The sequence below is a fragment of the Streptococcus sp. A25 genome (assembly GCF_043674095.1).
Lineage (GTDB): Bacteria > Bacillota > Bacilli > Lactobacillales > Streptococcaceae > Streptococcus > Streptococcus suis_V.
This window is the reverse complement of sequence record NZ_JBIMJO010000011.1, coordinates 1-56,498: the sequence shown is the minus strand read 5'-3', so window position 1 is coordinate 56,498 and position 56,498 is coordinate 1. Positions and strand designations below refer to the sequence as shown.

Genomic DNA, 56,498 nt, shown 5'->3' with positions numbered 1-56,498 from the left:
CGGTGGAGGAGGGCGAATACCTGGCCATCATGGGTGAGTCAGGTTCTGGAAAATCCACTTTGCTCAATATTCTTGCGACCCTGGACAAGCCGACCCGCGGTCATGTCCTGCTCAATGGTGTCAATACAGAAACGATTAAGAGCAAGGAATCCGCAGCCTTTCGCCGTGAGAAATTGGGCTTTGTCTTTCAGGACTTTAACCTCTTGGACACCCTCTCTGTCAAGGACAATGTGCTTTTACCATTGGTTCTATCCCGTTTTCCGCTTGACCAGATGAATAAGCGTTTGATTCAAACCCTCAACAGTCTGGGAATTGCGACCTTGCAGGACAAAATGCCCTACGAGATTTCGGGTGGTCAGCAGCAACGGGTTGCGGTGGCGCGTGCCATCATCACCCAGCCAGAAATCCTCTTGGCGGATGAACCGACTGGAGCCCTCGACTCCAAATCAACAGCAACCCTTCTCGATATCTTTGAAAAAATCAATCAAGAAGGGCAAACCATTTTGATGGTAACCCACTCGACAGCGGCAGCCAGTCGTGCCAAACGGGTCCTCTTTATCAAGGACGGTATCCTCTACAATCAAATCTACCGTGGTGAGCGAACTAGTCAGGAAATGTACCAGCTGATTTCAGATACCTTGACAGTCATGGCGAATCGAGGTGAGTAGTATGTTTGGACTAACTGTTCGATTGGCTCTGACCAATCTCAAAAAGAACCGCAGGCTCTATTTTCCCTATGCCCTGATGACCATCTTGTCCACAGCCATTGCCTATATTTTTGCCTCGCTTGCCTTTCATCCTGATTTAGGTCAGGTCAAGGGGGCCAATGGGGTGATTCAAGTGCTGGGCTTTGGTATGATTGTAGTCATGTTGGCCGTTGCCATCATGGTCTTCTATGCCAATAGTTTTGTTATGAAGCAGCGGTCAAAAGAGTTTGGAGTTTATAGCGTTCTAGGCTTGGAAAAAAAACACCTTCTCTTGATGACTTTTCTAGAAAATCTAGTTTTCGCAGCTAGCACTATTTTGACAGGAACCTTGTTGGGATTAGCTCTGGATAAACTCTTCTATGCCCTCTTGCTGAAAGCCATGCAGATGCCTGTGGTCTTGGCTTCAACCTTCCAGTTGAAAAGTCTAGTCACTGTACTTATCTATCTCTTTGGGATTTTTGCCTTGGTCAGCCTCTTTAATATTGGGAAGTTGGGCTTGACCGACTCGCTCAAACTAGTTCAGGGCAAGAAGCGTGGGGACAAGCCAACAGGCTTCCTCTGGCTACAAACCCTCTTAGCCCTTATCTTATTGGGTGCGGGCTATGCTATTGCCCAACTAGTGACCAGTCCGCTGAAAGCTATTCCAAGTTTCTTTGGAGCAACCTTACTGGTTATCCTTGGGACTTACTTGCTTTTCCAATCAGGTGTCATCAGTCTCTTAAACTGGCTAAAACAGCGTCAGACCTATTATTATAAGCCAGATAATTTCATTTCTGTATCTAACTTGATTTTCCGTATGCGGAAAAATGCTCTGGGCCTTGCAACCATTACTATCCTCTCTAGCATGTTTTTGGTGACCATGGTTGGAGGACTCAATATTTACATCGGTGGCAAGGATTATATTGCCAATCAGAATCCCAATGATTTTTCGATTGATTTTGGTTTGAAGCCAACGACGTCAAAAACACAGGTGGAAGAATGGGGAGACGCACTCTTAGAACAGACAGAAATTCCTGTAGAGAGTAAGGTGGTCTATCCCTACCAAGAAGCCTCTTTTACTGAGGTTACAAACCGGCACGTAAGATTTTTTACGGTTGAAGATGTAGCTAGCGTAGATTTCTCTGACCTGGGTGTTGGTTTTTTCCTTGATCAAGCTAGCTATGAAAAGATGACTGGAGAAGCGCTCCAGCTGGCAAGCGACCAAGTAGCCATTTATAGTAAGGGAGTCCAGTATCAAGCTGGTCAAACCCTCACCTTTGATGAAAAGGAGATGGAAGTTGTCCAAGTCTTGCCCAAAAATGTGACCTTGGGTCATCTGCCGGACCATATGTCTTTCAATGTCAGTCAGTACTTAGTCGTTGTGGTTCAAGATTTGACGATATTTGAAAATCAAGCTGAAAATCGCTATTATATGGGCTTTGAAAGCAGTCTATCAGAAGAAGAACAAGTAAGTAGCCAGGAGATCTTCTTATCCGGTACTTTTGAAAGCGAACTGTGGACTTCCAATATTTTGCCAGATGGTACTAACACGGTTAGTCTCGCCTACCGTGCCTATGCGATGCGTAGTTTCTTCAGTTTTGCAGGCTCACTTTTCTTCATCGGCCTCTTGCTATCACTCATCTTTTTGATGGCGGTGGTGCTGGTGATTTACTTCAAACAGATTTCAGAAGGCTATGAAGACAGGGATCGCTTTGTCATCATGACCAAGGTTGGTCTGGATGAGGACCAGACCAGACAGTCCGTTCGCAAGCAATTGCTGACAGTTTTCTTCCTGCCTATCCTACTCGCCTTTGTTCACCTAGCCTTTGCCTACAAGATGCTCTCGTCTATCTTGTTGTCTATCGGTGTTGTCAATGCAGGGCTTATGTTGCAGGTGACAGTGGCTATCTGTGGCGGTTATTTTTTAATTTACTTGATGGTTTATGCGATCACAACCCGATCTTATAAACAGATTATTTCCTAAAACTTGGGGCAACCCAAGTTTTTTATTATGGCTTCGAGCCAGTTTTTCTCGTAGAGAAAAACAAGAAAACCACCAGCTATGCTGGTGGCTGACAAGGCTTTGAGCTTCCATTTCTTTTTCCTGATATAATCTAATTGTTCAGGTTAGATAAAGGAGGAAAAAGAAATGGCTAAAACCAGTTACAGTTTATCACATACCAAATGGATGTGCAAATATCACATAGTCTTCACACCTAAGTACCGGAGAAAATCCATTTACTACAAAATTAGACAGGACTTAATTGATATTTTCCGTCATCTATGTCAATACAAAGGCGTGGAAATCATTGAGGGACACATGATGCCAGACCATGTTCATATGCTTGTCTTGATACCTCCGAAACTTTCGATTTCCGATTTTATGGGATATTTGAAAAGCAAAAGTGCTCTAATGATATTTGATAAACACGCTAATTTAAAATATAAGTATGGAAATCGAAAGTTTTGGGCCAGAGGCTACTATGTTAGTACCGTTGGGCTGAACGAAAAGACAGTTGCGAAATACATTCGTGAGCAGGAGAAAAATGACATTGCACTTGATAAATTGAGTGTCAAAGAGTATGAAGATCCATTTTCAGATGGCAGTTTTAGAACAAGATAAAAGCCCGTTGTTACGGGCATTAGTCAAGTAATTATAGCACTAACCTGAACGAAGTTCAGCGAACGTCTTTAGACGTCGCTGGAGAGAAACGGCTTATAGCCGGTGTACAAGCCACCCGTTTTCACGGGTGGTTATGACTTTTTGAATAGTTTTCGCTATTTTGCTTTACAAACTAGTCGTCTTGTGTTAAACTATAGATACAAGACTAATAGGTAAAACAAACTAGTGATAGAGGACAAAGAAAATCACTTTTATTTTTACAAGACTAGTGTGCATTACAAACTAGATAGGAGATTAAAGATGAAATTGGACAAGATGAGACGAGAAGATTGGGAACTAGCAGGCATCACGCTTGTGACGGCCATAATAACTGGCTGGGCCTTGGATTCTATTTTGATCTTAGGCATCCTGTTAGCATCAGGCCTATTGTTTGGATTTTTTACAGATGATGAGGAGGGCTTATGAAAGAAACCCAAATGCTCAAAGGTGTCCTAGATGGCTGTGTCTTACAAATTATCAGTCAGAAGGAGATTTATGGTTATGAGCTGGTTCAAGAATTGAGAAATCAGGGCTTTGAAAACATGGTCGGAGGGACAGTCTATCCCCTCCTTCAGAAGTTAGAAAAAAATGACCTGATTTTTAGTCAGAACAAGCCCTCGCCAGATGGACCCGACAGGAAGTATTTTTATTTGACAGACCAAGGGCAGAGCTACGTAAACGATTTCTGGGTCCAATGGGGAGAACTCGTCGAAAAAGTGGAGAAAGTGAAGGGAGAAGTAAGATGAGCAAACAAATGGAATACCGCAAGCAGATTGAAGTGATTGAAAGCCAGCTGACCAAGGAAAACAAGGAATACATGGGCCGTATCAATGGCTACATGATGATTGCCTCAGTTTTTCACAAACAAGAAGAAGCAGTGACTGCCCAGCTTTTATCTATTTACCAAGATGTCCTTGAAGCTCAAGAAGCCGGGCTTTCGGCGGAGGATTTTCTGGGCAAAGACAGCAAGCAGATGGCTGATGATTTGTTGAACTATTTGCCTCCGATTGGAGTCAAGGAAGTTGGACGCCTGGCAGGGCTTGTCTGGCTGGTCTATGTCGGCAGTCGATTTCTCATGGAATTTGCAGGATCAGGCACAGTCCAATTTAATTGGTTAGCACTGGTGTGTGATAGTTTGCTGGCCTTTCTACTGCCGGCTGGCATCATGCTCTTGTTACGGAATTTGATTTACCAAACTTCTAAACTGAAAATTTGGGCGACCTATATTGGTTTTCCACTGGTCTATGTAGCAATTTTGGCCGGTCGTTTCATCCTATTGCCGGATGGTACAGACATCTCTTTGACTGGTTGGACAAGCCTGATTCCAGTCATCCTCATCGGTCTCGCTCTGCTATGTTACCGTAAGGAAAAGCTGGTCAGCCATGTCTTTCTGCCGACCTATGGACTCATGCTTGCTGGTGGAATTCTCAATCTGGTTATGATGGTGCCAACTTGGTTAAATCTGGTCTTGGTCATTCTGCCAGCGGTGGTTTTCTGGATTGGCTCTATGGTCTTGCTGGTGAGAAAACCGAAAGTGGTCAAGTAATTTTTTGGTATAATGAGATGAACTATGAAATAATTAACTAAGATGTTCGGAGGATGAGGTGATATATTCCAGAGGAGAAAGACTAGAAGTCAAACGACATGTTGGTTAAAAACATTTGACAATTGAATGAGGGGATGCTATACTTAAGCTAATGATAAGTAAGTTCCATTGGAACACAAAAAGCCCCTGACAGATTCCACAATGTCAGGGGTTTTCTTTTGGCTCCTAGCTAGTTCTAGCTAGCGCCCTAGGGTTATTTGTTGCGTGAGTTGAGCCAATACTCAAACAATGCTGTTAGGATAGATTCCAGCAAAGGTGCAACAAACACGATGATAAATAAGTCCATTAGACCACTTCACCCCCTCTCTATCCCAAAGGGGCAAGGAGAGATACCAGAAATCTGTCCAGCCTATCAGAGGCTCAAAAAGTCTTTGGATATATTCTATTTTCCTGATAAACCAACAAGATTGTATTTTCAACGGTTGGATAGATACAAATCACTGTAACTTCACATAAAGGTGAACAAATTACAAAATTAACTCAATACAAGGTGCTAGAAACCTTATTAAATCAACGTTTATAGACAACAAAGGAGAAAACCATGACATTTGAAGAGATTTTACCCGGCCTCAAGGCCAAGAAAAAGTACGTCCGCACAGGTTGGGGTGGGGCGGAGAACTACGTCCAGCTCTTTGACACCATCGAGGTCAACGGCCAAAAGCTAGAAGCGACGCCCTATTTCCTCATCAACGTGACTGGCGAGGGCGAAGGCTACTCCATGTGGAGCCCGACCCCTTGCGATGTCCTTGCGACCGACTGGGTGGAAGTCCATGACTAAGACGGCCCTCATCACCGGCGTTTCCAGCGGCATTGGTCTAGCACAGGCAAAGATTTTTTTGGAAAATGGCTGGCGTATCTTCGGGATTGACCAGGCCAGCAAGCCTGATTTGGCAGGCGATTTCCACTTTCTACAGTTAGACCTGACAGGCGATTTATCGCCTGTATTTTCATGGTGCCAGACAGTTGATGTCCTCTGTAACACCGCAGGCATACTAGACGATTACCGTCCCCACCTCGATATTTCGGAGGACGAATTAGCTAGCATCTTCGCGGTCAATTTTTTTGCGGTGACAAGACTAACTCGCCCCTATCTGCAACAAATGGTGGACAGACAGTCTGGCATCATTATCAATATGTGCTCTATTGCCTCCAGTCTAGCAGGTGGAGGAGGCTCAGCCTACACCGCTTCCAAGCACGCTCTAGCAGGCTTCACCAAGCAATTAGCCTTGGATTACGCCAAGGACCATATCCAAGTGTTTGGTATTGCCCCAGGTGCCGTTCAGACAGGCATGACCAAGAAGGACTTTGAACCTGGTGGCCTGGCGGACTGGGTGGCAGACCAGACCCCTATCGGACGCTGGAGTCAGCCCAGCGAAATCGCAGAGCTGACATTTATGCTGGCTTCTGGCAAACTAGCATCCATGCAGGGACAGATTATCACCATTGACGGTGGTTGGAGTTTGAAATGATGAAAAATGTTTTACTAGGCTTGGTCAAGACCATGCTTGTTCCCATAGTCTTGTTGCTAATTACAAAATTTTGGTGGGGCTGGCCCGGTGCCTTGGTTTATTCGCTCATTTTGAATGCCTATCTGATGTCATTTTATCTGTTTGAAGTGCCAAAGCAGCATTTGAAAAAAAGGTTGGCATTTATCCGATCGGCGCTCTGGTGTCAGTTGATTTTCTTGGCTTTCTTCCTCACCATTGGTCTGCCCAATCGACATGGTCAGACCAGTGAGAGTTTTTAGCAAATGACCCATCCTGTCAAATTTCTAATCGTCGGCTTGGCAGTAGCCAGCGTCATCTGTCTGTTCCTATGGAAGAAAAAGGAAGAGGGTCAGTCATGAAATGTGTAGCCTTGGTATTTGAAGATTTTGAAACCTTGGATTTATTTGGTCCGGTGGAATTGTTGGCTGGTATTCCAGCTATTGACTTTTCCTATCAGTCTCTAGCTGGTGGGCTAGTCCGCCATCGTCAGGAAGTGGAATTGTTGACTCAGCCTCTTGATTTGACTAGTCCTATTGACGTTTTGCTCCTACCGGGTGGTCGGGGAACCCGTACCTTGGTTGAAAATGAAGCCTTCTTGACCAGGTTAGGACAACTGGCTTAGCAGGCATCATGTGTTTTGTCTGTTTGTACTGGCAGCGTCCTCTTAGCAAAAGTGGGTCTGCTTGATACTAAGGAGGCGACCAGCAATAAACTTGCTTTTGGCTGGGTGACCAGTCAAGGTCCAGCGGTCAACTGGAAGAGACAGGCACGCTGGGTTCGTGAAGGGAAGTATTACACTTCTTCAGGTGTCTCCGCGGGCATGGATATGGCGCTCGGTTTTGTGCGGGACCAATTTGGTCAGGAACTGGCTGAGCAGATTGCCCGACAGGCAGAATATCATTGGCAGGATGACCCAGACAGGGATGATTTTGCTCCTGCCGGGTAATTTGGAAACAAGCAGCTTGGCCGTTGAACTCAGTCTTGAGAAGGTAGAGATTTGTTTGGGATGAACTGGTTGCTGCGTAGAGGGCAGATTATCAACAGTTAGAGTTTTGAAATAGGAGAATTTTATGATAGAAACACCACGTTTATTGCTCCGTCCTTGGACGGTGGATGATGCGGAGAACCTCTTTGCTCTGGCCTCGCATCCTGAAATCGGACTGCGTGCAGGGTGGCCAGCCCACCAATCCTTAGAAGAAAGTCGAAACGTTATCGAGACGGTCTTTACCCAACCAGAAACCTATGCTCTTGTAGATAAGATTACTGGAAAGCCTGTCGGTGCTATTAGCTTAATGATTGGCGGTGCTAGTAAATTGACGACTTCGGATAAGGAAGCGGAGCTGGGCTACTGGCTAGGACGTGATTATTGGGGACAAGGTTTGGTTCCAGAGGCAATCCGAAAACTGCTCTGCCATGCCTTTGAAACCCTAAAATTAGAAACTGTCTGGTGTGGCTATTTTGAGGGCAATGAGCAATCCAGGCGTGCCCAGGAGAAGTGTGGTTTTACCTATCATCACAAGCTGGAGAATGTTGAGTGTTCGCTGATTGGTGAGGTTCGGACGGAGCATGTGACCCGTCTGACCAGAGCTAGTTGGCTAGAAAGTAAGGAGGAATGATGATTCCAATACAATTATGGCAAGAATATTTGACCGTCAATCCGCAGGCGGGCCCTGAGCCAGAGGCTTGGGCTTTTGGTGCAGTACCAGATGAATTAGCTGACCTAGTGGCGCGTGGAATCAAGACGGCAACCAGCTCTGCTTACCCACTTTACGAACTAGAAGGGGAAGAAATTCCACAGATTGGTGGTTACGACATCATTCTTGATAGCCAAGGTAATTCCGTTTGCATTATCGAAACGACCAAGGTTTATGTTACCCCTTTTTCGCAAGTGACGGAAGAACATGCTTTTAAAGAAGGCGAGGGTAATCGTAGTCTGTCCTATTGGCGTCAGGTTCATGAGGAACTCTTCACCATTTGGCTGGAAGAGGGAGGTCTGACCTTCTCTGAAGATATGCTGGTGGTCTGCGAAGAATTTGAATTAGTCTATCCAAAATAGAGAATATTTCCGAGTTTGTAGACAAAGTCTCTTTTCGGACTTTCCTGAGGTGATGTCGGACGGTAGTAAACTTTCTAGTTTCTGGGTTTACTCCTCAAACAGTCTCCCAGACTGTTTGAGCTACCTACGGAATTCCATACCTAGTCATTGAGCCTAAGGTCTCAATGACTCCGAACGCTAGAAACGACAACGTTTCTAGCGTTTTCATCATAGCAGAAAGTCCCGACTTAGGGCTCACTCCGCTCGCAAAATAAACTTAATTTTTATTTTTTCATAGCAGAGCTACTCAGTTTATTTATCCAGAGTTTAGTTTGTCTACGTTCTGTATTTCCTTGTATTTTTTTGTTGATTTGATATAATAAATATAAATAAAAGATTCACAAGGAGGTCTTTATGGACAAAGAAAAAGTGCTTGGTTTGTTGGACCAGTTGAAACCCATACTGGCTGGGGCAGAGTCAATCGGTACTGAAACGGCAAAACAGCTGACTGCAACCCTTGACCAGACTCGGGCTGAAGTAGTGCAGAGCGAGGGGTTGGCTCTGGGAATATGTTTGCAGGGCTTGGTTCAAGCTGTTTCCAATGCTAGTCTACCGGGAACAGAACTGCGTTTCACAGACGAGGAAAAACCTGTCTGGGAAGAACTAAAAAGCTTGACAGATAAGGAACGGACAGATATTTTTCGAGGTATCCACTTGTTTTAATTGTCGGCCAGGAGGATGACCAGATGAAGCGATTATTGATGATGATAGTTATATTTTTGTCCGTCTTTGGTGTGTTTTTCGGACTGCTCGATTTACCAGATAATTGGTTCACTATGTTACTAGCAGTTTTTAGTGCCACTTTGTTATCCGAACTGGACTATAGAAAATGGCTCCATAAATTCTAAAGAGGTTTCGACCTCTTTTTCTTTATCCAATGCAGACTTGATTTTTGCTCTGCCATTTTCCAAAACAATCAAAATTTGCTATAATGGTAGCAGTATCTATGAAAAGAGAGTAAATCATGAGCAATAATTATGCAATTATCCTAGCGGCGGGCAAGGGAACCCGTATGAAGTCAGACCTGCCAAAAGTTCTCCATAAGGTGGCAGGCATCACCATGTTGGAGCATGTCAAGCGAGCTGTGGATGCTGTCAATCCTGCCAAGACCGTGACAATTGTGGGTCACAAGGCAGAATTGGTCCAAGCGGTCCTTGAAGGTCAGTCCGAGTTTGCCCTGCAATCAGAGCAGTTGGGAACAGGCCATGCAGTCATGATGGCGGAGCCAGCTCTAGCAGGTCTTGAGGGCCAGACTTTGGTTATCGCAGGTGACACACCTTTGATTACGGGTGAGAGCTTGAAAAATCTGATTAACTTCCACATCAGTCATAAGAACGTGGCGACGATTTTGACTGCTCAGGCGGACAATCCTTTTGGCTACGGCCGCATTATCCGTAACGCTGACGGCGAAGTTCTGAAAATCGTTGAGCAAAAGGATGCCAGCGATTTCGAACAACAGGTCAAGGAAATCAATACAGGTACCTATCTCTTTGACAACAAGCGTCTCTTCGAGGCTCTCAAGGATATCAACACGGACAATGCCCAAGGGGAATACTATTTGACCGATGTTATTTCTATTTTCCGTCAGGCTGGTGAGAAGGTCGGGGCCTATATCCTCCGTGATTTTGATGAGAGTTTGGGGGTCAATGACCGTATTGCTCTTGCGACGGCGGAAGCTGTTATGCGCAAGCGGATCAATGAAAAACACATGATCAACGGCGTAACCTTTATCAATCCAGATGCGACTTACATTGACATTGACGTAGAAATCGGTGCGGAGGCAGTCATCGAGGCCAATGTTGTCCTCAAGGGCGCAACGACCATCGGTGAGCGGACAGTTTTGACCAACGGCACCCGAGTTCGTGATTCCAAGATTGCAGCGGATGTGGTTATTACAAACTCCGATATTGAAGAATCTGTCATTGAAACAGGCGTGACAGTGGGGCCATTCGCCCATATCCGTCCTCAGTCCATTCTTGGTAAAGATGCCCACGTCGGCAACTTTGTTGAAGTTAAAGCTACGACAATCGGTGAACAGTCCAAGATTGGTCATCTGACTTATCTCGGTAATGCAACCATCGGAAAAGATGTCAACGTCGGTGCTGGTACGATTACAGCCAATTACGACGGGCAACACAAGTACCAGACAGTGATTGGTGATGGTGTATTTGTCGGCTCAAACTCAACCATCATTGCACCGGTAACTGTTGGCGATAATGCCCTCCTAGCAGCAGGTTCAACCATTACCAAAGATGTTCCGACGGATTCGATTGGAATCGGTCGCGGTCGCCAGGAAAATAAAGAAGGCTCTGCCAAACGTTTTCCTTTCCACCCTAGTCAAAAGTAGGAGTTTTTCATGAACTTTGAAGAAAAAACTATTGAGCGGACAGAGATTTTTAAGGGCAAAATTTTTGACGTCGTTGTCGATGATGTTGCCCTGCCAAATGGCGGAACCAGCAAGCGTGAGCTGGTTTTCCACAAGGGAGCAGTCTGTGTGCTAGCTCTGACAACGGAAAGTAAGATTATCTTGGTCAAGCAGTATCGCAAGGCCATTGAACGCGCTATTTATGAAATCCCCGCTGGCAAGCTGGAACTGGGTGAAGAATTTACACAAGAAGATGCAGCCCTGCGAGAATTGGAAGAGGAAACCGGCTATCGGACAGACAAGCTGACCCTCTTGGCAGACTTCTATTCTGCTATTGGTTTTTGTAACGAGCGCATCTATCTTTATCTGGCTGAAAATCTGGTCAAGGTAGAAAATCCCCGTCCCATGGATGAGGACGAGGTCATCGAGCTCTATGAAGTGACCTTAGATCAGGCCCTGGACTTGGTGGCAAGTGGTGACATTTGCGACGCCAAGACCATCATGGCCATTCAATATGCACAACTAATGAGAAAGTAGGTCTAAACATGGGCAAGTCCCTGTTGACAGATGAAATACTAAAACGATTTAAGAAGGGTCAGAAACTGGAAGATACCAGTCAGTTTGGCCATTATAATCCGGATAAGGAAGTCTATTTGGAACCAGATGATTTTCAGGACTATCTGGACGAGGAAGGATACGAGGGCTATGTAGAAGGGCATACCATCCGCATCCCTGTCCAACCCTCGGTTGTTAAAAGTAGACGGATTGAGACCAATAAGCGCGAAGCCTTTCGCAGCAAGGTCAATACAATCTTGTTTTGGGTAGTGATTCTTGTTCTTCTGTTTATCGTAGCGGTTATTTTTTGGTAGGAGAGATTATGAAATTTGGAATTATCGCAGCCATGCCCCAGGAACTCAAGGTTTTGGTGGACTATTTGCAGGAGCCAGTCGAGACAGAAGTGCTTGGCAGAACCTATTATCAAGGCAAACTTGGCCAGCATGAGGTAGTTTTGGTCCAGTCAGGCATCGGTAAGGTCATGTCAGCCATGTCGGTGGCCATTTTGGTGGACCGCTTTGAGGTTGATGCCATTGTCAATACAGGATCGGCTGGTGCAGTGGCAGAGGGCATTTCAATCGGTGATGTGGTAGTGGCTGACATGCTAGCCTACCATGACGTGGATTTGACAGCCTTCGGCTATGCCTATGGGCAAATGTCAGGGCAGGAACTGTATTTCCCGGGTGACCAGGCCTTACTTGAGAAGGTGACAGCCGTTTTGGCAGAGCAGGAAATCGACAGTCATGTGGGTCTAATCGCAACAGGAGACAGTTTTATTGCAGGTGCTGACAAGATTGCGGCCATCAAAGGACATTTTCCACAGGTCCTTGCTGTTGAAATGGAAGGAGCCGCCATTGCCCAGGCAGCAGTCAATCTGAGCAAGCCTTTCTTGGTCATTCGTGCCATGAGCGACACGGCTCAAGGCGATGCTAATATTACCTTTGATGAATTTATCATCCAGGCAGGCGAACGTTCTGCCAAGACATTGATTGCCTTTTTGGAGAAAGATTAAAACCCAGTCGTCGACTGGGTTTTGGTCTATTCTGTCGGGAAGGTGTAGTCTTTCAGGATTTCGATGCTTTCGATTTTCACATCTGTTTTGGGTTTGTCGTTTTCGCCGGTTTCTACAGCGGCGATTTTATCCACAACGTCCATGCCTTCGGTAACTTGACCAAAGACGGTGTGCTTGGTATCCAGGTTTGGATTGCCCCCGTTTTTGTAGGCTTGTAGGATTTTTTCAGGATAGCCTGCGCCAGCCAATTGACCGGACATATCGGTTGTGTTTTGGTTGATGAAGAACTGGCTGCCGTTTGTCCCCGCGCCAGCATTGGCCATGGAAAGAGAGCCACGGATATTGTAGAGGAAGGCAGAAATTTCATCCTTGAAACCATAGCCGGCATCCTTGGTCGTCCCCTTGCCAGCCCAAATGGACTCGCCACCGGTACCATTGCCCAGGGGATCTCCGCCTTGAATCATAAAGTCCTTGATAACCCTGTGGAAAATCGTACCATCGTAGTAGCCTTCTTTGGCGTGGGTCAGGAAGTTTTCCACCGTCATAGGGGCCAATTCAGGGAAGAGCTTGATGGTGATGTCTCCCTCGGTTGTTTTTATCTTGACCAGGGCCTCATTGTCAGCAACCTCTGGGCTCAACTGTGGAAAAACGGCGTCAGGATTGTTGACAGCGTAGGCCAGGTCTTTTTTGAATTTGCTGGATGCTGTTGAGTCAGAAGTTGTTTGCAGGGTAGAGCTTGAATTAGCCTCTTCAGTGCTGCTTGGTGTCGTTGTTGAGTTGGCGCAGGCTGTCAGTAGGAGGCTGCTAGCAAGGCCTAGAAAAAGTAGTTTTTTCATTTGTGTCATCACTTTCATTTCAAAATTATGCTTCATTTTATCATGATTTTAGTCAATATTCAATTTCCTGGCCATTCAAAATATGATATACTATTCTTATAAATGTAAAAGGAGTATCTACTATGTTTGACAATCTTTTAGGTCCAGGTGGAAGTGTGGATGTAATTATGCTATTCATTTATGCAGTTGCCACCATTATTTTGGGGATTGTTGTCTATCAAATCGTCCGAAATTTTTTGGAATGGCATCGCAATAACCAGTCTCCGGTGGAAATTCGGCAGGCCAAGCTAGTGTCCAAGCGCACTCATGTCTTTGGCAATGAAATGGCTAGGACCAATTACTATGTAACCTTTGAATGGCAGAAGGAGCGCAGGGAATTTCGTGTCAAGCCTGAGGAATATGCCCTACTTGCTGAAGGTGACCAGGGAGAATTGACCTTCCAAGGCAGCCGCTTGCTCCAGTTTAAAAGACAAGATTAGACCAAGGTCCTGCAGTCATCTTCTGGCTAGCAGGAATTTTATTTGATTAAAAATAACTAAAAATTTACAAATGATTTTAAGTTAATATTGGAATAAATATCGATAAAAAGTTGATTATTTCAATATTTATGAATTGACTTTAATTATCCGAAATTCGTTTATTTTTGAAATTTACTACAAAAATTGTATAATAAAAATTGCCGTTTTGCATAATAAAGAAGTTGCAGAGTGTTTATTTATCGATGTGAGGATGTTAAAATGATACAAGCGCTAGAAATCAATCTAGTAACGAATGGAAATGGGGTGGAAGCGGTCCAGTTTTACCAAGATGCCCTGCAGGCTGAGGTCTGTAATCTGAAGAAATGGGCAGACTTTGTCCATCCTTGTCCCAAGGAGCACGAACATTTGCTCTTGAGCGCTGAATTAGTGGTCGGAGAGCATCGACTGATGATTTCGGATGAAAATCCTGCCTTTGAATACCGACAGGGCTACAATGTTTCGGCCTCTATTGTGGTGGATACGGCGGACAATGCTAGACGTATTTACGAGAAATTGAGCCGGGATGCACGGAAGATTATTGCTGAATACCAGGAAATACCTTGGGCTCCTGCCTATGCCAACCTTGAGGACCAATTTGGTATCTGCTGGCAGATTATGGTTGGTGCATAACAGTCTGCAGTTCTTCTTCTTGTTCTATGCCCATAAATAGGCTATAATTGAGTAGAAGTTTAAGTTTGGCGAGGAAGAGAACATGTCATTTGAGAAACGCATTGAGGAAATGTATAAAGACCATGAGGTCAAGCCTTATATTTCTCATGAACGCGATTTGGGTCAATGGTTGCTAGAACCCAAGCCGGTTCCCAAGCGCAATATGGTCCGTCTGGAAGAGGGAATTTTGCCGGGCGATATTATCTTGCTCTGGCGCATTAGTCTAGGTTCTTTTGAAACGACGACGCCCTATTCCAAGTATTTTGAGTACAGCTATGGGATTGACGGTCCTGCCCATATGGAACAACTGATTGCGGATGGCTATGCCCGCGTCGAAACAGCATTTGAGTCGCTGGATCACATTACTTCAACGGCCAAGAAAAATATTCTCAAGGCGGAAGGTGTGACAGGTTTGTCGAAAATGAAGGCGGCAGAAGTTGATCAAGCCCTCAAAGACCATTTGACTGAGGAGCAATTGGCACCTTACTTCAAGGTACGTGGCTACGCCTTGACCGAAAAAGGCCAGGCAGCACTGGACAATCACCCAGAAGTCATTGCCAAGCACCCGATGAAGAAGATGTATAAATCGTAAGGAATGGACTGCTCTATTTAAAACAAAAGGCTATAAACATTTCACGGACTTTAGGGGTAAATAACAATGAGCAAACTATTTAAAAATAAGAATTTCTATTTAGTATTATCTCTTCTAGTTTTGGTTGCTTTGTATTTTAGCAATCTTGATTCAAGATGGTTCTTTCTAGCTTATTTTGTTTATCTTATTCCTTATTGTTTGTTGGATTTATTTGATTATTTGAAAAGAAAGAAAAAGAAATAATTAGACTTTGTCAGCTCAATGGACTGGCTCAGCTGGTCTATTTTATTTTTTCTTGACAGAAAACGCTGTCAATGATATCCTAGTAATAAATGTTGAAACGTTTCAAAAAATCTTTTGGAAAGGAGCCGATTGTGGAAGAACAAAAATCAATTACTATGAAAGATGTTGCGCGGTTTGCCGGTGTTAGCGTTGGGACAGTTTCAAGGGTTATCAACAAGGAGTCTGGTATCAAGGAAAGCACGCTTGAAAAAGTCAATGCTGCCATTAAGGAATTGAATTACATTCCAGATGTTTATGCTCGTGGCATGAAGAAGAACAAAACCGAAACCATCGCCTTGATTATTCCGTCAGTTTGGCATCCATTTTTTGGAGAGTTTGCCTACCATGTCGAAGTGGAGCTGAGTAAGAAAAATTACAAGTTGCTCCTTTGCAATATTTCTGGTCCAAAAAGGGAACTGGATTATCTGACTATGCTGCAACAAAATAAGGTGGACGGCATTATCGCCATCACCTATAGCCCGATTGACGATTATCTATCGTCCAATATCCCCTTTGTCAGTATCGACCGCACCTATGAAAATAAGGCCATCCCTTGTGTCAGCTCGGACAACCAAGCTGGTGCGGAGCTGGCAGCGGATACCTTGATAGCAAAAGGTGGCAGCCATTTTGCCTTTATCGGTGGGCACAATAAAACCATCAATGAAACCAAGAAGCGCAGAATATATTTCGAAAAACGGATTTTAGAGGCAGGTTTTCCTTGCCATGTTCTCGATTTGGAAGAACCCTATGATGATTTTGTCGGGCAAGTTGAAGCCTTTTTGCTTAAAAATCCACAGGTTGACGCCATTTTCACCATCAATGATTTTGTAGCCTTGGAAACGGTAGAAGTTTTGGAGAAACTGGGTAAACGAATTCCAGAAGATGTCCAAGTCATTGGCTATGATGGTATCCAAATCGCACGAGATCGTCCGATGTTCCTATCGACCATTCGTCAGCCGTTAGAAAGAATGGCTCAAGAAGCAGTGGCTTGTTTGATTGAAATCATTGATAAAAAAGGACAACCCCAACAAATCACCCTGCCAATTTCCTATATTGAAGGTAAAACGACAAAAAATTTTTAAAAAAGCAGTTGACAGAAAACGGTTACAATGTTAGAATAAAATCATCAATAAATAGTTGGTTTTATTTTTACAAGAAAAATGAAACGTTTCAAAAAAACTTGGAATTGACTGTTAAATGGATTGATGCCCAATACAAACTAATCCAGTTTGTTCAAAACAACTGGGGTACCTATGGTGATGAAACCCAACAAAACATCTTCGAATACGATGCAGCGACAGATAGCTTGAAACACTTGCCGTTGAACGGTACAGCTCCAGGCGAATTGCGTCAGAAGACAGAAGTTGGTGGACCGCTTGCTATTCTTGATGAGTACTACGGAACTGTGACAACTATGCCAGACGATGCCAAATGGCGTTTGGATTTGATGCACGAAACCTATCTTGACTTTGTGGCCAACGATGACATCTACCCTCGTGTCTTCATGGAACAAGAAGATTTGGACAAGATTGCCCAAGTTGAAGCAGATATGAACGACTTCATCTACCGTAAACGTGCAGAATGGATTGTAAACAGTGGTATCGAAGAAGAGTGGGATAGTTACTTGAAAGAATTGGAAAGCTATGGTCTTTCTGACTGGTTAGCTATCAAGCAAAAATACTACGATCAGTACAAAGCAAATCAGTAATTTAAAAGGAGGCTGCCTGTGAAAACAGTAGTAGAAGCCAATCAATTTATTCAGACAGAAAAAGGAAAGGTCAATCCGGTTTTCAAACCGCAAGCCCATTTAACACCAGAAACAGGCTGGATGAATGACCCCAATGGGTTTATCTACTTCCGTGGAGAATACCATTTGTTCTACCAATTCAACCCTTACGAGAGTGTTTGGGGACCGATGCACTGGGGTCACGCAAAAAGTAAGGACTTGGTCAACTGGGAACCGCTTCCAGTTGCCCTAGCTCCTGATAAAGCTTACGATAAAGACGGCTGTTTCTCGGGCTCTGCTATTGTCAAAGATGATGTCCTCTGGCTCATGTATACTGGTCATATCAATAATGAAGACGGGACAGTTAGTCAAGTTCAGAACATGGCTTTCTCGACTGACGGTATTCACTTTGAAAAAATCGAGCAGAATCCAGTCGCAACAGCAGATGGACTGCCAGAAGAAGTCATTGCCAATGACTTCCGCGATCCGAAGATTTTTGAGAAAGATGGTCACTACTACTCTGTTGTCGCAACCAAGCACAAGGACAATGTCGGCTGTATCGTCTTACTAAGCTCTCCCAACCTGACCGATTGGAAATTTGAGTCTATCTTCTTGAAAGGTGAGGCCCACCAAGGCTTTGTATGGGAATGTCCTGACTACTTTGAAGTGGACGGTCAAGAGTACCTGATTATCTCTCCAATGCGTTACCAAAAAGACGGAAATGACTTTATCAATATCAACTCCAACATCTTTGTGACAGGTCATGTGGACTGGGATAAGAAGGTCTTTGTGGCAGATTCCTTTAAGGAAATTGACCACGGACATGACTTCTACGCAGCTCAGACTACCGAAGGTTCTGAAGGTGAACGTATCATGGTAGCCTGGATGCATACCTGGGGTCGCAAATTGGTGACCAATGACCTAGGCCACAAGTGGTACGGTCAGATGACCCTTCCACGCATTCTCAAGAAGACTGAAAACGGATTGCGCCAAGTTCTGCCAACAAGTGTCTTGGAAGCCTTCAGCGATATTGAAATTGGACAAAGTATCCAAGGTCCAAGCAAGCTCTCTCTTAGACTGGAAGACAGTTTGGAACTAAAACTTGGAAGCGACCAAGATTACCTGCAATTCGGCTACGATAAGGAAAGTCAAGAAGTCTATATTGACCGTAGTCACCTCAAAATCCAGCAAACTGGGGAAGAAGAGTGGCCAACGGTTCGCCGAGCAGTTACTGTCCAAGCAACAGACTTGTTGGTCTTGGTTGACACCAACTGTGTGGAAATCCTTGTCAACGACGGTCAAGAAACCTTGACATCGACTTTCTATATTGAGGGTGACTACCAAGTTACCGCTCTAGATTAACTGCCCCCTAAAATTCAAGACCTGCTTGTGCGGGTCTTTTCTAATGGGCCTGAGGTGTTTATCATCCCTTCCAGGCATTTTTTACAGAAAAAGAGTATAATGTTTGAAAAGTTTCCTTTGGGGGAGGTTAGGATGGAATTTAGGAGAAAAGCAGCTGGTATCGGTGTTTGTGCCATTATTGCCTTGGCCAGTCAGTGGCTGGGAAGTCAATTTCCGCTGGTTGGTGGAGCAGTCTTTGCCTTGATAATAGGACTGGTCTTAGCATTTTTTATCAAGGATAGCTATGTTTTGGATGCTGGATTGGCCTTTACATCTAAAAAAATATTGCAATATGCGGTTATTCTACTAGGGTTTGGTCTCAATCTGGGTGTCATCTGGGAGACTGGCAAGCAGTCCTTGCCTATTATCCTTGCGACAATTTCAACAGCCCTGCTAGTGGCCTATCTTGGGCACAAGTATTTTGCGATTGAAGCGCCGATTGCAATCCTGGTCGGAGTTGGTTCTTCGATTTGTGGGGGTTCTGCCATTGCAGCGACAGCGCCTGTTATCAAGGCCAAGGATGAAGAGGTTGCCCAAGCCATCTCGGTGATTTTTTTCTTTAATCTCTTGGCAGCACTGCTATTTCCCAGTTTAGGACAAATCCTGGGATTTTCCACCCAATCGGGTCAAGAATTTGGCTTGTTTGTAGGAACTGCCATCAATGATACCTCCTCTGTCACAGCGGCAGCAAGCACCTGGGATAATCTTTACCAGCTGGGAAGTCAGACCCTAGATACAGGTGTAACAGTCAAATTGACACGAACTCTGGCCATCATACCGATTACTCTTGTTCTGGCCATTCTGCAAGCCAAAAAAGCTCGGTCCAGCCAGTCAGATTTCTCGCTCAAAACGGTCTTTCCGACCTTTATCCTCTTTTTCCTTGGGGCCAGTCTTTTTACGACGATTTGGACTGGTCTGGGCTATTCTCAAGCAATTTTTGCGCCCATCAAGGATTTGTCTAAGTTCTTCATCACCATGGCCATGGCAGCGATTGGACTCAAGACAGACCTGCTTCATCTGCTCAGGACAGGTGGAAGAGCCATTCTGCTAGGGGCCAGCTGCTGGATTAGCATTACCTGCATCTCCCTCCTCTTGCAGTATCTGCTAGGGATGATTGGCTAGTCAGGAATTTATAAACCTGTATTTACAGTTCAACACCTTTAACTAAGGAAATTTTCTAAATGACATTTACTTGTAAATACAGCTTCTTAGAAAGTAAGCGAGGACTTGCTCACAAGAGCGGTCCTTTTATGGTATAATTAAATCTATGATTTCAGGAATTATCAATTTAAAAAAAGAGGCTGGCATGACCAGTCATGATGCGGTTTTCAAGCTCCGCAAGATCCTACAGGAAAAGAAAATTGGCCATGGCGGGACCCTGGACCCAGATGTGACAGGTGTTCTGCCCATTGCGGTTGGCAAGGCTACTCGCATGATTGAGTTCATGCAGGAGGAGGGCAAGGTCTACGAGGGCGAGATTACCATTGGCTACTCGACTACGACAGAAGATGCGTCCGGGGAAACTTTGGAGACGACGCCTGTTTTGGAAATAGCAGAGCAGGCAGTGGATGAGGCTATGGCTAGCTTTGTCGGTCGGATTACCCAGATTCCGCCTATGTACTCAGCTGTCAAGGTCAATGGCCGTAAGCTCTATGAATATGCACGAGCAGGAGAGCAGGTAGAGCGTCCCCAACGCCAGGTGGACATTTACAGCTTTGAACGCACTAGCCCTATTCAGCTGTCAGACGGCTGTGCCAGATTTACGTTCCGTGTCAAATGCGGCAAGGGAACCTATGTTCGGACCCTATCTGTGGACCTGGGTGCCAAGCTAGGCTATGCCAGCCACATGTCCAAATTGGAGCGGACTGGTTCAGCAGGCATGTGCCTGGATGACGCCCTGACCTTGGAGGAAATAGCGGCCTTGGTTGCTAGAGATGATTTCTCCTTCCTTCGCCCCATTGAGCAAGGCATTGGTGACCTGCCGATTGTGACCTTGAATGAGGAGCAGGTGGCAGATGCTGGCTTTGGCCGTTTTCTCCAATTGGATGCCAGTGCAGACCGAGTAGCTGGCTTATACGAGGACAAGTTGATTGCTGTTTTTGAAAAACGAGACGACCTCTACAAACCAAGCAAGGTTTTTGCCTAGTTTTCGTCCAAAAATATGATAAAATAAACTGTTATGGAAATTATAGAGATAAATGATTACAGGGATTTGAACCAGCAGGCGCCTACGGTGCTGGTTTTGGGTTATTTTGATGGGATTCACCTGGGCCACCAGGCACTCTTGCAGCGGGCCAGAAAAATTGCGGATCAAGAGGGGTTGACCGTGACGGTTTTGACCTTTCCTGAGTCACCCAAGCTGGCTTTTGCCCGCTTCTCGCCGGACTTACTCCTTCATTTGACCAGCCCGGAGCAACGCTACCAGCTCTTGGCAGACCATGGTGTAGAACGGCTATTTTTGACGCCCTTTACCAGTGAATTTGCCAGCAATCAGCCGGAGCAATTTGTAGAACGCTATATCAAGGGGCTCAAGGCTCAGGTCTTGGTGGCAGGTTTCGACTATCATTTTGGCAATTGCAGAGCAGATGTTACGGCTTTGGCAGAACTGTTTGATGGTCGGGTTGAGGTTGTGGAGGCAGTGACCATGGGCGGTGAAAAAATTTCTTCCACCCGCATTCGCCAAGCTATTAAAGAAGGGAATGTCACCCTTGCTAATCAATTGCTGGGCTACACCTTTACGACTCAAGGCCTGGTTGTTCACGGGGATGCTAGAGGTCGAACCATTGGCTATCCTACCGCTAATTTGGCTCCTTACGATAGAGTTCATCTACCGTCGGACGGTGTTTATGTAGCAGATGTAGAGGTCGGTGGCCGACGTTACCGAGCCATGACCAGCGTAGGGAAAAATGTCACCTTTGATGGGACTGAACTGCGGATTGAGGCCCATATTTTTGACTTTGAAGACTTTATCTACGGAGAAAGCATGACTATTTTCTGGTTGGAAAAAATTCGTGACATGATTAAGTTTGATGGCATTGAGGCTCTGATGGAGCAGATGAAGAGTGATGAAGCCTATTCACTCAACTGGGGGCAGCATGATTAAAAAATGGGTCCAACACCCTATTTATGAAAAGGTCATGACCTATCTGGCCCTGGCCTACGTTCTTTTGATTGTCTTGGAACTGCTGGATACCAGCCTTGTGTATAATTCTGGCTTTCAGACCTTGGATTGGTGCCTCTGGTTCATTTTTGTAGTGGACTATTTCGTTCAGCTTTATTATGCAGAAGATAATCTGCAATATATACAGGACCATATCTTGGAATTGATTGCCATTATTCCCTTCGATTCGGTCTTTCGTTTCCTGCAGATTGGTCGGCTGGCGCGGCTTTTTCGCCTGGTCAAGGTTGCCCGCATTTTTGCTCTGTCCAATCGTTTCTGGGACACGCTCAATAAGCTCCTCCACACCAATAGCCTGTCCAAGGTTCTGATGCTCAATGTATCAGCTGTCCTAGTGGCCAGTGGGGTCCTGTCTATCATCGAGAAGAAGTCCTTCTTTGATGCCCTCTGGTGGTCTATTGTAACCATGACAACGGTTGGTTACGGGGATATTGTTCCTACGGATACTATTTCAAAAATTATGGCCATCCTCCTGATGTTGATTGGCATCTGCACCTTCGGTATGGTGACCTCGACCATTACCCGCTTTTTTACCGACAATGAGCGCGAGACCAAGATGGATATTCTCCTTGCCAAAATCGAGGAACAAGGTCTGAAGATTCAGGAGCTGGAGAAAAAAATCGACATTTTGATTAAGAAAGAGGAATAAATCCAGGAATAGCCTTGAAAACGTTCTAAAGTTACGATATAATATAAGTGATTAGGAATGTAGAAGGGAGCTGAAACAGATGATTACCTTGTTTTTATCGCCAAGCTGTACTAGTTGTCGCAAGGCGCGTACATGGTTGACCAATCATGAAGTCCCTTTTATTGAGCACAATATTATGACCAGTCCGCTGACTGCTGTCGAGCTTAAGCAAATTTTAGCCTTGACAGAAAATGGAACGGATGACCTCATTTCGACACGTTCTAAGGTTTTTCAAAAGTTGAATGTGGATGTCGATGACCTGTCCATTGGTCAATTGATTGAATTGATAGAAACCTATCCGAGTCTCTTGCGTCGTCCCATTATCTTGGATGAAAAGCGGATGCAGATTGGGTTTAACGAAGATGAAATCCGTGCCTTCCTTCCTAGAAAATACCGTAAACAAGAATTAAAAAATGCTACATTGCGAGCAGAAATAGGATAAATTGATATGAACAAAAATTATTCATATCCACTTGATTTTTCGTGGAGCACAGAGGAGATTTCCTCCGTGCTTTCTTTTTTGAATCAGGTGGAGCTGGCCTATGAAAAGGGAGCTGATGCAGGACAGGTTTTGACAGCCTACCGTGCCTTCAAGGAAGTGGTTCCCAGTAAGGCCCAAGAAAAGCAAATTGACCGTGATTTTGAGGATGTTTCTGGCTACTCTAGCTACCGTGTAGTCAAGGCTGCCCAAGAAAGGCAGAAGGGGGTGGTCAGACTTGGACGCTAAATACCAGTTTGCCCTGACGATTGTCAAGGAAGCCGGGGACTTTCTCCTGGAACATCTGGAAGACCAGTTGGAAATCACTGCAAAGACTAATCCCCAGGACTTGGTAACCCATGTGGATATGGCTATCCAGGAGCGTCTCAGTCAGGCTATTTTATCGCATTATTCTGACGACCATATCTTTGGTGAAGAAGGTGGCGATGTTTCCAGCATTGATACTGGTCATGTCTGGGTCATCGACCCTATTGATGGGACCACGAATTTTATCGCGCAGAAGGCGGATTTTGCCATTATGCTGGCTTATTTTGAAGAAGGAAAAGGGATTTTTGCGGTCATTTACGATCTCATGAATGATGAGATTTTGCATGGTGGTGCTAACTATCCTGTCAAGCTCAATGACCAACTCTTGCCTGCTCCCCAGAAGAAGGATTTTGCCTACAGTTTGCTGGGGCTCAATGCCAAGATTTATGCAGAAAATGCCTATGGTTTGCGGGATTTGGCCCAGCAAACCCTGGGGACGCGATCGGTAGGAAGTGCTGGGATTGGCTTTTTACAGGTTTTGAAGGGTCGTCTTCTGGCCTACGCTTCCTATATTTACCCCTGGGATTATGCGGCAGCAGCCATACTTGGTCAGGCCCTTGGGTTCAGTCTCCTGAGTTTGGAAAATGACCAGCCACTTTACCAGGGACGGGAGTATGTTCTCTTGGTGGCCGACGCCAATGTTGAAGAAGTAAAAAGGTATCTGACATCATGAATTTACCACAAGATTTTATTGATAAATATAGTGAATTGCTTGGACCAGAAGCCCAAGCATTTTTTGAGAGTTTTGACCAGCCAGCTGTTTCAGGGTTTCGTACCAATCCGCTTAAAGAGGCCCAGATGGAATTTGTGGATGCCATTCCGGACATGCCCTGGTCTTACTATGGCAAAGTTTCAGGAAAATCCCCTGAGCACGTGACAGGTCTGGTCTATTCCCAGGAACCGGCCGCTCAGATTGTCGGTCAAGTAGCTGCGCCTGCAAAAGGGATGAAAGTCCTGGACTTGGCGGCAGCCCCAGGAGGCAAGTCGACCCACCTGCTTTCCTATCTGGATAATACTGGCCTCTTGGTCAGTAACGAAATATCGACCAAGCGTTCCAAGATTTTAGCTGAAAATATTGAACGGTTTGGTGCCAGAAATGTTATCGTGACCAATGAATCGGCCGACCGTTTGGCAAAGGTTTTCCCTTCCTATTTCGATATGATTGTTCTGGATGCCCCCTGCTCAGGTGAGGGTATGTTCCGCAAGGATTCGGATGCCATTCAGTACTGGTCAGCAGACTACCCGGCCCAATGTGCGGCTCTACAGAGAGAAATCTTGGAGTCTGCAATAGAGATGCTGGCTCCCCAGGGACAACTGATTTATTCAACCTGCACCTGGTCGCCTGAGGAAAACGAAGAAATTGTAGCCTGGTTAGTAGAAGAATTTCATCTAGAGTTGGTGGATATTCCTAAAATAAATGGAATGGTGGAGGGCATTGGCTATCCTGAGACGGCTCGTATGTATCCGCACCATTTCAAGGGGGAAGGGCAGTTTGTGGCCAAGTTCCGCTATGTCGGTCAGGGAAGAAGCAAGAAAGTCAAGTCTGGCAAGTCCAATCTCAACCGGGAACAAAGCCAGCTCTGGAAGGAGTTTGCGGAACAGCAGTTGCGGGTTCAGTTGGACGGTCTCCTGCAGGTCTTTGGCGACAATCTCTATCTCTTGCCTGCCGGTCTGCCAGACTTATCCAAGGTTAAGATTGCCCGAAATGGTCTTCATCTGGGCATTTTCAAGAAGAAACGTTTTGAGCCAAGTTTTGCCCTTGGTCTTGCCCTGAACAGCCATGAGGTGAAAAAACGAGTGGATATTGGCTTGGATGATTTCACCGCCTATGTGGCTGGTCAGCCTCTTGAAGTGTCCAAGGATTTGCCTAATGGTTGGTATCAGGTAGCGGTTGTTGGAAATGGTCTGGGATTTGCAAAAATTGTCAATGGGACCTTGAAAAACAGCTTTCCCAAAGGCCTTCGTTTTTAAGAGATGCAAGCAGATTATTTTTGCAACTTGCACGGTTATATGTTATAGTGGAATGGTGGAAAAATCTTGTAAATTCTATGTAAAAAATACATAAAATAGAGGAGATTCCACTGAAAAATGTAAAGGAAAAAACGACATGAAAAAAAAGCATAAGCTAGGTATTGCAGCTTTATTTTTAGTTTCTAGTTTGGCCCTTTCTGCTTGCTCGTCATGGATTGATCGTGGAGAATCCATTACAGCAGTAGGGTCGACAGCCCTCCAACCCCTGGTTGAGGCGGCAGCGGATGAATTTGGCTCTGTCAACATCGGTAAGTCTGTCAATGTCCAAGGTGGTGGTTCGGGTACTGGTTTGTCACAGGTTCAGTCAGGAGCTGTCCAAATTGGTAACTCAGACGTATTTGCTGAGGAGAAAGATGGGATTGATGCCAGCCAGCTGGTGGACCATCAGGTAGCAGTTGCAGGTCTAGCGGTCATTGTCAACGAAGAGGTGACAGTAGACGACATCTCGACAGAGGACTTGCGTAAAATCTTCACTGGTGAGATTACCAACTGGAAGGAGCTAGGTGGTAAAGACCTTCCAATTTCCATTATCAACCGTGCAGCAAGTTCGGGTTCTCGTGCGACCTTTGACGGCATCATCATGCAAGGTGAAAAAGCCATTCAAAGTCAGGAACAGGATTCAAACGGGATGGTTAAGTCCATTGTAGCTCAAACGCCAGGAGCGATTTCTTATTTGGCCTTTGCCTATCTAGATGAGTCAATTCATACCATTAAATTGAACGGGTTTGAACCGACGGCTGAAAATGTAGCGACCAACGACTGGCCAATCTGGGCTTACGAGCATATGTACACCAAGGGCGAGCCTGAAGGTTTGACCAAGGAATTCTTGGACTACATGTATTCAGAAGAAGTCCAAGAAGGTATCGTTGTCAGCATGGGCTATATTTCTATGAATGCCATGAAAGTTGAAAAGACAGCTGATGGCGTGGTCACAGAGAAGGAGTAGAAATGAAAAATCAACAACTTGAAAAAGAATTGTCAACCCCTTCCAAGAACTCTCGTTTAGAGAAATTTGGTCAAATTTTGACCTTCCTTTGCTTGAGCTTGATTGTCTTCATTGTTGCCATGATTTTGATTTTCGTGGCCCAACGCGGACTTTCGACCTTCTTTGTGGATGGCATTAGCATTGTAGATTTCTTGTTCGGTGACAAGTGGGAACCGGCATCCAAAACTTTTGGTGCCCTACCAATGATTTCTGGTTCCTTTATCGTTACCATCCTGTCAGCAGTGATTGCAACGCCGATTGCTATCGGAGCAGCAGTCTTTATGACAGAGATTTCACCAAAACGTGGTGCTAAGGTTCTCCAGCCAGTTATCGAATTGCTGGTCGGTATTCCATCAGTAGTTTATGGTTTCATCGGTTTGCAGGTGGTGGTACCCTTTGTCCGATCCATCTTTGGCGGGACAGGTTTTGGTATCTTGTCAGGTGTATTTGTACTCTTCGTCATGATTTTGCCAACGGTAACCTTTATGACAGTGGACAGCTTGAAGGCCGTTCCTCGTCACTACCGTGAGGCAAGTTTGGCCATGGGTGCGACGCGTTGGCAGACTATCTGGCGCGTTATTCTGAACGCAGCTAAACCAGGTATTTTCACAGCTGTTATCTTCGGTATGGCCCGTGCATTTGGTGAGGCCTTGGCTATTCAGATGGTGGTGGGTAACTCAGCTGTTATCCCAACGTCCTTGACAACACCTGCTGCGACCCTGACCTCTGTCTTGACCATGGGTATCGGTAACACGGTAATGGGAACGGTCCAGAACAACGTCCTCTGGTCACTGGCCCTTGTCTTGCTCTTGATGAGCTTGGTCTTCAATATGATTATGAAATTTATTACGAGAGAGGGTAAGAAAAACTATGCACGCTAAGAAAATGGATAAACTGGCGACTGGTATTCTTTACTCTATCGCCACAGTTATCGTCGTTATTTTGACAGCCCTTATCCTCTTTATCCTATTAAGAGGGTTGCCTCATGTAGACTGGCATTTCTTGACCAGCAAGTCATCTTCCTATAAAGCAGGTGGTGGTGTTGGTATCCAACTCTACAATTCCTTCTTCCTCTTGGTTGTAACGCTTTTGATTTCAGTTCCTCTGTCAACTGGTGCTGGTATCTACCTAGCGGAATATGCTAAGAAAGGTCCGTTGATCAACTTTATCCGTACCTGTATTGAAATCTTGTCCTCTCTGCCATCGGTAGTCGTTGGTTTGTTTGGTTACTTGATTTTCGTTGTCCAGTTTGAATATGGTTTCTCTATCATCTCAGGTGCCTTGGCCCTGACTGTATTCAACCTGCCACAGATGACCCGTAACGTTGAGGATAGCCTGCGCCACGTTCACCATACACAACGTGAGGCCGGTTTGGCCCTTGGGTTGTCACGCTGGGAAACTGTTCTACACGTGGTCATTCCTGAGGCTTTGCCAGGTATTGTTACTGGTATTGTCCTTGCATCCGGTCGTATCTTCGGTGAAGCAGCAGCTCTGATTTATACCGCTGGTCAATCAGCTCCGGCTCTTGATTGGTCCAACTGGAACCCGCTCAGCGTTACCAGCCCGATTTCGATTTTCCGTCAGTCAGAAACCCTAGCGGTTCATATCTGGAAGGTCAACAGTGAGGGAACGATTCCTGATGCAACACAAGTATCTGCAGGTTCTGCAGCAATCCTCTTGGTATTTATCTTGATTTTCAACCTTTCTGCCCGTTATATCGGTAAGAAACTTCATGCGAAAATGACTTCTGCAGCATAAGCAGTCGACTTATAAGGAGAAAAAATGGCAGAATATAACTGGAATGAACGCCATATCATTACCTTCCCAGAAGAAAAAATTGCCCTTTCGACAAAGGATGTACATGTTTACTACGGTAAAAATGAGGCTATCAAGGGCATTGATATGCAGTTCGAGAAAAATAAAATCACAGCCTTGATTGGTCCGTCAGGTTGTGGGAAATCGACTTACCTTCGCAGTCTCAATCGGATGAATGATACCATTGATATTGCCAAGGTAACCGGCCAAATCCTCTATGAAGGAATTGACATTAACAAGTCAAACATGAACGTTTACGAAATCCGTAAGTACATCGGTATGGTTTTCCAACGTCCCAACCCATTTGCTAAGTCCATCTACAAGAACATTACCTTTGCCCATGAGCGTGCAGGTGTCAAGGACAAGCAAGTCTTGGATGAAATCGTGGAAACCTCGCTCAAGCAAGCAGCCCTCTGGGACCAGGTCAAAGACGATTTGCACAAGTCAGCCTTTACCTTGTCAGGTGGTCAGCAGCAACGCCTCTGTATCGCGCGTGCTATCTCTGTAAAACCACAGATTTTGCTTATGGATGAGCCAGCTTCAGCCCTGGACCCAATTGCGACGATGCAGTTGGAAGAAACCATGTTTGAACTCAAGAAGAATTATACGATTATCATCGTGACTCACAACATGCAACAAGCAGCCCGGGCCAGCGATTATACAGCCTTCTTCTACCTGGGTGATTTGATTGAGTATGATAAGACATCAAACGTCTTCCAAAATGCCAAACTCAAGTCAACCAGCGACTACGTTTCAGGACACTTCGGATAGAAAGGAGACACCATGACAACACCTATTTTACAAGTAAAAGATTTGTCTGTTTACTACAATAAGAAAAAGGCTTTGAACAGTGTCTCTATTGATTTCTACCCAAATGAGATTACAGCCTTGATTGGTCCTTCAGGTTCTGGTAAATCAACGCTTTTGCGGTCTATCAACCGTATGGGCGATTTGAACCCAGAAGTAACCTTGACAGGAGCTATTGATTACAACGGCAAGAATATTTATAGTCCACGCACAGATACTGTTGACTTGCGCAAGGAAATCGGGATGGTCTTTCAGCAACCCAACCCATTCCCAATGACCATTTATGAGAATGTTGTCTATGGTCTTCGTATCAATGGTATCAAGGATAAGGCCGTCTTGGATGAGGCAGTAGAACGTTCGCTCAAAGGTGCTTCTATCTGGGATGAGGTCAAGGATCGTCTCCATGACTCGGCCTTGGGTTTGTCAGGTGGTCAGCAGCAACGTGTTTGTGTGGCCCGTGTATTGGCAACCAGTCCTAAGATTATTTTGATGGATGAGCCTACCTCGGCCCTTGACCCGATTTCGGCTGGTAAGATCGAAGATACGCTCTATGGCTTGAAAGAAAAGTACACCATGGTTCTGGTTACCCGCTCTATGCAGCAGGCGTCCCGTATCTCAGACCGTACTGGTTTCTTCTTGGATGGCGACTTGATTGAGTACAATAAAACCAAGGAAATGTTCTTGAATCCAGCTCATAAGGAAACCGAAGACTATATTACTGGTAAATTCGGTTAATCTTCATTTAGATATAGAAAAGAGATATATATGTTAAGAGCACAATTTGAAGAAGAATTAGGAAAATTGCATAATCAATTCTATGCCATGGGGAACGAAGTACAGGCGCAAATCAACAATGCAGTCCGTGCCTTTACAACTCATGACCGTGAATTGGCTAAGGAAGTCATCGAGGCAGATAGCAAAATCAATGAATTTGAAGTCAAACTTGAGAAAAAGTCACTTGAAATCATTGCCTTGCAACAGCCTGTATCAACAGACTTGCGCCGTGTTATCACTGTCTTGAAGGCCACCAGCGACTTGGAGCGTATGGGAGACCATGCTGTTTCTATCGCCAAGGCGACTATCCGCATGAAGGGTGAAGTTCGTATCCAGATTGTTGAAGATGAAATCAAGAAGATGGGTAAAGAAGTCCGTAATCTGGTAGAAGCGGCACTGGATCTCTACTTGAACGCATCAGAAATCGAAACAGCCTACGAAGTGGCAGCTCGTGATGAAATCATCAATAATTTCTACGCGACAATCCAGGAATTGACCACTGAAGAAATCAAGAAAAATCCGGACGCTTTGATTGCCGGACGTGATTACTTCCAAGTCTTGACCTACCTGGAGCGTGTAGGGGATTACGCGAAAAATATCTGTGAGTGGATGGTCTATCTCCGCACAGGTGATATCACAGAATTGTAAGAATAGCATAAACTATTGAAGTCTTTAGCATCCGTCTAGAGGCTTTTTTCTTGGGTTCAGTGTCTTGATTGTTGGGGTGAGAGTTAGGGTCTGCTTCTCAGGGGAATTGTCTGCTTTTAGTAGGAATTGGCGCTAAAATATGGTATAATGAAGGGTATTCGTTAGAATGTTTTAATACTCTTCGAAAATCAAAAATATCCGTCGTCAAGTGCCTTGGTGAGTGAAAAGCTCCGGGGGAGGTTTTCAGCCTGTCACCTTGAAACGAGAGAACGACAGAGTTCTACCTTCGGCGTTTTTGAGGCGAACAAGTTCGCTCTATTTCCAGCCTTCAACTGTTCCCCAAACAGTTGAAGCTAGGCTAGATTGATTTTCATTGAGTATAACTAGAAAAATAAGGGATGAACATGACAGAAGAAATCAAAGATTTACAAGAAAAAGCCCAGGAATATGATGCCAGTCAAATTCAGGTCCTAGAGGGACTGGAGGCTGTTCGCATGCGTCCGGGTATGTATATCGGGTCTACTTCTAAAGAAGGCCTCCACCACCTGGTTTGGGAAATCGTCGACAACTCGATTGACGAGGCACTGGCAGGCTTTGCCAGCAAGATTGAAGTCTTTATTGAGCCAGATAATTCGATTACGGTTGTTGACAATGGCCGTGGTATCCCGGTTGATATTCAGGAAAAAACAGGTCGTCCGGCCGTTGAGACAGTCTTTACCGTTCTCCACGCCGGTGGTAAATTTGGCGGTGGTGGTTACAAGGTGTCAGGTGGTTTGCACGGTGTAGGTTCATCGGTCGTCAATGCCCTGTCTACCCAGCTGGATGTCCATGTCTATAAAAATGGTCAGGTATATTATCAAGAATACCGTCGTGGTGAAGTGGTAGATGATTTGAAGGTCATTGGTGAGACAGACCGCAATGGTACTACCGTTCACTTTATTCCAGACCCAGAAATCTTCACGGAAACGACCGAGTTTGACTTTGCTAAGCTCAATAAACGTATCCAGGAATTGGCCTTCCTCAACCGTGGTTTGCAGTTGACCATCAGCGATAAGCGTGAGGGGCAGGAGCAGACCAAGGAGTACCACTATGAAGGTGGGATTGCTTCTTATGTTGAGTACCTTAATGAAAACAAGGATGTCATCTTTGAGACGCCGATTTACACAGACGGTGAGATGGATGACATCACCGTCGAAGTGGCCATGCAGTACACGACCAGCTACCATGAAAATGTGGTCAGCTTTGCCAACAATATCCATACCCATGAAGGCGGTACCCATGAGCAAGGTTTCCGTACGGCCCTGACTCGTGTTATCAATGACTATGCTAAGAAAAATAAAATCCTCAAGGAAAATGAGGACAATCTGACTGGTGAGGATGTTCGTGAGGGTCTGACCGCCGTTATCTCTGTCAAGCACCCTGGACCGCAGTTTGAAGGTCAGACCAAGACCAAGCTGGGCAACAGCGAAGTTGTTAAAATCACCAACCGTCTCTTCTCAGACGCCTTTGCGGAGTTTCTTTTGGAAAATCCACAGATTGCCCGTCGAATTGTAGAAAAAGGCATTCTGGCCAGCAAGGCTCGTATTGCTGCCAAGCGGGCGCGTGAAGTCACCCGTAAGAAGTCAGGTTTGGAGATTTCCAACCTGCCTGGTAAATTGGCTGATTGTTCGTCAAATGACGCGACTAAGACAGAGCTCTTTATCGTCGAAGGGGATTCGGCTGGTGGTTCGGCTAAATCCGGTCGTGACCGTGAGTTCCAGGCCATTCTGCCTATCCGTGGTAAGATTTTGAACGTGGAAAAGGCCAGCATGGATAAAATCCTGGCTAACGAAGAGATCCGTAGTCTCTTTACAGCTATGGGGACTGGTTTTGGGGCAGATTTTGATGTTGAGAAAGCACGCTACCAAAAATTGGTCATCATGACCGATGCCGATGTCGACGGAGCTCATATCCGAACCCTTCTCTTGACCCTCTTTTACCGTTACATGCGTCCGATTGTCGAAGCGGGTTACGTCTATATTGCCCAGCCACCAATCTATGGTGTCAAGGTCGGAAGTGAGATTAAGGAATACATCCAACCAGGAGCCAATCAAGAACAAGAACTCCAGGCAGCCTTAGAAAGACATAGTACAGGACGTTCCAAGCCAACCATTCAGCGGTACAAAGGTTTGGGAGAAATGGACGATCACCAGCTCTGGGAAACAACCATGAATCCTGAAAATCGTCTTATGGCACAAGTTTCAGTAGATGATGCTGCTGAGGCAGATAAAATCTTTGATATGTTGATGGGAGACAAGGTTGAACCCCGTCGCGAGTTTATCGAGGAAAATGCGGTTTACTCAACATTGGATATTTAGAACATATTCACTGAAAAAAATTGTGCACTAGCTAGCAATATATGGTATAATAAGGCGATATATTCTAGTAAATTACCATACTATCTAAGGAGAACTACATGTCTAGAGGAACAATCTATTTAATCGTAGCGATTGTTGTCATTTTAATTGTTGCCTATGTAGCCTGCCTTATTATCCGAAAGAAAAACGAGCAAAAGTTGCTTCAATTGGAGGATCGTAAGGAAGAGCTATTTAACCTGCCTGTGAATGATGAAGTGGAGCAGGTAAAGACCTTGCACTTGATTGGTCAGAGTCAAATTTCCTTCCGCGAGTGGAATCAAAAATGGGTGGACCTTTCCCTCAATTCATTTGCAGATATTGAGAACCATATTTTTGAAGCAGAAGGGTTTAACAATGCTTTCCGCTTTGTCAGCACAAAGAATGCTATTGACAGCATTGAGAGCCAGATTGACCTGATTGAAGAAGATATCACGTCAATCCGTCAAGGCTTGGCAGAGCTTTCCGAACAAGAAGAGAAAAATACTGGTCGTGTCAAATACGCCTTGGATATGTTTGAAGAATTGCAGGCAACTCTGCAGAAAAATTCAGGCAAGTACGGCGATACACTTCCAGAGCTTGAAAAGCAAGTTAAGAATATCGAAGTTGAATTTTCAGAATTCGTTATGCTCAATTCTTCTGGTGACCCGCTTGAGGCAGCTGAAATTCTGAACAAGACAGAGGAGCACATGATTGCCCTCAATCAAATCATGGATCGAATCCCTGCCTTGGTGGAGAAAGTGGATGTAGACTTCCCAGAGCAGTTGGAAGATTTGGAGTCTGGTTACCGTAAGTTGGTTGAGCAGAATTACCTGTTCACAGAGACGGACATTGAGTCGACTTTCCAGGAAATCCGTGTTGCTATTCGTGAAAATTCAGCCCTCATCGTGTCATTTGATTTGGATGTGGCTGAGGCTGAAAATACCCACATTCAAGAGCGCATTGACCATCTCTATGATGTATTCCAGAAGGAAATTGATGCTCACAAAGAGACAGTTAAAATCAGCAAAACCCTGCCCAAGTATTTGGAGCATATCCGCAGCAATTCAGACAAATTGACAGAAGAGGTTAACCTTCTTCAAGCTACCTACGTTTTGGCGGATAGCAAGGTTTCTCGTATTCAACAATTAGCAAATCGCTTGACATCACTGGATGCTGTTGTGACAGAAGGTGTTGAAGATTTGGACAATCCTCAGGTAGCCTATTCAATTCTTCAGGAGCGCTTGGAACATGCCCTTGCAAGTTTGAAAGAAATTGAAGAAGAGCAACTAGTCTTGGCAGACTATCTCAAGACCCAAGAGGATTCAGAAAAATCGGCTCGTATCAAAGCAAATCTCTACATTCATAAGCTGCACACCCTGAAACGCTTTATGGAAAAACGAAATCTTCCTGGTATTCCAGAATATTTCCTTTCAAGTTTCTTCCGTACCAGCGATCAGGTGGAAGCTTTGGCAGCAGAGTTAGAGTATTCTAAAATCAATATTGAAATCATCAATCGATTGTTGGAGAATGCGACCTATGATATGGAAAAATTAGAAGAAATCGCCTATTCAATCGTTCAGTATTCTACACTGACAGAGCAGTTGCTTCAGTATTCTAACCGCTACCGTTCATTCGACGAGAATATTCAAAAAGCCTTCAATCGTTCGCTTGCAATTTTTGAAAAAGATTTTGATTATCAAGCATCATTTGAAGAAATCTCATTTGCCTTGGAAGCAGTTGAACCAGGCGTTACAGAACGTTTTGTTCGTTCATACGAAAAGACTCGCGAAAGCATTCGTTATTAACAGAAGATTAAGGACTGAAGCAGTAGCTTCGGTCCTTGTTTGCGCTTTGGAGATTGCAGCGAAGCAATTGGATTAAGGTTGAAAGGACAGTTGTATAGGTGCAATCTGCATAGAAAAACTCCTCAGAATGGTCATTCTAAGGAGTAGTGAAATATGTCAACAGGTTTCAAATTAATGACACAGGGAAAGGAAGTTAGCTTATCTCCCATTTCCTAATTCCCTGCGCTGGTGCTAGTTTCCGTTGTTGTGTCAGAATCATCTGTGTCGCTGGAAGTTGTCGCACTTGTCCCAGCTGTTTCTTTATGTAATTCCTGATAGCTCGGTGCTTTAAAGAGACTGATGGTCGATTGTTTATTTTTTCGTGCCCAGAGGCTGGTTGACTCTTGACCAAGTGTTTCTTCTCTTTCTAGCAGTTTTTTCAGGGAATCTTGATAGGAATAAGTTGAAACATCTGGGAATCCGATATCGGTTTTTAAGAAGCGGAAGAGATCGCCAGTTTGAATGGCATCGCTAGTTGCTAACTGAGAAGCTACCCGATTTTTTATATTTTCGATTTTAGCCAAAGTCGTTTCATCTGGATTGGTGAGTTCGATGCCACTATCGGTGTAGTAGAGCTTGCCGGCATAGGATGTATATTCTGGTGTAACAAAGGTATCTGCTGTTCGCATGGCAACAATCTGTTGTTTCTGCGGTGACAGTAAATCTTGTCCAACTTGTAGGAATTGACTGGTTTCAATGCCTAGTAAGTGCTCAATGGTTGGCAAGGAGTCTATCTCGCCACCGTAGGTATCAATGATTCGTCCCTCTGTCATTCCAGGTACCACAATCATGTAGGGAACCCGTTGTAACATGGCGTTGTCGTATTCGGACCAGGTTTCTGGGTCCTTGCCAATGAGGGCAGCCAAATCCGGGTTACGGGAATTAGAAATACCGTAATGATCGCTGTAGAGGACAATGATAGAATTTTCGTAGAGGCCACTTTCTTTCAGGTAGTCAAAGAAAGCCTTGACTGCTGCATCGAGATAGTTTGCTGTCGCAAAGTAGCTATTGATGGTCGCATCCTCTCCCTTGGCCAGTGGGAAGCCGACTTCGTCGCCGCTCAAGCTGGTTGTGAAGGGATAGTGATTGGATACGAGAATGTATTTGGCGTAGAATGGTTGCTGGAGAAGTTCCAGATACTGAATGGAATCAGCCAGGACAACCTTGTCATTGAGCCCGTATTGGAAGGAATTTTCTTCCGTCGGTTCTGAGAAGTAGGAAATATCAAAGAAGTTGTTGTATCCCCAGCGCTTGTAAGTGTTGTTTCGGTTCCAGAAGGTGCCGGTATTTCCGTGGAAGACAGCTGAGTCGTAACCGGCCAACTTGGATAGGATATAGGGAGCAGCTTGCTGGCTATTGCTTCCCCCATACTGGACCATAAAGGAACCCTGGTCGAGTCCGAATAAAGATGTATCCATCATGGTCTCAGCATCGGAGGTTTTCCCCGCCTTGACCTGGTGGAAGAAGTTTGAGAAAGCAAGGGTAGAGTTGGAATGGTAGAGGGAGTTGAGGAAGGGAGTAACCTCGTATTCCTGGCCGTCGACCTCTAGTTTGTAATCAATGATGAACTGCTGTAGACTTTCCAGGTGCAGGTAGATGACATTTTTCCCCTTGGCCTTGCCAAAAAATTCAGGATTTGGTGCTGCATAATTGGTTTGGATGAAGCTTTGCACAGGCTCCAAATCGGCTGCGCTGGCACCGGAACGGTCCTTCTCCGCAGAATAGGTCTGGTTGGCATTATAGCTTAAGTAGGCTGGCAAGCCCAGGGCCCGAACGATATAGGTATTGGAAAAACCGCGGGACAAGAGCTCTGGGCGATCAATTTCTGCTAAGAATAGGTTGATCGAAAAAAGCAGAACAGATAGTGACGTTAGGGCCAGAGCCTGTTTCTGAGGGAAAACTGAACGGTCTAAGCTTATTTTTTTAGCGCGAATCAGGAAAATCAGGGCAACAAAATCTAAGAAATAAACTAGGTCCCAGGGACGAAATAACTTGGTCACTGCTTGTCCCTTAAACCCTTCGGAAACGCTGGAAGATGCCAAAATAGTCGAGACGGAGAAGAAATCTGAAAATTCTCGGTAGTAGACGGCATTTGCGAACAGCCAGGCAAAGAGGAGGAAGTAAATTGTCCCTGCAGTTGCGTAAAAGAGCTTGCTATTTTTGATATAGAGGGCCAGCCCCAGCAGCAGCAGCCCCAGTGGAATAGGGTTGATAATGGCAATCAGCAACTGGTAGGGGTTGGATAGGTCCAGGTTAAAGTCAACAAAATAGGCCCACAAGGCCTTGAGCCAATAGCTGGTCAGGAGAGCAAGAATAAAAGCCAGTCGGCCACTCAGGTGCTGTTTCATCCATTGGCTAATCTTTTTCACCATTCTAAAGTCCTCTCTGTCCTCTCAAAAAATTTTATAAGCCCCCTCACACCGAAGGCAGTTTTAGAAACTAGCTCTATATAAGAGTTCCGGTCTGTGAATATAGGTTCTCATCATTATACCACATTTTCAAAACATACTTGAATTCTAGGAGTTTTTTTGTGAATCGAATAATTTTTTGGTATAATATTTCCATGAAATTGATTCTACATCCCAAAGCTGAAAAAAGGCTAAAAAGAGGACAGCATGGGCTCCTGGAACACGATTTTTTGGTTCAACCGGAGCTGGACAAGTGGGTGGAACTCTATAATCAAGCCAATCAGTTTATTGGTCAGGCCTATATTTCCAAAGAGAATAAGGGCTATGGCTGGTTGGTTAGTTCTACCAAGCAGGCAGTGACAGAGGAATGGTTTGTCAAACTCTTTGAGACCGCCAAATCTAAGCGGCAGGCCTATCTCCATTCTGAGCAGACGACTGCCTTCCGTCTCTTCAATCAAGATGGCGATGGTTTTGGTGGTTTTACAGTGGATTTGTATGCTGACTATGCTGTATTCTCCTGGTATAATTCCTTTGTTTATGGCATCAAAGAGGTGATTATTTCTGCCTTTAGCCAGGTTTATCAAGAGCTTGCAGGTGCCTATGAAAAGATTCGTTTTAAGGGATTGGATTATGAGAGTGCACATCTATACGGTCAGGAGGCTCCAGATACCTTTACGGTTTTGGAAAATGGTGTCCGCTATCAAGTTTTTATGAACGATGGATTGATGACGGGAATTTTTCTGGACCAGCATGAGGTCCGTGGCTCACTAATAGATGGTCTCGCAGCTGGAAAATCCCTGCTCAATATGTTTTCCTATACGGCAGCCTTCTCGATTGCAGCGGCTATGGGCGGAGCCAGCCAGACGACCTCTGTTGATTTGGCTAAGCGATCTCGGGAGCTGTCCCAGGCGCATTTTGAGGCAAATGGTGTGGATGTTGACCAACATAGCTTTGTGGTCATGGATGTTTTTGAATACTTCAAATATGCCAAGCGTAAGGGCTTGACCTACGATGTTATCGTTATTGATCCACCAAGCTTTGCCCGTAATAAAAAACAAACTTTTTCGGTTGCCAAGGACTACCATAAGCTGGTTAGTCAGGCGGTGGAGATTTTAGAGCCAAATGGTCATTTGATTTTGTCAACCAATGCGGCCAATCTTTCCCTGGAGAAATTCAAGGACCAGATTGAAAAAGGATTCGGCGCTGTCAAGCATCGCTATGTGACGACCTATCGTCTTCCGTCGGATTTTGTATACAATAAAAAAGATGAAAGTAGTAATTACCTTAAGGTCTTTACAATACAGGTGAAAAAATGAAAATAGTCGTTCCGATTATGCCTAGAAATTTGGAGGAAGTGGAAGCCTTAGACGTTGAGCGTCTGGCCGAGGCGGACTTGATTGAATGGCGGGCAGATTATCTGCAAAAAGAAGCTATCTTGACTCTTGCGCCTGCTATTTTTGAAAAATGCAATGGTAAGGAAGTGATTTTCACGGTTCGTACGACGCGTGAGGGTGGCTATCTGGACCTAGATGACCAGGAATATGTGGACTTAATTAAGGAAGTTGCTGGACTTTATCAGCCTGAGTACATTGATTTTGAATATTATTCATATAAGGCCGTCTTCGACCAGATGCTGGACTTTCCAAATTTGGTGCTGAGCTACCACAACTTTGAGGAGACACCGGCCAACTATCTGGAAATCATGTCTGAATTGACTAGTCTATCGCCAGCTGTTGTTAAGATTGCTGTGATGGCTAAGTCAGAGCAGGATGTTCTGGATGTGATGAACTACACACGAGGTTTCAAAACCCTCAATGCAGAGCAGACCTTTGCGACGATTTCCATGGGTGAGCTGGGTAAACTCACTCGCATCGCTGGTCACATAACTGGTTCATGCTGGACCTTTGCAAGTTTAGATGAGGTTTCTGCGCCTGGGCAAATGTCCCTGGCCAATACCCGCAAGTTTTTAGAGATTTTGGAGAATTAGGATGAGATATTTAACTGCTGGAGAGTCCCATGGACCACGTTTGACAGCTATTATTGAGGGAGTTCCTGCCGGCCTTCCATTGACTGCAGATGACATCAATGCGGACTTGATTCGCCGTCAGGGCGGTTACGGTCGCGGAAGTCGGATGAAAATCGAGACAGACCGTGTGGAAATCACGGCTGGTGTTCGTCATGGTAAGACGACTGGGGCACCGATTACGCTCAATGTGACCAACAAAGACCACCAGAAGTGGCTGGACATTATGGCAGTGGAAGATATTGAGGACAAGCTCAAGTCTAAACGCCGGATCAAGCATCCTCGTCCAGGTCATGCGGACTTGGTCGGCGGGATGAAATACCGTTTTGACGACCTTCGTAATTCCTTGGAGCGGTCATCTGCGCGTGAGACGACCATGCGGGTGGCGGTAGGTGCCGTTGCCAAGCGCATTTTGGCTGAGTTGGATATTGAAATTGCCAACCACGTTGTCGTCTTCGGTGGCAAGGAAATCGACGTTCCAGATGGTCTGACTGTTGCAGAAATTCGTGAATTGGCTGCTAAGTCTGAAGTATCCATTGTCAACCAGGAACGTGAGCAGGAAATCAAGGATTACATTGATCAAATCAAACGCGACGGAGACACGATTGGTGGTGTTGTCGAGACAGTTGTCGGTGGAGTGCCTGCTGGTCTTGGTTCCTATGTACAATGGGATAGAAAATTAGATGCAAAATTGGCCCAGGCCGTTGTGTCTATCAATGCCTTCAAAGGGGCAGAATTTGGGGTTGGTTTCCAGGCCGGCTATCTAAAAGGTAGCCAGGTCATGGACGAAATCCTGTGGAATGCAGAAGAGGGCTATACTCGCCGCACCAACAATCTCGGTGGATTTGAGGGCGGTATGACCAATGGTCAGCCCCTGGTCATCAAGGGAGTGATGAAACCAATTCCGACCCTCTACAAGCCGCTTATGTCAGTGGATATTGACACTCACGAGCCTTACAAGGCGACGGTGGAGCGTTCCGATCCGACGGCTTTGCCAGCGGCGGGAGTGGTCATGGAGTCTGTTGTGGCGACAGTTCTTGCGACAGAAATCTTGGACAAATTCTCATCTGATAACCTGGAAGAACTCAAGGCAGCTGTGGCTAGCCACCGTGACTATGTGAAGAATTTCTAGGAGTCTCATGACAAAAACGATTTATATTGCAGGCTTGGGGCTGATTGGGGCCTCTTTGGCCCTGGGTATTCGGAAGGCCCACCCAGATTACCGAATCATTGGCTACAATCGCGGTGAGCAATCGCGGCGCGTGGCTCTGGAGCGGGGCATGGTGGACCTGGCGACAGACAATTTTACCCAGTATGCAGGTCAGGCAGATGTGATTATCCTATGTGTGCCTATCCAGCAGACTATCGAATTTATCAAAGAACTGAGCCAATTGGACTTAAAAGAAAATGTCCTTGTGACTGACGCAGGTTCGACCAAGGTGGCCATTGTGGCAGCAGCTGAGGAATACCTGGCACCCAAAGGTATCAACTTTATTGGTGGACATCCCATGGCAGGTAGCCATAAATCGGGCGCTGAGGCGGCAGATAGCTTGCTCTTTGAAAATGCCTATTTTATCATGACGCCTTCTAGTCTGACCAAGCCAGATGCAGTGCCACGATTGACAGATTTGTTGTCGGGGACCGGTGCTCGTTTTGTGCAAATCGATGCGGAGGAGCATGACCGGGTGACCAGTCAGGTTTCCCATTTTCCTCACGTTTTGGCATCTAGTTTGATGAATCAGGCTGGGGACTATGCTCTGGACCATCCCTTCACTAATAATTTTGCGGCAGGTGGTTTCAGGGATATGACGCGGATTGCTGAGAGTGAGCCTGGCATGTGGACCAGTATTTTGGTGACCAATCCAGAGCCGATTCTGGGACGGATTGAGGAATTTAAGGCGAGATTGGACCAAGTAGCTCAGCTATTGTCCACAAAAGACCAGGATGCTATCTGGGAGTTTTTCGACCATGGACGGAAGATGCGCAAGGCTATGGAAATTCATAAGCGGGCTGGTGTGGATTCCTTCTATGATTTGTTTATCAATGTTCCGGATGAGGAAGACACGGTCTTGAAGGTGCTGGAGGTCCTGCGAGGTATTTCTATCGTCAATATCCGTATCAACGAGGAAAACCGTGAGGATATTTACGGTATCTTGCAAATTACGTTTAAAAATAAGGAAGATTTGGAGGATGCTGCTGGACGGTTGCGTCAGCAGACGGACTACCAAATCCACCTAGATTAGGAGAAAATTATGTCAACAAATATCTATGATATTGCCAATGAGTTAGAGCGTGCTATCCGCAATTTGCCTGAATACAAGGCGGTTGAAGCGGTTAAGGTATCTGTGGAAGCCAATCCAGAAGCCAAGTCTATTTTGGAAGGCTACATTGAGTTCCAAAAGTCTATCCAGGCTAAATTGCAGGCTGGTGACATTCCGACTGAAGTGGACCAGAAAAAGATGCTGGACTTCAATAAGCAGGTTCAAGGTAACGCTCTTTTGACAGAGTACTTCAGCAAGCAACAGCAGTTGGGAACCTACGTAGCTGATTTGGAGAGGATTATCTTCACACCGCTGAATGAATTGTTATAAGAGAAATTAAGTATGTCATGAAAATGGCATGCTTTTTTGAAAGGTAGCAAACGATGATTTTTAATAACTGGATCGAGGAGTTTCGATTAGAAAACAAGCCATTGGTAGGTCCGTTTTTTTATGCGACCCCTCTGGCGCTCCGATTTGAGATTGGACCTGCAGATGATGCAGAATATTTGGTTGAATTTCAATACCTGGAGAGGGCTTATTCGCGTGCAGTCGAGCTGTTGGAGCGGGCAGCTTCAGAATACGATTACTTAGTTCTCTCCCTACTTCATGCGGAAGGAAGAGAGATTGACACTTACCTCTGGCATTTTACATCGAAATTTAATTTCGACAAGGTCCCTGAGCCTGAGTTGATAGAAGTGGAGGACTGGACGGGAGAAGTGCTGGTCTATGAACGCTATCTTTTTCCGGTCGCTGACCAAGATTTGAAGGCTTTGTTGTGGGAGATTATCAAGGCCGACCATGGTGGATTTCACTACCTTTCTGCTTCAGTTACCTTCCTTTCTAGCAAGGAAAAGGTTCTGTATCATTGCTATGACGATAGGGGAGTGGATATCGCGGTGGTGGATGATGACAAGCGTCGTCAACTTTTTACGGACTGCCATAACCTGCTTTTTGACTATGATATGGAGGAGATGGAGAGGAGGATGGAGAGTTAGAAATCCTTGTTTTAAGATGATGTACAGTATTGCTCATCTGTAAAAAAAGAAAAAAGTCACACGCTATAGAATCTCTAGAGATACTAAGGGTAAAGCAAGAGGAATGAGTTTGATTGCATTGAAAGATGGTCGTGCTGAAATTGAAAATATTTCATTTCAAACAGTACAAGCTATGATAGAATGGTATGATTTATACTATAAAGATTATCAATCAGATGAGTGACATAGATTTATGAAAAATAATTGTTCCAGATTTACGATACTTTATATTCCTATGTAAAGTTTTTTAGATTAAAGATGATAAAGTAAATTGAAATTATGAAGTTTGACAAATCAATCTTATTTATCAACCAAATTACTGGAGAAATATATTGTTCGTTTCTATTTTTTACATTTGCGATTTGTTATCTGGTGGGCATTATCGCCATAGCGATTGCTTTCACATTCTTTCGTAGGAAATAGAAAGAAGGACAGATGGACAAAGTATTGCCTTGGTTTTTATCGTAAATTGTGCCTCCCTGTAATCATTTGTGCATTGGCAGGTGGTTTTGTCATTTTTAGTCTAGTATTTGGTAGACGGAAATAATGATATTGAAGCATTGCAAAAGAATGGAACCTATCGTACAATGGTAGTATATTTCAGATATACAGGGAGGGGTTGCTGTGCCTTACCGTAAATTAACATCAAGAGATCGGTCTTTTATCAAAGGGCAGACGGACCGCTTGCTGAATCAGATGAATAGCAATGCGGCCTATTTGGGGACAGTTCAGACCTATGAGGCGGCCAAGGCCCGCATGAATCAAGCCTATTTGGCTATGGAGTTGGAAGATGACCCAGAAAAAAAGGTCCGACTGGCAAAATTGGTTGAAACCTATGCTGCCCAAGCCCAGGCTATATTGGATGAGTGGGAAGAAGAGAACAAACAGGCAGAGAAAGCGGCAAGAGATTTCAAGTTGATCTTGTGGCTGACCGTACTGTTCACCCTTAGCTTTGTTTTTCCAGTCAATATCATTCTAGTCATTCTTTTTGCCGTCTGGTTTTATCGAAATTACCTTCGTTCAAGTAGAACTGACCAAGTGATTAAGGCTGCAAATAACCAGTCTTTGACAGAAGAGGCAAGGTTTGAAGACTGGTTGACAGAAAAGATTGTCACTCTCAACAAGGACAAGCGGGAGTGGACCGAGGCTATGCTGACAAAATATGACAACTTAGATGACATAGCAGCAGGTATCGGTGAAATGGATGAGATAGATGAAGTGGCTGGTAAGAACCTTCTACGACGCTATCAGGACATTTTAGCAGATATTGAAAAACTGCCAGATTCTGAACAGAAAACCTATTATTTGGATTTTCATCGGGAAATCATTGCCGACTTGGAAGATATATTTGAACAACTCCATTTTGGATAAGAAAAACCGGTAACAGTACAAGGCTGTTGCCGGTTTTTACTATTCGTCAATGGAGAAGACCAAGACCATGATTTGTATAAAGGTAAAGCCCAGGATAAAGGGCAGGGCAGCCCAGGAAATGACTTCAATCATTTCACTGACAACCAGGCTTGGTCTGGTAAAGATGTCCCATGAATTGAGCCGTGCATAGCGTCCGATGTGAATGGCAAAGCTGGATAGAAGGGAAAGACCGCCAATCAGAAACAGCCTGAACCAGTAGGACTTGATAGAGAAGGCAGAGAAAATCAGCCGCAAACTTTCCACGCCAGTCATAACCCCATAGAAAATACTTGGGACATAGAGCATGAAAAGGATCATGCTTTCCCGTTGCCAGAGGACCGTGTTGGCAAAATGCATGTGGACGATGTCCGTCACCATGTAAAAGGTGTTGGGGTAGAAAAAGAGCCAGAGGAGGCCAGCAATGATTTTGAGGATATTAGATTTTGTGTGGTTGGTGAGGATAGCAAAATCAAGTGCTACCAAAGCCAAAAACATATTCCAAGTCAAGTCTGGTGCTGTGACACCGTAACGCTTTAGACCGGCAGCGATGATGAGGAAAAAAATATGGATAAAAACATTTTTCTTAGTAAACATAGTAAACCTCTTTCTGTAGAATATAAATGCTAGTATATCACATCCAGGAAGAAAAAGGGGACTAGGCATTGTATTGTTTGAACACGTTTAAGAATGGATTAAGAATTAGAAAACAAAAAGAAACAGCTGACCTGTTTCTTTCAACTCATTTATTCATCAACGGCAAAGACCAAGACCATGATTTGTATGAGGGTGAAGCCAAAGATAAAAGGGAAGGTATCCCAAGACATTGCTGCGACCATATTATTAAGAACAGCAAGGGGGCGCGTGAAAATATCCCAAGAGCGAATATTGGCATAGCGACCGATATAAATAGCATAGCTAGCAAAGAGGGATAGACTACCAATAATCAGCAAACGCAAGCCATAGAATTTGACATTGTAGCTTTTGAAAATAGCTTCTAAACTTTCCACGCCAGCCATAATTCCAAAGAGAATCGCTGGGACATAGAGCATAAAGAGGAGCAAGCTGTTGCTTTCCCAGAGGGCTGTGCTGGTAAATTGGAGATTGACCAGTTCGGTCAAAATGTAGAAGGTATTAGGATAGAAGAAGAGCCAAAATGGTGTAATCAAGAGCTTGCTGGCAGTATGATTATTTTGGCGAACCAAAATAGCAAAGTCCAAAGCCAACAAGGCCCAGAGCATATTCCACATCAGGCCGGTATTTTGAACGTCATTTAAGAGCATTCCGACACAAATAATAACAAAAAATAGATGGATTAAGAGATTTTTAGGTGAAAACATAGACAACCCCATTCTTTTTCATAACTTCTTCTAGTATAACATATCTTAGAAGGATTGTGGATGGGAAGTCGCTTTGTTTTTGCACAAAAATATGATAAAATGGGAACATTAGCAAGAAAACTGGAATTGTAGACGCTATTCGACATCTTACTAGAAAAGAGTTTATCATGTCTTTTATCACAACAATTATCGATGACCACTTAGCAGATATTTCTGTCTCCCTGTCTTATTTTGATCGGGAGGGAAATGTTCATGGCGTTACGCACGGGAGCAAGACCTCCTATCCATCCTTTGAGGATTACTATCTGGCTATGGGGGCGTATATTAGTAGCGAAGTACAAAGTAAATATACCAGAAAATTAAGGTTTTGGGCTTTTTGGGAGGCCATACAATTCCCCTCGATTGCTCTTTCTCTATTCATCGGTCTTATTTCCTTGGTTCTTTTTTTCATTACAAAGGGAGAGGGATGGCCTGAGGGGCTTGTAAATATTGCTATGTTCTTTACGATTTCCCCACTTTTTGGATATATATATTACAATTTGTTTTTCAAAACTTGGGCGACAACAAATTTTGAAAATGCCTATTATAGAGAACTAGCTAAGAAACAGTCAACGATTTACACGAAGAAAGTCAAGCGTGAAAAAAATTGGCCATTTATCATCGCTGTTGTTGTGCTACTAGCCTTGGGATACTTTGATAGCTGGACTACATCAGTAAAACTATTACTGATGGGGCTGATTCCATTATTGTTGAGCATGATCGAGGGAATCATCCTAATAGGCCTTATAAAACTTTTTACTACTCTATTCCCAAAAAAGAAAAAAGAGACTTCTGATGCTTTGCAACGTCTATCTCCAGAACTCGATAAGGAGTTAAAAAAGTGTCTCAGGGCGATTTATTTAGATTTTCAAAAAGGGAACTACTCAGATGCCTACAAACGATTTGACACCTCTCAGAAAAGTTGGGAAGAGTTTCACCAAGAGATTCAAAATTTCCTTAATGACCAAGAACTGACTGCCTTCCATACCATTCCCTTTGAGGAGACGGAAATTTCAATTTTAAACGTCACGGCCAGCGATTTTGAGGCCGATTTATTTCTATATGATACTCAGGCGATAGAATTTCCAGAGTTTTATCTCATTTGCAAAGTTAGCTACCAAGACGACACAATAAAAGCAATTGAATTGGTTGAGATAGGCTATTAAAGAAAAGAGTGTATTCTCCATGAAGGTCCTCTGATGATAGATTTAACAATGTTGCCTTCGTTTTTCTCTGAAAAAACAGAAAGTTATAGCAATTGAAATCGTTTAAGCTGCATTTTTTTAGATATGTAGTTAGTATGATATGGATGAGCAGTCGTAAATTTTACTCTATATATTTTAATTTACTCCGATACTTTGTAGTTTTCTCACAGTCTTAATCGAATTGGACATGTTTTATACATGAAAGGAATGAATTTCTAAGGTAAATGTCTTAGCTATAAATTTAACCGAACAATATATCAGAACACTATCCACTCAAGAAATGGGAGTAGCAAGTAGATTGATATATAGGAACTAAAACTTTTAAAGACCAGTTGCCTGGTCTTTTTTTTGACTTCAAATTGTGGTATAATTGGCTGGTATCAAAAACGCGTTCCATTAGCGCGGAAAGGAAAAAACATGTCAAAAACACCATTTTATATCACCACGCCGATTTATTATCCTTCTGGTAAACTTCACATCGGGTCGGCCTACACAACTATTGCCTGCGATGTCTTGGCTCGCTACAAGCGTCTCATGGGCCACGAGGTCTTCTATCTGACAGGGCTTGATGAGCACGGGCAAAAGATTGAGGAGAAGGCAAAAGAAGCTGGTCTGACACCACAAGCCTACGTTGATGGCATGGCGGTTGGCGTTAAAGAGCTCTGGAACTTGCTCGACATCTCTTACGACAAATTTATCCGCACGACTGATGATTACCACGAGGAAGTGGTGGCGGCTGTTTTTGAAAAATTGCTGGCGCAGGACGATATTTACTTGGGAGAGTATTCTGGTTGGTACTCCGTATCGGACGAGGAATTTTTCACCGAGAGTCAATTAGAAGAAGTCTTCCGAGATGAAAACGGTAAGGTAACAGGCGGTATCGCTCCGAGCGGTCACGAGGTTGCCTGGGTTTCAGAAGAATCCTACTTCCTCCGCCTCAGCAAGTATCAGGATAAATTGGTTGAGTTCTTCAATGCTCACCCAGACTTTATCCAGCCAGACGGCCGCCTAAATGAAATCATGAAAAACTTCATCGAGCCAGGCTTGGAAGATTTGGCAGTGTCACGTACTTCATTTACATGGGGTGTACCTGTACCGTCCAATCCTAAACACGTTGTTTATGTTTGGATAGATGCGCTGCTCAACTACGCAACTGCCTTGGGTTATGGTCAGGAAGAAACAGCCAACTACGACAAGTTTTGGAATGGAACAGTTTACCACATGGTTGGCAAGGACATTCTTCGTTTCCACTCCATTTACTGGCCAATCATGCTCATGATGTTGGATATGAAGTTGCCAGACCGCTTGGTCGCTCATGGCTGGTTTGTCATGAAAGATGGCAAGATGTCCAAGTCTAAGGGCAATGTGGTCTATCCAGAAATGTTGGTCGAGCGTTTCGGTTTGGATCCACTGCGTTACTACCTCATGCGTAGTCTGCCAGTTGGCTCTGACGGAACCTTTACACCAGAAGACTACGTTGGCCGTATCAACTATGAACTGGCCAATGACCTTGGAAACTTGCTCAACCGTACGGTTGCTATGATTAACAAGTATTTCGGCGGTCAGGTACCAACTTTTGTGGCCAACGTGACTGATTTTGATGCAGACTTGGCGGCAGTAGTAGCTGACAACGTGGCAAGCTACCACAAGTATATGGAAGCTGTTGACTATCCACGCACCTTGGAAGCTGTTTGGAATATCATCTCCCGTACCAACAAGTACATCGATGAAACAGCACCGTGGGTCTTGGCAAAAGAAGTAGCTGACCGTGACAAGTTGGCAGCGGTTATGGCTCACTTGACAGCAGGTCTTCGTGTGGTGGCGCACCTCATTCAACCATTTATGATGACGACGTCTAATGCCATTATGGAACAACTTGGTTTGGGAACAGAATTTGATCTTGAAAACCTTGACTTTGCAGGTCTTCCAGCTGGTTTGACAGTGGTCGCAAAAGGTACGCCTATCTTCCCGCGTCTGGATATGGAAGAGGAAATCGCCTATATCCAAGCCCAAATGGGTGGCAGCTCTGCTATTTCCCAAGAGGAAGAAAAAGAGTGGAACCCAGCCGACGTGGAACTCAAAAACGAGAAAGCTGCGATCAAGTTCGAGGACTTTGATGCGGTTGAAATCCGTGTGGCCGAAGTCAAGGAAGTAGCCAAGGTGGAGGGATCTGATAAGTTACTTAAATTCCGCTTGGATGCTGGTGACGGTCAGGATCGCCAAATCCTGTCTGGTATCGCCAAGAACTATCCAAATGAGCAAGAGTTGGTCGGCAAGAAAGTCCAAATCGTTGCCAACCTCAAGCCACGTAAGATGATGGGCTTGCTCAGCCAGGGCATGATCCTCTCAGCCGAACATGGTGACAATTTAACACTCTTAACAGTCGATCCATCCGTGCCAAACGGCAGTCAGATTGGGTAAAATTACTTAAAAAGACACAAAAACCAGCCTAGTCAGCTGGTTTTTTGAGTGCTTTCCATTCCTCTTCTAGGATTGCCATGATGAGTGTATCGGCATAACTGTCTGCTGTCTTCTGGCTGTCACGCTTGATGCCTTCCAAACGAAAGCCAGCTTTTTCATAGGCACGTTTCGCACGCGGATTGAAGGAAAAAACTTCCAGTTCCAAGCGATGTAAGCCAACCTGCTCAAAAGCAAAGTCTCTGGTTTTCTCGACTGCCCAAGTGCCCAGACCTTGTCCCAGATAGTCCTCGTCAAAGATAACGATACGGAAGTTAGCATAGCTGTTCTCCCAATCCAGTTCATTGATAACCGACTCACCGATAAAGGTCCCGTCAGGTGCAATCATTATAAAATCAAACCGGTCAGGGTCAGTGACAATCCGGTTGTAGTAGCTGACAACATCCTCTTTCTTATAAGTTCCCGAACTCCCTGTCAGACGATAAATTTCAACGGAAGGCTTGGTAAAACAGTCCTCATAGTATTTCTCCGCAAAGCCCGCTTGAAAGGACTGTAGGACAAAGCCGTCCTTTTCCCATTTGGCAATTTTTTTGGTCATTTTCCATCTCCTTTTCATCATTTTACCACAACTTTGCGAACTAATAAAGAGAGGAGGTTTTATGTTAGTTGCACTTGATGAAGATGGACAAGTTTTTAATGTCTTGGAAAATCCTGCGCCGCAAGGCAGTTTTTCCTGTCCGGGTTGTGGAGGCCTGGTCCGATACAAGTCTGGAAAGGTTCTGCGTTCGCACTTTGCACATGTTTCCCTGCGGGATTGTAGTTACTTCTCCGAGAATGAGTCCGCCCAGCACCTGTCACTTAAGTCCAGTCTCTATAACTGGTTGGCTAAAAACGAACTGGTTGAACTTGAAAAATGCCTGCCAAAGATTGGCCAGGTCGCTGATTTATTGGTCAATAATAGTCTGGCCTTGGAAGTTCAATGTTCTAGCCTCCCCATTACTCGTTTGCAGGCGAGAACAATAGCCTATCATGTTGCAGGTTATCAGGTTGTTTGGATGCTTGGCAAGGATTTGTGGCTCAAGGGACGACTGACCAATTTGCACAAGCAATTTCTCTCCTTTAGTATGAATATGGGCTTCTACATTTGGGAGTTGGATGCCGAGAAGAAAGAGTTACGTCTTCGTTACCTCATTCATGAAGATTTGCGGGGCAAGGTTCATTGTCTGACCAAGGTCTTTCCTTTTGGTCAGGGAGATTTGCTGTCTGTTCTTCGGTCACCATTTGCTAAGCAATCCTTGTCATATTTCACTTGTTCGTGTGATCAGGGCTTGCTAGACTATGTTGCTAAACAACTCTATTACCGTACTCCCAAGTGGATGAACTTACAGGCGGAGGCCTATCAGCAAGGAAAAAACTTGCTCAGTCAGTCCTTGGAAGACTTCTATCCCCAAATCCGTCTGCCCCGCTCTGCCATTGGCTTTGCCCAAATCAAGCAAGACCTGACACCGATTTACCAAGCATTTGATCGGTTTTACGACAAAGCAAAAGATAAGAGTAGACAAATCTTGTATCCACCTATAATGTATAGACAATTTATGTAAATAATGATATAATAAAAAAGGTTTACAAGGAGGTTCGTGGAATGAAATTCAGTCGTTTTACCTTAGTAACTGCCTCTTTACTGCTAATAGCTTGCTTATCAGCTTGTGCTGTCAGGTATGAGGAAGGGCAAACAAGCACTGCCTCGAGTCAGCAATTGCAAACAATCAATGAGGATGAAGTACAGAAGTTTACCTCCCTACATAGTCAGAAAGTAGTCTCTAAGGAAATAGCGGAAAGCGGAGGTACCAGCATTACCTTTGATGATGGAACTGAGTATGTTCATGTCTCCGATACAACCGTTGGGGAATATTATATGCTTTCCTATCCAAGTGGTTGTAAGGTAACCTATTTCGTTGAAAGTGGTGATTATACTGTAGCGACAGATGAATACGAAGGCGAAGACAAAGCAAGTGCAGCTAAGGGACAGGTCGGCCAGTATTTTGTAGACAGTGGCTATTCTATTTCTTTTGCAAATGATGGCGCCCTCCTCATTGATTTACAAGGAAATTTCACCCACCAGTATGATGGCAAGGAGAAAAAAGGTAATATTAAAGATGCTGAAGGAAGCAGTTACGTTGACGATTTGTTAAATAAATATGGTATCCCCAATCTTGCATTCTATGACAGATTTGTCAAGGAAGCAGTAGCAGATGCCAAGACCTACTTTACTACTGATGAGTAGGTTGTAAGCCCTCACTTTTCAATGGAAAGCGAGGCTTTTTTGTGGTAAAATAATAGGAACGGAGGATTTATTATGTCTAAACAACGTCATGAAATTGAAGAAAAATACCAGTGGGATTTGACCACTATTTTCCCAACAGATGAAGCCTGGGAAGCAGAACTTGCAGATTTACAAGCTGAAACTGAAAAAACAAAAGAATTTGCAGGTCACTTGCTCGACTCTGCTAAGAGCCTCTTGGAAATCAGCGAGACCCAGCTTGGCCTCATGCGCCGACTTGAAAAGCTCTATGTCTATGCGTCCATGAAGAACGACCAGGATACTCGAGAAGGCAAGTACCAGGAGTTTCAAGCCAAGGCTTTGGCCCTTTATTCAGCCTTTTCACAAGCTTTCGCCTTCTATGAGCCAGAATTTATGGCCATTACTGAGGAGCAACTGGAAGCTTTCAAGGCAGAAGAGCCAGCTCTTACTCAGTACAGTCACCAATTTGAAAAACTCTTGGCAGCCAAGGACCACATCTTGTCACAGGAAGTAGAAGAAGTCCTTGCAGCGACCAGTGAGATTTTCGATGCTCCGTCTGAAACCTTCTCTGTTTTGGACAATGCCAGCCTGCGTTTCCCAGAAATCGCAGACGAGGACGGCAAGTTGGTGCCCCTTTCTCATGGCAACTACATCTCCTTTATGGAGTCCAAAAACCGCGAAGTGCGTCAAGAGGCCTACGAGGCACTCTACGAAACCTACGAGCAGTTCCAGCATACCTACGCCAAGACCCTTCAGTCTAACGTTAAGGTCAATAACCTGAAAGCTCGTTTGCGGAAGTACGACTCTGCCCGCCACGCAGCCCTTTCTGCCAACTTTATCCCAGAGTCCGTTTACGATACATTAGTATCAGCAGTCAACAAGCACCTCCCGCTCTTGCACCGCTACATCAATTTGCGTAAGAAACTCTTGGGTATTGACGACCTTAAGATGTACGATATGTACACACCACTTTCTAGCACAGACACAAAAGTTACTTATGAGGAGGCCTTGGTTACCTGTGCCGATACCTTGGATATCTTTGGTGATGAGTACGCGGCCATTGTCAAAGAAGCCTTTGAAAACCGCTGGATTGATGTCCATGTCAACGAAGGCAAACGTTCAGGAGCCTATTCAGGTGGTGCCTATGACACCAACGCCTTCATGCTCCTCAACTGGCAGGATAATTTGGACAATATGTACACCCTGATTCACGAGACTGGTCACTCTATGCACTCTATGTTAACCCGCAAGAACCAGCCTTATGTATACGGCCACTATTCGATTTTCCTGGCAGAAATTGCCTCTACAACCAACGAAAATCTCTTGACAGAGAAGCTCTTGGCAGAAGTGGAAGACGACAAGACCCGCTTTGCTATTCTCAATCACTACCTCGACGGTTTCCGTGGAACGGTCTTCCGTCAAACCCAGTTTGCTGAGTTTGAGCAGGCTATTTACAAGGCTGACCAGGAAGGTCAAGTCTTGACTGCTGACTTCCTCAACCAGCTTTATGGTGAACTTAACGAGAAGTATTACGGCTTGTCTGCGGAAGAAAATCCATTGATTCAGTATGAGTGGGCTCGTATTCCACATTTCTATTACAATTTCTATGTTTACCAATATTCAACTGGCTTTGCGGCAGCGTCTGCTTTGGCAGACAAGATTGTCAATGGTAGCCCAGAGGACAAGGAAAACTACCTCAACTACCTCAAGGCTGGTAGCTCTGATTATCCACTCAATGTCATTGCAAAAGCTGGCGTGGATATGACCAAGGAAGACTATCTCAACGATGCCTTCAAGGTCTTTGAAGCCCGCTTGACAGAGTTGGAAGCTCTCGTTGAGAAAGGTGTGCACCTATAAGATGATTTCCTACAAACGATCTTTAGTCTATCCGCTTGTCAGTTTTAACCTTGCGGCGCTGATTAGCATCGGTGTGATGACCAAACCAGAACCTGCAGTTGGACTAGGACTTGTCTTTCTCCTGGTCGCTATCCTATCGGCTATCTATGCGTATGTCTTGCGCCAGCAGGGTGAAGTCTTTCTCTTAACAGCTGAAGGATTGGACTTTCAGGAAAAAATCGGCTCACCACGCCAGCATTTTTCAATGGAAGAAATTGGAGAGATGCGCTATATAGTGCGGCCTATTTATCGGGATTTTTTGTCGCATAAGCTGAGGATTGTTGGAAATTCAGGGAATTTGTTAGTTGAAGTGAATTTGAATGCCCTGGCTGGAGCGGACTTTAACGACATTTACCATTTTGTGCAAGAAGTCGCTCCCTATGTCCAGTGGGATTTTCCTACGAATTAAGAAGGAGGAAGCATGCTAACAGAAAATCAATTGCAGGATATTTTTGAAATAGCTGAAATCCTGTCAAATAGCGACAGAGACCTGTTCGCACAGTTGAAAGAGGTAGTTTTTGCAACGGATCCCAATCATATTTTGAATATGTTCGAGTCCTATTTGTCAGCTGAGGAGTTTGACCAATTTTTGGACCAGGTGACGGAGTCAGAAAAAGACAATTTATGGTTGATTTTAGTCACGCTGTTAACCAAGCAGGACTATATTTTCCCTTATGATATAGAAGTTGACTTGACGGATTTTATCAATGGTTTCGATCAGCTCAAACAGGTACGTGCTGCAGGTATTTTACTAAAATTGGATCCGGATGGACTCAATTCAGGCGCCAATCTTGCTCAGTGGCTCGTAACGATCAATGCCAAGTTTGAAGCTGAAGGCTTGGCTTCGGGCTTGCTATCAATTACAGAAGACAAGCTTTATGTTTTCTTTAATCAGATTGAAAAAGTAGCCCGGTTGCAGCAGCTGGCACAAGGACTTGATATTGTGATTGCCTAATCATTGAGTATGAATGTGTTATTTTGGGGAATAAAAAGGGCAAGCCTTGCTTACCCAAATAATTTTTTCCAGAAGGAAGGTTTTGTATCTTCCTTTTTTTCTATTTTTGTCATCCATTCTGGAAAGTTTGCTGCGAATGCAATATCCTCCTTATCGACAGCATGGTCCGTGTGGAATAGGAGAGCATAAGGAGAAGCGCCAACTTTCTCATCGATAATGCTGGCTGTGATGCTCCCCTGCTGAGCAATTTTCATCAGTGCGATTTGCAGGCTATCGGACAGGGAAGGGGACAACTTGAGAAAGAGAGGACTGGTTTCTGACAGGAGTTTTTGGCAGATAGAAGCAAAGTTCTTTGCCAGGTCAGGATGATTGGCCTCTTCAAAATTGAGGATGAGGACCACCCGTTCGCGGAAGGTTCCCATGTATTTACGCTGTTGGTCAGGGTCCAGTCTGGTCTCGCCAGATGCTTTTTGTAAAATGGTAGAATGTAAATCAGTCATGTTGATTAGTATAACATAGTTGAAAAAGTTCGCAAAGGAAGACGCTTACATTATTTCTTTCAGCAAAATAACCTATTTTTTCTTGAAAAATCCCTGCTTTTAAGGTATGATAGCTTTGTAACAATTTTAAACTCATAAGGAGAGTAATATAATGTCAATTATTACTGATGTTTACGCTCGCGAAGTCCTTGACTCACGCGGTAACCCTACACTTGAAGTTGAAGTTTATACTGAATCAGGTGCTTTCGGACGTGGTATGGTTCCTTCAGGAGCTTCTACTGGTGAACACGAAGCAGTTGAACTTCGCGACGGTGACAAGTCTCGTTACCTTGGTCTTGGTACACAAAAAGCTGTTGACAACGTAAATAACGTGATTGCTGACGCTATCATCGGTTATGACGTTCGTGATCAACAAGCTATCGACCGCGCTATGATCGCTCTTGACGGTACTCCTAACAAAGGTAAATTGGGTGCAAACGCAATCCTCGGTGTTTCTATCGCTGTTGCGCGTGCAGCTGCTGACTACCTTGAAGTGCCACTTTACACTTACCTTGGCGGATTCAACACTAAAGTATTGCCAACTCCAATGATGAACATCATCAACGGTGGTTCTCACTCAGACGCTCCAATCGCTTTCCAAGAATTCATGATCTTGCCAGTTGGCGCTCCTTCATTCAAAGAAGGTCTTCGTTGGGGTGCTGAAGTATTCCACGCTTTGAAGAAAATCTTGAAAGCTCGTGGTTTGGTAACAGCTGTTGGTGACGAAGGTGGTTTCGCTCCTAAGTTCGAAGGAACTGAAGACGGTGTTGAAACAATCATCGAAGCTATCGAAGCTGCTGGTTACGAAGCTGGCGAAAACGGCATCATGATCGGTTTTGACTGTGCGTCATCTGAGTTCTATGACAAAGAGCGTAAAGTTTACGACTACACTAAATTCGAAGGCGAAGGCGCTGCTGTTCGTACATCTGCAGAGCAAATCGATTACCTTGAAGAATTGGTTAACAAGTACCCAATCATCACTATCGAAGATGGTATGGATGAAAACGACTGGGATGGCTGGAAAGCACTTACTGAGCGTCTTGGCAAACGCGTTCAATTGGTTGGTGACGACTTCTTCGTAACAAACACTGACTACCTTGCACGTGGTATCAAAGAAGGTGCTGCTAACTCAATCCTTATCAAAGTTAACCAAATCGGTACTCTTACTGAAACATTTGAAGCTATCGAAATGGCTAAAGCAGCTGGCTACACTGCCGTTGTATCACACCGTTCAGGTGAAACTGAAGATTCAACAATCGCTGACATCGCAGTTGCAACTAACGCTGGCCAAATCAAGACTGGTTCATTGTCACGTACAGACCGTATCGCTAAATACAACCAATTGCTTCGCATCGAAGATCAACTTGGTGAAGTTGCAGTCTACAAAGGCTTGAACTCATTCTACAACTTGAAAAAATAAATTAATACAGTGTACTAATTTATCCCTAAGCTAGCATAGCGAGGGCCATAGTAAGAACAAGTCCGAAGATTTTCGGACTTGTTTTTCAATGTCCGGTGGACTGTTTTATCCCTGAGCTAGCATAGCGAGGGTTATAATAAGGACAAGTCTGGAAATTTCCAGACTTGTTTTTCGTAGTACACTGTACTAATTTATCCCCGAACTAGGATAGCTAGGGTTATAGTGGAAACAAGTTCGGAATTATCTGGACTTGTTTTTTGTCGTGCAGTGTACAACTTATCCCTATGGCTCTCGAACTAGCAAGGTTTTAAGGATATGAAGATGCCCTCTGATTTAATTGGGAGGATTTTTGTAAAGTGGGGCAAATAAGGGTCACTATTTTACATGGAATTTTTATGGCAACATTGTTGGTTGTATTTACAGTCTTGATTATCTTATGTTGGTGATTGTGGTACCTATCTCCGATATTGTACAAATAGAACGAGAAATTGTATAATATCTAAGAAAAGCAGGTTAAAAAAAGAGTGGGAATTGAACTGCACCCCAAAAGTTAGACACAAAATCTAACGATTGGGGTGTTTTTCTTATGAAATTAAGTTATGAAGATAAACTAGAAATATAAGAGCTGAGAATGATTGACGTGTCGTGGGTCAACCTTAGCAATATATACAAGGTCACTATTGCCAATCTCACCTACATGATAAAACTCATGGATCGATATGGCGTGGAAAGCGTTGAAAAAGGTAAAAATAGGTATTATTCACCTGAATTAAAGCAAGAAATAATGGATAAGGTCTTGATTCATGGGT

The 56,498-nt window shown here is 44.5% G+C and carries 60 protein-coding genes and 2 pseudogenes (1 of these 62 running past the window's edge); 56 read left to right on the top strand and 6 right to left on the bottom strand.

Going from position 1 to position 56,498, the window contains the following annotated elements:
• The 18 genes from ACHBID_RS06280 to ACHBID_RS06195 all read left to right on the top strand — a co-directional run.
• Positions 1-668, top strand: partial view of an ABC transporter ATP-binding protein gene (locus ACHBID_RS06280; RefSeq protein ID WP_105160641.1) — the 3' portion only. Its footprint begins 91 nt before the window's first position; 668 of the gene's 759 nt are visible here — the last part of the coding sequence; its start codon lies beyond the left edge, outside the window; the stop codon is at positions 666-668.
• A 1-nt stretch (position 669) separates the two neighbouring features.
• Entirely contained in the window at positions 670-2,670 is a 2,001-nt protein-coding gene (locus ACHBID_RS06275) for an FtsX-like permease family protein (protein WP_394731855.1), read from the top strand.
• 165 nt (positions 2,671-2,835) lie between these two features.
• The gene (gene tnpA / locus ACHBID_RS06270) at positions 2,836-3,309 is read left to right on the top strand and encodes an IS200/IS605 family transposase (protein ID WP_024378560.1); all 474 of its coding nucleotides are present in this window, start codon (positions 2,836-2,838) and stop codon (positions 3,307-3,309) included.
• A gap of 300 nt (positions 3,310-3,609) precedes the next feature.
• Positions 3,610-3,774: a hypothetical protein gene (locus ACHBID_RS06265; protein WP_394731856.1), complete on the top strand. Its 165-nt coding sequence runs from the start codon at positions 3,610-3,612 to the stop codon at positions 3,772-3,774.
• Positions 3,771-4,094, top strand: a complete 324-nt coding sequence (locus ACHBID_RS06260) for a PadR family transcriptional regulator (protein WP_044781698.1) — start codon at positions 3,771-3,773, stop codon at positions 4,092-4,094. Before ACHBID_RS06265 ends, ACHBID_RS06260 begins: the two co-directional genes overlap by 4 nt.
• Positions 4,091-4,894 carry a hypothetical protein gene (locus tag ACHBID_RS06255; protein WP_394731857.1) on the top strand — a complete coding sequence of 268 codons (804 nt, stop codon included), beginning with the start codon at positions 4,091-4,093 and terminating at the stop codon, positions 4,892-4,894. The genes ACHBID_RS06260 and ACHBID_RS06255 overlap by 4 nt, the downstream gene beginning before the upstream one ends.
• 601 nt (positions 4,895-5,495) lie before the next feature.
• On the top strand, positions 5,496-5,732 hold the full coding sequence (locus ACHBID_RS06250) for a DUF2829 domain-containing protein (RefSeq protein WP_257117926.1): 237 nt from the start codon (positions 5,496-5,498) through the stop codon (positions 5,730-5,732).
• Positions 5,725-6,423, top strand: a complete 699-nt coding sequence (locus tag ACHBID_RS06245) for a 3-oxoacyl-ACP reductase (RefSeq protein WP_394731858.1) — start codon at positions 5,725-5,727, stop codon at positions 6,421-6,423. Before ACHBID_RS06250 ends, ACHBID_RS06245 begins: the two co-directional genes overlap by 8 nt.
• Complete coding sequence (locus ACHBID_RS06240) at positions 6,420-6,701, top strand: hypothetical protein (protein WP_105123214.1); 282 nt, start codon at positions 6,420-6,422, stop codon at positions 6,699-6,701. Before ACHBID_RS06245 ends, ACHBID_RS06240 begins: the two co-directional genes overlap by 4 nt.
• A 95-nt stretch (positions 6,702-6,796) precedes the next feature.
• Positions 6,797-7,063, top strand: a complete 267-nt coding sequence (locus ACHBID_RS06235; protein ID WP_330836917.1) for a hypothetical protein — start codon at positions 6,797-6,799, stop codon at positions 7,061-7,063.
• Positions 7,064-7,078: 15 nt separating this feature from the next.
• Positions 7,079-7,387 carry a DJ-1/PfpI family protein gene (locus tag ACHBID_RS06230; protein WP_330836918.1) on the top strand — a complete coding sequence of 103 codons (309 nt, stop codon included), beginning with the start codon at positions 7,079-7,081 and terminating at the stop codon, positions 7,385-7,387.
• Positions 7,388-7,511: 124 nt separating this feature from the next.
• On the top strand, positions 7,512-8,057 hold the full coding sequence (locus tag ACHBID_RS06225; protein ID WP_105123215.1) for a GNAT family N-acetyltransferase: 546 nt from the start codon (positions 7,512-7,514) through the stop codon (positions 8,055-8,057).
• The gene (locus tag ACHBID_RS06220) at positions 8,057-8,497 is read left to right on the top strand and encodes an ASCH domain-containing protein (protein ID WP_105123216.1); all 441 of its coding nucleotides are present in this window, start codon (positions 8,057-8,059) and stop codon (positions 8,495-8,497) included. Before ACHBID_RS06225 ends, ACHBID_RS06220 begins: the two co-directional genes overlap by 1 nt.
• Before the next feature lie 393 nt (positions 8,498-8,890).
• Positions 8,891-9,199: a hypothetical protein gene (locus ACHBID_RS06215; protein WP_394731859.1), complete on the top strand. Its 309-nt coding sequence runs from the start codon at positions 8,891-8,893 to the stop codon at positions 9,197-9,199.
• Positions 9,200-9,500: 301 nt separating this feature from the next.
• Entirely contained in the window at positions 9,501-10,883 is a 1,383-nt protein-coding gene (gene glmU / locus ACHBID_RS06210; protein ID WP_172010054.1) for a bifunctional UDP-N-acetylglucosamine diphosphorylase/glucosamine-1-phosphate N-acetyltransferase GlmU, read from the top strand.
• A gap of 9 nt (positions 10,884-10,892) precedes the next feature.
• On the top strand, positions 10,893-11,438 hold the full coding sequence (locus tag ACHBID_RS06205) for an NUDIX domain-containing protein (RefSeq protein WP_172010053.1): 546 nt from the start codon (positions 10,893-10,895) through the stop codon (positions 11,436-11,438).
• Positions 11,439-11,446: 8 nt separating this feature from the next.
• The gene (macP, locus tag ACHBID_RS06200; protein ID WP_172021571.1) at positions 11,447-11,770 is read left to right on the top strand and encodes a cell wall synthase accessory phosphoprotein MacP; all 324 of its coding nucleotides are present in this window, start codon (positions 11,447-11,449) and stop codon (positions 11,768-11,770) included.
• Between the two features lie 8 nt (positions 11,771-11,778).
• Positions 11,779-12,468, top strand: coding sequence for a 5'-methylthioadenosine/adenosylhomocysteine nucleosidase (locus ACHBID_RS06195; RefSeq protein WP_394731860.1), 690 nt, complete (start codon positions 11,779-11,781; stop codon positions 12,466-12,468).
• A gap of 26 nt (positions 12,469-12,494) precedes the next feature.
• Here the strand turns inward: ACHBID_RS06195 and ACHBID_RS06190 are convergent, their stop codons facing one another.
• Positions 12,495-13,304 (bottom strand): peptidylprolyl isomerase, encoded by an 810-nt coding sequence (locus ACHBID_RS06190; RefSeq protein ID WP_125265665.1) that lies wholly within the window; start codon positions 13,302-13,304, stop codon positions 12,495-12,497.
• 122 nt (positions 13,305-13,426) lie between these two features.
• Here ACHBID_RS06190 and ACHBID_RS06185 point away from each other — a divergent pair, with 122 nt between their 5' ends.
• From ACHBID_RS06185 to ezrA, 22 genes and pseudogenes are all read left to right on the top strand, one after another.
• Positions 13,427-13,783, top strand: coding sequence for a DUF2500 domain-containing protein (locus tag ACHBID_RS06185; protein WP_105110993.1), 357 nt, complete (start codon positions 13,427-13,429; stop codon positions 13,781-13,783).
• A gap of 258 nt (positions 13,784-14,041) precedes the next feature.
• Positions 14,042-14,452, top strand: coding sequence for a VOC family protein (locus ACHBID_RS06180; protein WP_394731861.1), 411 nt, complete (start codon positions 14,042-14,044; stop codon positions 14,450-14,452).
• Between the two features lie 82 nt (positions 14,453-14,534).
• Positions 14,535-15,083, top strand: a complete 549-nt coding sequence (locus ACHBID_RS06175; RefSeq protein WP_105110991.1) for a hypothetical protein — start codon at positions 14,535-14,537, stop codon at positions 15,081-15,083.
• A gap of 371 nt (positions 15,084-15,454) precedes the next feature.
• Positions 15,455-16,447: a LacI family DNA-binding transcriptional regulator gene (locus ACHBID_RS06170; RefSeq protein ID WP_394731884.1), complete on the top strand. Its 993-nt coding sequence runs from the start codon at positions 15,455-15,457 to the stop codon at positions 16,445-16,447.
• A 92-nt stretch (positions 16,448-16,539) separates the two neighbouring features.
• A pseudogene (locus ACHBID_RS06165) lies at positions 16,540-17,073 on the top strand (ABC transporter substrate-binding protein); the annotation flags it as partial.
• 18 nt (positions 17,074-17,091) lie between these two features.
• A complete protein-coding gene (locus ACHBID_RS06160) occupies positions 17,092-18,453 on the top strand; it encodes a glycoside hydrolase family 32 protein (protein WP_394731862.1) in 1,362 nt (453 codons plus the stop codon).
• A gap of 132 nt (positions 18,454-18,585) precedes the next feature.
• Positions 18,586-19,614, top strand: a complete 1,029-nt coding sequence (locus ACHBID_RS06155) for a YeiH family protein (protein ID WP_105111005.1) — start codon at positions 18,586-18,588, stop codon at positions 19,612-19,614.
• 148 nt (positions 19,615-19,762) lie between these two features.
• Positions 19,763-20,638, top strand: a complete 876-nt coding sequence (gene truB, locus ACHBID_RS06150) for a tRNA pseudouridine(55) synthase TruB (protein WP_394731885.1) — start codon at positions 19,763-19,765, stop codon at positions 20,636-20,638.
• A 33-nt stretch (positions 20,639-20,671) separates the two neighbouring features.
• Positions 20,672-21,595, top strand: coding sequence for a bifunctional riboflavin kinase/FAD synthetase (locus ACHBID_RS06145; RefSeq protein WP_394731863.1), 924 nt, complete (start codon positions 20,672-20,674; stop codon positions 21,593-21,595).
• Positions 21,588-22,319 carry a potassium channel family protein gene (locus ACHBID_RS06140; RefSeq protein ID WP_105110984.1) on the top strand — a complete coding sequence of 244 codons (732 nt, stop codon included), beginning with the start codon at positions 21,588-21,590 and terminating at the stop codon, positions 22,317-22,319. Before ACHBID_RS06145 ends, ACHBID_RS06140 begins: the two co-directional genes overlap by 8 nt.
• A gap of 79 nt (positions 22,320-22,398) precedes the next feature.
• A complete protein-coding gene (locus tag ACHBID_RS06135; protein ID WP_105110983.1) occupies positions 22,399-22,800 on the top strand; it encodes a Spx/MgsR family RNA polymerase-binding regulatory protein in 402 nt (133 codons plus the stop codon).
• Positions 22,801-22,806: 6 nt separating this feature from the next.
• The gene (locus tag ACHBID_RS06130) at positions 22,807-23,085 is read left to right on the top strand and encodes a UPF0223 family protein (protein ID WP_105123232.1); all 279 of its coding nucleotides are present in this window, start codon (positions 22,807-22,809) and stop codon (positions 23,083-23,085) included.
• Positions 23,075-23,836 carry an inositol monophosphatase family protein gene (locus tag ACHBID_RS06125; protein WP_394731864.1) on the top strand — a complete coding sequence of 254 codons (762 nt, stop codon included), beginning with the start codon at positions 23,075-23,077 and terminating at the stop codon, positions 23,834-23,836. The genes ACHBID_RS06130 and ACHBID_RS06125 overlap by 11 nt, the downstream gene beginning before the upstream one ends.
• Positions 23,833-25,134, top strand: coding sequence for an RsmF rRNA methyltransferase first C-terminal domain-containing protein (locus ACHBID_RS06120; protein WP_394731865.1), 1,302 nt, complete (start codon positions 23,833-23,835; stop codon positions 25,132-25,134). Before ACHBID_RS06125 ends, ACHBID_RS06120 begins: the two co-directional genes overlap by 4 nt.
• A gap of 136 nt (positions 25,135-25,270) precedes the next feature.
• Positions 25,271-26,140 (top strand): phosphate ABC transporter substrate-binding protein PstS family protein, encoded by an 870-nt coding sequence (locus tag ACHBID_RS06115; protein WP_105110979.1) that lies wholly within the window; start codon positions 25,271-25,273, stop codon positions 26,138-26,140.
• Positions 26,141-26,142: 2 nt separating this feature from the next.
• Positions 26,143-27,060: a phosphate ABC transporter permease subunit PstC gene (gene pstC / locus ACHBID_RS06110; RefSeq protein WP_105110978.1), complete on the top strand. Its 918-nt coding sequence runs from the start codon at positions 26,143-26,145 to the stop codon at positions 27,058-27,060.
• Positions 27,050-27,937 (top strand): phosphate ABC transporter permease PstA, encoded by an 888-nt coding sequence (gene pstA / locus ACHBID_RS06105; protein WP_394731866.1) that lies wholly within the window; start codon positions 27,050-27,052, stop codon positions 27,935-27,937. The genes pstC and pstA overlap by 11 nt, the downstream gene beginning before the upstream one ends.
• Positions 27,938-27,961: 24 nt before the next feature.
• On the top strand, positions 27,962-28,765 hold the full coding sequence (gene pstB, locus ACHBID_RS06100; RefSeq protein ID WP_105160662.1) for a phosphate ABC transporter ATP-binding protein PstB: 804 nt from the start codon (positions 27,962-27,964) through the stop codon (positions 28,763-28,765).
• 12 nt (positions 28,766-28,777) lie between these two features.
• Positions 28,778-29,536: a phosphate ABC transporter ATP-binding protein PstB gene (gene pstB / locus ACHBID_RS06095; RefSeq protein WP_105110975.1), complete on the top strand. Its 759-nt coding sequence runs from the start codon at positions 28,778-28,780 to the stop codon at positions 29,534-29,536.
• A 30-nt stretch (positions 29,537-29,566) separates the two neighbouring features.
• Positions 29,567-30,223, top strand: a complete 657-nt coding sequence (phoU, locus tag ACHBID_RS06090) for a phosphate signaling complex protein PhoU (protein WP_105137174.1) — start codon at positions 29,567-29,569, stop codon at positions 30,221-30,223.
• A 404-nt stretch (positions 30,224-30,627) separates the two neighbouring features.
• Positions 30,628-32,580, top strand: coding sequence for a DNA topoisomerase (ATP-hydrolyzing) subunit B (gyrB, locus tag ACHBID_RS06085; protein WP_105110973.1), 1,953 nt, complete (start codon positions 30,628-30,630; stop codon positions 32,578-32,580).
• 98 nt (positions 32,581-32,678) lie between these two features.
• On the top strand, positions 32,679-34,403 hold the full coding sequence (ezrA, locus tag ACHBID_RS06080; protein WP_172010041.1) for a septation ring formation regulator EzrA: 1,725 nt from the start codon (positions 32,679-32,681) through the stop codon (positions 34,401-34,403).
• A gap of 212 nt (positions 34,404-34,615) precedes the next feature.
• On the opposite strand, the gene ACHBID_RS06075 is transcribed toward ezrA, so the two are convergent.
• The gene (locus tag ACHBID_RS06075; RefSeq protein WP_394731886.1) at positions 34,616-36,811 is read right to left on the bottom strand and encodes an LTA synthase family protein; all 2,196 of its coding nucleotides are present in this window, start codon (positions 36,809-36,811) and stop codon (positions 34,616-34,618) included.
• A 194-nt stretch (positions 36,812-37,005) separates the two neighbouring features.
• Between ACHBID_RS06075 and ACHBID_RS06070 the strand changes: the two genes are divergently transcribed.
• The 7 genes from ACHBID_RS06070 to ACHBID_RS06040 all read left to right on the top strand — a co-directional run bounded on the left by ACHBID_RS06070 (position 37,006) and on the right by ACHBID_RS06040 (position 43,539).
• Entirely contained in the window at positions 37,006-38,166 is a 1,161-nt protein-coding gene (locus ACHBID_RS06070; protein ID WP_105111003.1) for a class I SAM-dependent rRNA methyltransferase, read from the top strand.
• Positions 38,163-38,837, top strand: a complete 675-nt coding sequence (gene aroD, locus ACHBID_RS06065; protein ID WP_105160665.1) for a type I 3-dehydroquinate dehydratase — start codon at positions 38,163-38,165, stop codon at positions 38,835-38,837. Before ACHBID_RS06070 ends, aroD begins: the two co-directional genes overlap by 4 nt.
• A 1-nt stretch (position 38,838) precedes the next feature.
• A complete protein-coding gene (aroC, locus tag ACHBID_RS06060) occupies positions 38,839-40,005 on the top strand; it encodes a chorismate synthase (RefSeq protein ID WP_394731867.1) in 1,167 nt (388 codons plus the stop codon).
• 7 nt (positions 40,006-40,012) lie between these two features.
• Positions 40,013-41,116 carry a prephenate dehydrogenase gene (locus ACHBID_RS06055; RefSeq protein ID WP_257104265.1) on the top strand — a complete coding sequence of 368 codons (1,104 nt, stop codon included), beginning with the start codon at positions 40,013-40,015 and terminating at the stop codon, positions 41,114-41,116.
• 9 nt (positions 41,117-41,125) lie between these two features.
• Positions 41,126-41,464: a YlbF/YmcA family competence regulator gene (locus ACHBID_RS06050; protein WP_105110968.1), complete on the top strand. Its 339-nt coding sequence runs from the start codon at positions 41,126-41,128 to the stop codon at positions 41,462-41,464.
• A gap of 53 nt (positions 41,465-41,517) precedes the next feature.
• Positions 41,518-42,129, top strand: coding sequence for a DUF3885 domain-containing protein (locus ACHBID_RS06045; RefSeq protein WP_394731868.1), 612 nt, complete (start codon positions 41,518-41,520; stop codon positions 42,127-42,129).
• Between the two features lie 663 nt (positions 42,130-42,792).
• Positions 42,793-43,539, top strand: coding sequence for a hypothetical protein (locus ACHBID_RS06040; protein ID WP_394731869.1), 747 nt, complete (start codon positions 42,793-42,795; stop codon positions 43,537-43,539).
• Positions 43,540-43,578: 39 nt separating this feature from the next.
• On the opposite strand, the gene ACHBID_RS06035 is transcribed toward ACHBID_RS06040, so the two are convergent.
• Complete coding sequence (locus ACHBID_RS06035; protein ID WP_394731870.1) at positions 43,579-44,172, bottom strand: DUF1361 domain-containing protein; 594 nt, start codon at positions 44,170-44,172, stop codon at positions 43,579-43,581.
• 149 nt (positions 44,173-44,321) lie between these two features.
• Complete coding sequence (locus ACHBID_RS06030) at positions 44,322-44,858, bottom strand: DUF1361 domain-containing protein (RefSeq protein WP_394731871.1); 537 nt, start codon at positions 44,856-44,858, stop codon at positions 44,322-44,324.
• A gap of 224 nt (positions 44,859-45,082) precedes the next feature.
• Here ACHBID_RS06030 and ACHBID_RS06025 point away from each other — a divergent pair, with 224 nt between their 5' ends.
• The gene (locus ACHBID_RS06025) at positions 45,083-46,120 is read left to right on the top strand and encodes a hypothetical protein (RefSeq protein ID WP_394731872.1); all 1,038 of its coding nucleotides are present in this window, start codon (positions 45,083-45,085) and stop codon (positions 46,118-46,120) included.
• A 456-nt stretch (positions 46,121-46,576) separates the two neighbouring features.
• Positions 46,577-48,580, top strand: a complete 2,004-nt coding sequence (metG, locus tag ACHBID_RS06020) for a methionine--tRNA ligase (protein ID WP_394731873.1) — start codon at positions 46,577-46,579, stop codon at positions 48,578-48,580.
• Between the two features lie 28 nt (positions 48,581-48,608).
• Here metG and ACHBID_RS06015 read toward each other — a convergent pair whose 3' ends face one another.
• The gene (locus tag ACHBID_RS06015; protein ID WP_394731874.1) at positions 48,609-49,175 is read right to left on the bottom strand and encodes a GNAT family N-acetyltransferase; all 567 of its coding nucleotides are present in this window, start codon (positions 49,173-49,175) and stop codon (positions 48,609-48,611) included.
• 61 nt (positions 49,176-49,236) lie between these two features.
• Here ACHBID_RS06015 and ACHBID_RS06010 point away from each other — a divergent pair, with 61 nt between their 5' ends.
• The 5 genes from ACHBID_RS06010 to ACHBID_RS05990 all read left to right on the top strand — a co-directional run bounded on the left by ACHBID_RS06010 (position 49,237) and on the right by ACHBID_RS05990 (position 53,730).
• Positions 49,237-50,178, top strand: a complete 942-nt coding sequence (locus ACHBID_RS06010; RefSeq protein WP_394731875.1) for a competence protein CoiA — start codon at positions 49,237-49,239, stop codon at positions 50,176-50,178.
• 41 nt (positions 50,179-50,219) lie between these two features.
• Entirely contained in the window at positions 50,220-50,861 is a 642-nt protein-coding gene (locus ACHBID_RS06005) for a hypothetical protein (RefSeq protein ID WP_394731876.1), read from the top strand.
• A gap of 72 nt (positions 50,862-50,933) precedes the next feature.
• On the top strand, positions 50,934-52,736 hold the full coding sequence (gene pepF / locus ACHBID_RS06000; RefSeq protein WP_394731877.1) for an oligoendopeptidase F: 1,803 nt from the start codon (positions 50,934-50,936) through the stop codon (positions 52,734-52,736).
• Between the two features lies 1 nt (position 52,737).
• Complete coding sequence (locus tag ACHBID_RS05995; RefSeq protein ID WP_394731878.1) at positions 52,738-53,184, top strand: hypothetical protein; 447 nt, start codon at positions 52,738-52,740, stop codon at positions 53,182-53,184.
• A 12-nt stretch (positions 53,185-53,196) separates the two neighbouring features.
• Positions 53,197-53,730, top strand: a complete 534-nt coding sequence (locus ACHBID_RS05990; RefSeq protein ID WP_394731879.1) for a DUF6630 family protein — start codon at positions 53,197-53,199, stop codon at positions 53,728-53,730.
• A 50-nt stretch (positions 53,731-53,780) separates the two neighbouring features.
• On the opposite strand, the gene ACHBID_RS05985 is transcribed toward ACHBID_RS05990, so the two are convergent.
• Complete coding sequence (locus ACHBID_RS05985) at positions 53,781-54,230, bottom strand: DUF1694 domain-containing protein (protein ID WP_394731880.1); 450 nt, start codon at positions 54,228-54,230, stop codon at positions 53,781-53,783.
• A gap of 151 nt (positions 54,231-54,381) precedes the next feature.
• On the opposite strand from ACHBID_RS05985, the gene eno reads away from it, so the two are divergent.
• Both eno and ACHBID_RS05975 read left to right on the top strand, forming a co-directional pair.
• Complete coding sequence (eno, locus tag ACHBID_RS05980) at positions 54,382-55,689, top strand: surface-displayed alpha-enolase (protein ID WP_394731881.1); 1,308 nt, start codon at positions 54,382-54,384, stop codon at positions 55,687-55,689.
• A 631-nt stretch (positions 55,690-56,320) separates the two neighbouring features.
• Positions 56,321-56,498, top strand: a pseudogene (locus ACHBID_RS05975) (IS3 family transposase); the annotation flags it as partial.

What these genes read in the sequence shown, in the direction of transcription:
- ACHBID_RS06275 (WP_394731855.1), top strand. Translation starts at nt 670, where the DNA reads ATGTTTGGACTAACTGTTCGATTGGCTCTGACCAATCTCAAAAAGAAC.
- tnpA (WP_024378560.1), top strand. Translation starts at nt 2,836, where the DNA reads ATGGCTAAAACCAGTTACAGTTTATCACATACCAAATGGATGTGCAAA.
- ACHBID_RS06265 (WP_394731856.1), top strand. Translation starts at nt 3,610, where the DNA reads ATGAAATTGGACAAGATGAGACGAGAAGATTGGGAACTAGCAGGCATC.
- ACHBID_RS06260 (WP_044781698.1), top strand. Translation starts at nt 3,771, where the DNA reads ATGAAAGAAACCCAAATGCTCAAAGGTGTCCTAGATGGCTGTGTCTTA.
- ACHBID_RS06255 (WP_394731857.1), top strand. Translation starts at nt 4,091, where the DNA reads ATGAGCAAACAAATGGAATACCGCAAGCAGATTGAAGTGATTGAAAGC.
- ACHBID_RS06250 (WP_257117926.1), top strand. Translation starts at nt 5,496, where the DNA reads ATGACATTTGAAGAGATTTTACCCGGCCTCAAGGCCAAGAAAAAGTAC.
- ACHBID_RS06245 (WP_394731858.1), top strand. Translation starts at nt 5,725, where the DNA reads ATGACTAAGACGGCCCTCATCACCGGCGTTTCCAGCGGCATTGGTCTA.
- ACHBID_RS06240 (WP_105123214.1), top strand. Translation starts at nt 6,420, where the DNA reads ATGATGAAAAATGTTTTACTAGGCTTGGTCAAGACCATGCTTGTTCCC.
- ACHBID_RS06235 (WP_330836917.1), top strand. Translation starts at nt 6,797, where the DNA reads ATGAAATGTGTAGCCTTGGTATTTGAAGATTTTGAAACCTTGGATTTA.
- ACHBID_RS06225 (WP_105123215.1), top strand. Translation starts at nt 7,512, where the DNA reads ATGATAGAAACACCACGTTTATTGCTCCGTCCTTGGACGGTGGATGAT.
- ACHBID_RS06220 (WP_105123216.1), top strand. Translation starts at nt 8,057, where the DNA reads ATGATTCCAATACAATTATGGCAAGAATATTTGACCGTCAATCCGCAG.
- ACHBID_RS06215 (WP_394731859.1), top strand. Translation starts at nt 8,891, where the DNA reads ATGGACAAAGAAAAAGTGCTTGGTTTGTTGGACCAGTTGAAACCCATA.
- glmU (WP_172010054.1), top strand. Translation starts at nt 9,501, where the DNA reads ATGAGCAATAATTATGCAATTATCCTAGCGGCGGGCAAGGGAACCCGT.
- ACHBID_RS06205 (WP_172010053.1), top strand. Translation starts at nt 10,893, where the DNA reads ATGAACTTTGAAGAAAAAACTATTGAGCGGACAGAGATTTTTAAGGGC.
- macP (WP_172021571.1), top strand. Translation starts at nt 11,447, where the DNA reads ATGGGCAAGTCCCTGTTGACAGATGAAATACTAAAACGATTTAAGAAG.
- ACHBID_RS06195 (WP_394731860.1), top strand. Translation starts at nt 11,779, where the DNA reads ATGAAATTTGGAATTATCGCAGCCATGCCCCAGGAACTCAAGGTTTTG.
- ACHBID_RS06190 (WP_125265665.1), bottom strand. Translation starts at nt 13,304, where the DNA reads ATGAAAAAACTACTTTTTCTAGGCCTTGCTAGCAGCCTCCTACTGACA.
- ACHBID_RS06185 (WP_105110993.1), top strand. Translation starts at nt 13,427, where the DNA reads ATGTTTGACAATCTTTTAGGTCCAGGTGGAAGTGTGGATGTAATTATG.
- ACHBID_RS06180 (WP_394731861.1), top strand. Translation starts at nt 14,042, where the DNA reads ATGATACAAGCGCTAGAAATCAATCTAGTAACGAATGGAAATGGGGTG.
- ACHBID_RS06175 (WP_105110991.1), top strand. Translation starts at nt 14,535, where the DNA reads ATGTCATTTGAGAAACGCATTGAGGAAATGTATAAAGACCATGAGGTC.
- ACHBID_RS06155 (WP_105111005.1), top strand. Translation starts at nt 18,586, where the DNA reads ATGGAATTTAGGAGAAAAGCAGCTGGTATCGGTGTTTGTGCCATTATT.
- ACHBID_RS06145 (WP_394731863.1), top strand. Translation starts at nt 20,672, where the DNA reads ATGGAAATTATAGAGATAAATGATTACAGGGATTTGAACCAGCAGGCG.
- ACHBID_RS06140 (WP_105110984.1), top strand. Translation starts at nt 21,588, where the DNA reads ATGATTAAAAAATGGGTCCAACACCCTATTTATGAAAAGGTCATGACC.
- ACHBID_RS06135 (WP_105110983.1), top strand. Translation starts at nt 22,399, where the DNA reads ATGATTACCTTGTTTTTATCGCCAAGCTGTACTAGTTGTCGCAAGGCG.
- ACHBID_RS06130 (WP_105123232.1), top strand. Translation starts at nt 22,807, where the DNA reads ATGAACAAAAATTATTCATATCCACTTGATTTTTCGTGGAGCACAGAG.
- ACHBID_RS06120 (WP_394731865.1), top strand. Translation starts at nt 23,833, where the DNA reads ATGAATTTACCACAAGATTTTATTGATAAATATAGTGAATTGCTTGGA.
- ACHBID_RS06115 (WP_105110979.1), top strand. Translation starts at nt 25,271, where the DNA reads ATGAAAAAAAAGCATAAGCTAGGTATTGCAGCTTTATTTTTAGTTTCT.
- pstC (WP_105110978.1), top strand. Translation starts at nt 26,143, where the DNA reads ATGAAAAATCAACAACTTGAAAAAGAATTGTCAACCCCTTCCAAGAAC.
- pstA (WP_394731866.1), top strand. Translation starts at nt 27,050, where the DNA reads ATGCACGCTAAGAAAATGGATAAACTGGCGACTGGTATTCTTTACTCT.
- pstB (WP_105160662.1), top strand. Translation starts at nt 27,962, where the DNA reads ATGGCAGAATATAACTGGAATGAACGCCATATCATTACCTTCCCAGAA.
- pstB (WP_105110975.1), top strand. Translation starts at nt 28,778, where the DNA reads ATGACAACACCTATTTTACAAGTAAAAGATTTGTCTGTTTACTACAAT.
- phoU (WP_105137174.1), top strand. Translation starts at nt 29,567, where the DNA reads ATGTTAAGAGCACAATTTGAAGAAGAATTAGGAAAATTGCATAATCAA.
- gyrB (WP_105110973.1), top strand. Translation starts at nt 30,628, where the DNA reads ATGACAGAAGAAATCAAAGATTTACAAGAAAAAGCCCAGGAATATGAT.
- ezrA (WP_172010041.1), top strand. Translation starts at nt 32,679, where the DNA reads ATGTCTAGAGGAACAATCTATTTAATCGTAGCGATTGTTGTCATTTTA.
- ACHBID_RS06070 (WP_105111003.1), top strand. Translation starts at nt 37,006, where the DNA reads ATGAAATTGATTCTACATCCCAAAGCTGAAAAAAGGCTAAAAAGAGGA.
- aroD (WP_105160665.1), top strand. Translation starts at nt 38,163, where the DNA reads ATGAAAATAGTCGTTCCGATTATGCCTAGAAATTTGGAGGAAGTGGAA.
- aroC (WP_394731867.1), top strand. Translation starts at nt 38,839, where the DNA reads ATGAGATATTTAACTGCTGGAGAGTCCCATGGACCACGTTTGACAGCT.
- ACHBID_RS06055 (WP_257104265.1), top strand. Translation starts at nt 40,013, where the DNA reads ATGACAAAAACGATTTATATTGCAGGCTTGGGGCTGATTGGGGCCTCT.
- ACHBID_RS06050 (WP_105110968.1), top strand. Translation starts at nt 41,126, where the DNA reads ATGTCAACAAATATCTATGATATTGCCAATGAGTTAGAGCGTGCTATC.
- ACHBID_RS06045 (WP_394731868.1), top strand. Translation starts at nt 41,518, where the DNA reads ATGATTTTTAATAACTGGATCGAGGAGTTTCGATTAGAAAACAAGCCA.
- ACHBID_RS06035 (WP_394731870.1), bottom strand. Translation starts at nt 44,172, where the DNA reads ATGTTTACTAAGAAAAATGTTTTTATCCATATTTTTTTCCTCATCATC.
- ACHBID_RS06030 (WP_394731871.1), bottom strand. Translation starts at nt 44,858, where the DNA reads ATGCTCTTAAATGACGTTCAAAATACCGGCCTGATGTGGAATATGCTC.
- ACHBID_RS06025 (WP_394731872.1), top strand. Translation starts at nt 45,083, where the DNA reads ATGTCTTTTATCACAACAATTATCGATGACCACTTAGCAGATATTTCT.
- metG (WP_394731873.1), top strand. Translation starts at nt 46,577, where the DNA reads ATGTCAAAAACACCATTTTATATCACCACGCCGATTTATTATCCTTCT.
- ACHBID_RS06015 (WP_394731874.1), bottom strand. Translation starts at nt 49,175, where the DNA reads ATGACCAAAAAAATTGCCAAATGGGAAAAGGACGGCTTTGTCCTACAG.
- ACHBID_RS06010 (WP_394731875.1), top strand. Translation starts at nt 49,237, where the DNA reads ATGTTAGTTGCACTTGATGAAGATGGACAAGTTTTTAATGTCTTGGAA.
- ACHBID_RS06005 (WP_394731876.1), top strand. Translation starts at nt 50,220, where the DNA reads ATGAAATTCAGTCGTTTTACCTTAGTAACTGCCTCTTTACTGCTAATA.
- pepF (WP_394731877.1), top strand. Translation starts at nt 50,934, where the DNA reads ATGTCTAAACAACGTCATGAAATTGAAGAAAAATACCAGTGGGATTTG.
- ACHBID_RS05995 (WP_394731878.1), top strand. Translation starts at nt 52,738, where the DNA reads ATGATTTCCTACAAACGATCTTTAGTCTATCCGCTTGTCAGTTTTAAC.
- ACHBID_RS05990 (WP_394731879.1), top strand. Translation starts at nt 53,197, where the DNA reads ATGCTAACAGAAAATCAATTGCAGGATATTTTTGAAATAGCTGAAATC.
- ACHBID_RS05985 (WP_394731880.1), bottom strand. Translation starts at nt 54,230, where the DNA reads ATGACTGATTTACATTCTACCATTTTACAAAAAGCATCTGGCGAGACC.
- eno (WP_394731881.1), top strand. Translation starts at nt 54,382, where the DNA reads ATGTCAATTATTACTGATGTTTACGCTCGCGAAGTCCTTGACTCACGC.